49 protein-coding genes (2 of these 49 cut by a window edge) are annotated in these 57,671 nt (G+C 65.4%); 43 read left to right on the top strand and 6 right to left on the bottom strand.

Annotated features, from left to right (window positions below; genetic code table 11):
- Together ACIGJC_RS15575 and ACIGJC_RS15570 are read left to right on the top strand one after the other, a co-directional pair.
- Positions 1-636: the 3' portion of an aldo/keto reductase gene (locus ACIGJC_RS15575; protein WP_483709876.1), read on the top strand. The gene continues 378 nt to the left of window position 1, outside the view; 636 of the gene's 1,014 nt are visible here — the last part of the coding sequence; its start codon lies beyond the left edge, outside the window; its stop codon occupies positions 634-636.
- Between the two features lie 59 nt (positions 637-695).
- Positions 696-1,652 (top strand): delta(1)-pyrroline-2-carboxylate reductase family protein, encoded by a 957-nt coding sequence (locus ACIGJC_RS15570; protein WP_483709875.1) that lies wholly within the window; start codon positions 696-698, stop codon positions 1,650-1,652.
- 3 nt (positions 1,653-1,655) lie between these two features.
- Here ACIGJC_RS15570 and ACIGJC_RS15565 read toward each other — a convergent pair whose 3' ends face one another.
- Entirely contained in the window at positions 1,656-2,279 is a 624-nt protein-coding gene (locus ACIGJC_RS15565) for a TetR/AcrR family transcriptional regulator (RefSeq protein ID WP_483709874.1), read from the bottom strand.
- A gap of 215 nt (positions 2,280-2,494) precedes the next feature.
- Here ACIGJC_RS15565 and ACIGJC_RS15560 point away from each other — a divergent pair, with 215 nt between their 5' ends.
- Both ACIGJC_RS15560 and ACIGJC_RS15555 read left to right on the top strand, forming a co-directional pair.
- Positions 2,495-4,456 (top strand): alkyl/aryl-sulfatase, encoded by a 1,962-nt coding sequence (locus tag ACIGJC_RS15560; RefSeq protein WP_483709873.1) that lies wholly within the window; start codon positions 2,495-2,497, stop codon positions 4,454-4,456.
- 284 nt (positions 4,457-4,740) lie between these two features.
- Positions 4,741-5,466, top strand: coding sequence for an OmpW/AlkL family protein (locus ACIGJC_RS15555; protein WP_483709872.1), 726 nt, complete (start codon positions 4,741-4,743; stop codon positions 5,464-5,466).
- 75 nt (positions 5,467-5,541) lie between these two features.
- Here the strand turns inward: ACIGJC_RS15555 and ACIGJC_RS15550 are convergent, their stop codons facing one another.
- Positions 5,542-5,742, bottom strand: coding sequence for a heavy-metal-associated domain-containing protein (locus tag ACIGJC_RS15550; protein ID WP_483709871.1), 201 nt, complete (start codon positions 5,740-5,742; stop codon positions 5,542-5,544).
- Between the two features lie 174 nt (positions 5,743-5,916).
- On the opposite strand from ACIGJC_RS15550, the gene ACIGJC_RS15545 reads away from it, so the two are divergent.
- The 3 genes from ACIGJC_RS15545 to ACIGJC_RS15535 are packed head-to-tail and all read left to right on the top strand — an operon-like array spanning position 5,917 to position 9,814.
- Positions 5,917-8,376, top strand: a complete 2,460-nt coding sequence (locus ACIGJC_RS15545) for a heavy metal translocating P-type ATPase (RefSeq protein WP_483711569.1) — start codon at positions 5,917-5,919, stop codon at positions 8,374-8,376.
- Positions 8,373-8,816 carry a Cu(I)-responsive transcriptional regulator gene (gene cueR, locus ACIGJC_RS15540; protein ID WP_483709870.1) on the top strand — a complete coding sequence of 148 codons (444 nt, stop codon included), beginning with the start codon at positions 8,373-8,375 and terminating at the stop codon, positions 8,814-8,816. Before ACIGJC_RS15545 ends, cueR begins: the two co-directional genes overlap by 4 nt.
- 53 nt (positions 8,817-8,869) lie before the next feature.
- Complete coding sequence (locus ACIGJC_RS15535; protein ID WP_483709868.1) at positions 8,870-9,814, top strand: lysophospholipase; 945 nt, start codon at positions 8,870-8,872, stop codon at positions 9,812-9,814.
- Here the strand turns inward: ACIGJC_RS15535 and ACIGJC_RS15530 are convergent.
- Positions 9,811-10,698, bottom strand: a complete 888-nt coding sequence (locus ACIGJC_RS15530) for a LysR family transcriptional regulator (RefSeq protein ID WP_483709867.1) — start codon at positions 10,696-10,698, stop codon at positions 9,811-9,813. The genes ACIGJC_RS15535 and ACIGJC_RS15530 overlap by 4 nt on opposite strands.
- A 249-nt stretch (positions 10,699-10,947) precedes the next feature.
- Between ACIGJC_RS15530 and ACIGJC_RS15525 the strand changes: the two genes are divergently transcribed.
- The 12 genes from ACIGJC_RS15525 (at position 10,948) to ACIGJC_RS15470 (ending at position 24,702) form a co-directional block, all read left to right on the top strand.
- Positions 10,948-12,567 (top strand): GMC family oxidoreductase, encoded by a 1,620-nt coding sequence (locus tag ACIGJC_RS15525; RefSeq protein WP_483709866.1) that lies wholly within the window; start codon positions 10,948-10,950, stop codon positions 12,565-12,567.
- Between the two features lie 331 nt (positions 12,568-12,898).
- Positions 12,899-13,675: an ABC transporter ATP-binding protein gene (locus tag ACIGJC_RS15520; RefSeq protein WP_483709865.1), complete on the top strand. Its 777-nt coding sequence runs from the start codon at positions 12,899-12,901 to the stop codon at positions 13,673-13,675.
- Between the two features lie 13 nt (positions 13,676-13,688).
- Positions 13,689-14,420: an ABC transporter ATP-binding protein gene (locus ACIGJC_RS15515; RefSeq protein WP_483709864.1), complete on the top strand. Its 732-nt coding sequence runs from the start codon at positions 13,689-13,691 to the stop codon at positions 14,418-14,420.
- 86 nt (positions 14,421-14,506) lie between these two features.
- Entirely contained in the window at positions 14,507-15,718 is a 1,212-nt protein-coding gene (locus tag ACIGJC_RS15510) for an ABC transporter substrate-binding protein (RefSeq protein WP_483709863.1), read from the top strand.
- Between the two features lie 96 nt (positions 15,719-15,814).
- Positions 15,815-16,699: a branched-chain amino acid ABC transporter permease gene (locus ACIGJC_RS15505; protein WP_483709862.1), complete on the top strand. Its 885-nt coding sequence runs from the start codon at positions 15,815-15,817 to the stop codon at positions 16,697-16,699.
- A complete protein-coding gene (locus tag ACIGJC_RS15500; protein WP_483709860.1) occupies positions 16,699-17,727 on the top strand; it encodes a branched-chain amino acid ABC transporter permease in 1,029 nt (342 codons plus the stop codon). The genes ACIGJC_RS15505 and ACIGJC_RS15500 overlap by 1 nt, the downstream gene beginning before the upstream one ends.
- A 308-nt stretch (positions 17,728-18,035) precedes the next feature.
- Positions 18,036-18,527, top strand: coding sequence for a hypothetical protein (locus ACIGJC_RS15495; protein ID WP_483709859.1), 492 nt, complete (start codon positions 18,036-18,038; stop codon positions 18,525-18,527).
- A 65-nt stretch (positions 18,528-18,592) separates the two neighbouring features.
- Complete coding sequence (locus tag ACIGJC_RS15490; protein ID WP_483709858.1) at positions 18,593-19,351, top strand: sulfite exporter TauE/SafE family protein; 759 nt, start codon at positions 18,593-18,595, stop codon at positions 19,349-19,351.
- A 301-nt stretch (positions 19,352-19,652) separates the two neighbouring features.
- Positions 19,653-20,804 carry an ABC transporter substrate-binding protein gene (locus tag ACIGJC_RS15485; protein ID WP_483709857.1) on the top strand — a complete coding sequence of 384 codons (1,152 nt, stop codon included), beginning with the start codon at positions 19,653-19,655 and terminating at the stop codon, positions 20,802-20,804.
- Between the two features lie 223 nt (positions 20,805-21,027).
- Positions 21,028-22,080 carry a branched-chain amino acid ABC transporter permease gene (locus ACIGJC_RS15480; RefSeq protein WP_483709855.1) on the top strand — a complete coding sequence of 351 codons (1,053 nt, stop codon included), beginning with the start codon at positions 21,028-21,030 and terminating at the stop codon, positions 22,078-22,080.
- Between the two features lie 3 nt (positions 22,081-22,083).
- Positions 22,084-23,925 carry a branched-chain amino acid ABC transporter ATP-binding protein/permease gene (locus tag ACIGJC_RS15475; RefSeq protein ID WP_483709854.1) on the top strand — a complete coding sequence of 614 codons (1,842 nt, stop codon included), beginning with the start codon at positions 22,084-22,086 and terminating at the stop codon, positions 23,923-23,925.
- A 33-nt stretch (positions 23,926-23,958) separates the two neighbouring features.
- Entirely contained in the window at positions 23,959-24,702 is a 744-nt protein-coding gene (locus ACIGJC_RS15470; protein ID WP_483709852.1) for an ABC transporter ATP-binding protein, read from the top strand.
- Positions 24,703-24,928: 226 nt separating this feature from the next.
- On the opposite strand, the gene ACIGJC_RS15465 is transcribed toward ACIGJC_RS15470, so the two are convergent.
- Positions 24,929-25,870 carry a LysR substrate-binding domain-containing protein gene (locus ACIGJC_RS15465; RefSeq protein ID WP_483711568.1) on the bottom strand — a complete coding sequence of 314 codons (942 nt, stop codon included), beginning with the start codon at positions 25,868-25,870 and terminating at the stop codon, positions 24,929-24,931.
- 121 nt (positions 25,871-25,991) lie between these two features.
- Between ACIGJC_RS15465 and ACIGJC_RS15460 the strand changes: the two genes are divergently transcribed.
- The 24 genes from ACIGJC_RS15460 (at position 25,992) to ACIGJC_RS15345 (ending at position 56,602) form a co-directional block, all read left to right on the top strand.
- Positions 25,992-26,987, top strand: coding sequence for a Bug family tripartite tricarboxylate transporter substrate binding protein (locus ACIGJC_RS15460; RefSeq protein ID WP_483709850.1), 996 nt, complete (start codon positions 25,992-25,994; stop codon positions 26,985-26,987).
- 3 nt (positions 26,988-26,990) lie between these two features.
- Positions 26,991-27,860, top strand: coding sequence for an N-formylglutamate amidohydrolase (locus ACIGJC_RS15455; RefSeq protein WP_483709848.1), 870 nt, complete (start codon positions 26,991-26,993; stop codon positions 27,858-27,860).
- Between the two features lie 241 nt (positions 27,861-28,101).
- A complete protein-coding gene (gene mnmG / locus ACIGJC_RS15450; RefSeq protein WP_483709846.1) occupies positions 28,102-30,042 on the top strand; it encodes a tRNA uridine-5-carboxymethylaminomethyl(34) synthesis enzyme MnmG in 1,941 nt (646 codons plus the stop codon).
- 21 nt (positions 30,043-30,063) lie between these two features.
- Positions 30,064-30,750, top strand: a complete 687-nt coding sequence (gene rsmG, locus ACIGJC_RS15445) for a 16S rRNA (guanine(527)-N(7))-methyltransferase RsmG (protein WP_483709844.1) — start codon at positions 30,064-30,066, stop codon at positions 30,748-30,750.
- Between the two features lie 84 nt (positions 30,751-30,834).
- Positions 30,835-31,641 carry a ParA family protein gene (locus ACIGJC_RS15440; RefSeq protein WP_483709843.1) on the top strand — a complete coding sequence of 269 codons (807 nt, stop codon included), beginning with the start codon at positions 30,835-30,837 and terminating at the stop codon, positions 31,639-31,641.
- A 2-nt stretch (positions 31,642-31,643) separates the two neighbouring features.
- Positions 31,644-32,546 carry a ParB/RepB/Spo0J family partition protein gene (locus ACIGJC_RS15435; RefSeq protein WP_483709841.1) on the top strand — a complete coding sequence of 301 codons (903 nt, stop codon included), beginning with the start codon at positions 31,644-31,646 and terminating at the stop codon, positions 32,544-32,546.
- Between the two features lie 321 nt (positions 32,547-32,867).
- A complete protein-coding gene (locus ACIGJC_RS15430; protein WP_483709839.1) occupies positions 32,868-33,371 on the top strand; it encodes an ATP synthase subunit I in 504 nt (167 codons plus the stop codon).
- A gap of 237 nt (positions 33,372-33,608) precedes the next feature.
- Positions 33,609-34,475 carry a F0F1 ATP synthase subunit A gene (gene atpB / locus ACIGJC_RS15425; protein ID WP_483709838.1) on the top strand — a complete coding sequence of 289 codons (867 nt, stop codon included), beginning with the start codon at positions 33,609-33,611 and terminating at the stop codon, positions 34,473-34,475.
- Positions 34,476-34,546: 71 nt separating this feature from the next.
- Complete coding sequence (atpE, locus tag ACIGJC_RS15420; RefSeq protein WP_011299478.1) at positions 34,547-34,813, top strand: F0F1 ATP synthase subunit C; 267 nt, start codon at positions 34,547-34,549, stop codon at positions 34,811-34,813.
- Between the two features lie 100 nt (positions 34,814-34,913).
- Entirely contained in the window at positions 34,914-35,384 is a 471-nt protein-coding gene (locus ACIGJC_RS15415; protein ID WP_483709837.1) for a F0F1 ATP synthase subunit B, read from the top strand.
- A gap of 2 nt (positions 35,385-35,386) precedes the next feature.
- On the top strand, positions 35,387-35,926 hold the full coding sequence (locus tag ACIGJC_RS15410; protein ID WP_483709836.1) for a F0F1 ATP synthase subunit delta: 540 nt from the start codon (positions 35,387-35,389) through the stop codon (positions 35,924-35,926).
- Positions 35,927-35,964: 38 nt separating this feature from the next.
- Positions 35,965-37,506, top strand: a complete 1,542-nt coding sequence (atpA, locus tag ACIGJC_RS15405) for a F0F1 ATP synthase subunit alpha (RefSeq protein WP_483709835.1) — start codon at positions 35,965-35,967, stop codon at positions 37,504-37,506.
- A gap of 74 nt (positions 37,507-37,580) precedes the next feature.
- Positions 37,581-38,456 carry a F0F1 ATP synthase subunit gamma gene (gene atpG / locus ACIGJC_RS15400; RefSeq protein WP_483709834.1) on the top strand — a complete coding sequence of 292 codons (876 nt, stop codon included), beginning with the start codon at positions 37,581-37,583 and terminating at the stop codon, positions 38,454-38,456.
- A gap of 33 nt (positions 38,457-38,489) precedes the next feature.
- The gene (atpD, locus tag ACIGJC_RS15395; protein ID WP_483709832.1) at positions 38,490-39,893 is read left to right on the top strand and encodes a F0F1 ATP synthase subunit beta; all 1,404 of its coding nucleotides are present in this window, start codon (positions 38,490-38,492) and stop codon (positions 39,891-39,893) included.
- 99 nt (positions 39,894-39,992) lie between these two features.
- Positions 39,993-40,409 carry a F0F1 ATP synthase subunit epsilon gene (locus ACIGJC_RS15390; RefSeq protein ID WP_483709831.1) on the top strand — a complete coding sequence of 139 codons (417 nt, stop codon included), beginning with the start codon at positions 39,993-39,995 and terminating at the stop codon, positions 40,407-40,409.
- A 673-nt stretch (positions 40,410-41,082) separates the two neighbouring features.
- Positions 41,083-41,523, top strand: a complete 441-nt coding sequence (locus tag ACIGJC_RS15385; protein WP_483709830.1) for a CoA-binding protein — start codon at positions 41,083-41,085, stop codon at positions 41,521-41,523.
- A 37-nt stretch (positions 41,524-41,560) separates the two neighbouring features.
- Positions 41,561-42,517 (top strand): alpha/beta hydrolase, encoded by a 957-nt coding sequence (locus tag ACIGJC_RS15380; protein WP_483709829.1) that lies wholly within the window; start codon positions 41,561-41,563, stop codon positions 42,515-42,517.
- Between the two features lie 75 nt (positions 42,518-42,592).
- The gene (hemE, locus tag ACIGJC_RS15375) at positions 42,593-43,690 is read left to right on the top strand and encodes a uroporphyrinogen decarboxylase (protein WP_483709827.1); all 1,098 of its coding nucleotides are present in this window, start codon (positions 42,593-42,595) and stop codon (positions 43,688-43,690) included.
- 531 nt (positions 43,691-44,221) lie between these two features.
- Positions 44,222-46,510 carry a primosomal protein N' gene (locus tag ACIGJC_RS15370; protein ID WP_483709826.1) on the top strand — a complete coding sequence of 763 codons (2,289 nt, stop codon included), beginning with the start codon at positions 44,222-44,224 and terminating at the stop codon, positions 46,508-46,510.
- A gap of 197 nt (positions 46,511-46,707) precedes the next feature.
- Positions 46,708-50,676 carry a trifunctional transcriptional regulator/proline dehydrogenase/L-glutamate gamma-semialdehyde dehydrogenase gene (gene putA, locus ACIGJC_RS15365; protein WP_483709825.1) on the top strand — a complete coding sequence of 1,323 codons (3,969 nt, stop codon included), beginning with the start codon at positions 46,708-46,710 and terminating at the stop codon, positions 50,674-50,676.
- Positions 50,677-50,822: 146 nt separating this feature from the next.
- Positions 50,823-51,974: a branched-chain amino acid ABC transporter substrate-binding protein gene (locus ACIGJC_RS15360; protein ID WP_483709823.1), complete on the top strand. Its 1,152-nt coding sequence runs from the start codon at positions 50,823-50,825 to the stop codon at positions 51,972-51,974.
- A gap of 165 nt (positions 51,975-52,139) precedes the next feature.
- Complete coding sequence (locus ACIGJC_RS15355) at positions 52,140-54,098, top strand: tetratricopeptide repeat protein (RefSeq protein WP_483711567.1); 1,959 nt, start codon at positions 52,140-52,142, stop codon at positions 54,096-54,098.
- Between the two features lie 153 nt (positions 54,099-54,251).
- Entirely contained in the window at positions 54,252-55,487 is a 1,236-nt protein-coding gene (locus ACIGJC_RS15350; protein WP_483709821.1) for a cation:proton antiporter, read from the top strand.
- Positions 55,487-56,602 carry a YbdK family carboxylate-amine ligase gene (locus ACIGJC_RS15345; protein WP_483709819.1) on the top strand — a complete coding sequence of 372 codons (1,116 nt, stop codon included), beginning with the start codon at positions 55,487-55,489 and terminating at the stop codon, positions 56,600-56,602. The genes ACIGJC_RS15350 and ACIGJC_RS15345 overlap by 1 nt, the downstream gene beginning before the upstream one ends.
- Positions 56,603-56,617: 15 nt before the next feature.
- Here the strand turns inward: ACIGJC_RS15345 and ACIGJC_RS15340 are convergent, their stop codons facing one another.
- Entirely contained in the window at positions 56,618-57,082 is a 465-nt protein-coding gene (locus ACIGJC_RS15340; RefSeq protein WP_483709817.1) for a hypothetical protein, read from the bottom strand.
- A gap of 158 nt (positions 57,083-57,240) precedes the next feature.
- Positions 57,241-57,671, bottom strand: the 3' portion of a protein-coding gene (locus ACIGJC_RS15335) for an MBL fold metallo-hydrolase (RefSeq protein WP_483709816.1). 307 nt of this gene lie beyond the right edge of the window; 431 of the gene's 738 nt are visible here — the last part of the coding sequence; its start codon lies off the right edge, out of view; the stop codon is at positions 57,241-57,243.

The raw sequence follows: 57,671 nt of genomic DNA, 5'->3' as shown, positions 1-57,671 counted from the left end.
GACCTGTATTACCAGCACCGCATCGATCCGCAGGTGCCCATCGAGGAAACGGTGGGCGCCATGGCGGATCTCGTGAAGGCCGGCAAAGTCCGGTGGATCGGCCTGTCCGAGGCCGGTGCGCAGACCATCGAGCGCGCGCACAAGGTGCATCCGGTCTCCGCGTTGCAGAGCGAATATTCGCTGTGGACGCGTGACGTGGAGACCGACGGCATCCTGGCCACGTGCGAACGGCTGGGCATCGGCTTCGTGCCGTACAGCCCGCTCGGGCGCGGCTTCCTGACGGGAGCCATCCGCAGCCCGGACGATTTCGACGCGGACGATTTCCGCCGGTCCAACCCGCGTTTCATGGGCCAGAACTTCGCGCGCAATCTTGCGCTGGTCGACAAGGTGCGCGCACTGGCCGCCGCCAAGGCCTGCACGCCGGCGCAACTCGCGCTGGCCTGGGTGCTGGCGCGCGGCCAGCAGGTGGTGCCGATTCCCGGCACGCGCCGCATCGCCAATCTCGACGACAACCTGGGCGCGCTGGAGGTGCGGCTCGATACAAAGGAGCTCGCCGGGATCGATACCGTTTTCCCGGCCGGCGCAGCGGTGGGTACGCGCTATGCCGAGCATGTGATGCCGATGCTGGCGCGCTGATGGGGTGCGGGGCCTGCCGCATAATGGCGGGTCCTGAACCGTGCCCGCCGGAGTGCTGCATGTCACTGATTCCCCTCGATGCCGCGAGCACTGCGGCACGCCTGCCTTACCCCGAGCTGGCCGCAGCGATCGCCGACATGCTGGCCGAGCTGCGCGAGGGGACGGCCATGGCGCCGCCGCGCATCGCGCTGCCGGTGGGCGATGCGCGGGACGGGGAGGGCACGCTGCTGGTCATGCCGGCGCGCAACCGGCGCCTGGTGATGACCAAGAACATCACCGTGCATCCGGACAATCCGCGGCGCGGGTTGCCGAACATCCTGGGCGAAGTGGTGGTGGCCGATGCGCATACCGGCGCGCGCCTGGCGATGCTCGACGGCCCCACGGTCACCGGCCGGCGCACGGCGGCGGTGTCATTGCTGGCCGCGCAGCGCTTTGCTGCACGACCGGATGGCGAACTGCTCATCATCGGCGCGGGCGTGCAGGCGCTGACGCACCTGGAGGCCTTCATCGCCGGATTGCCGCTGTGCCGCGTCTGGCTGCATTCGCGTACGCGCGACAAGGCTGAGGCGCTAGCCGCGCATGCCGGCACGCTTGGCGTCGAGGCGGAGGTGGTCGATGACGTCGCCAGCGTGCTGCAGCGCGTGTCGATGGTGGTGACCGTGACATCGAGCCGCACCCCAGTGCTTCCCGATCTCGACAGCGGCTTGTGGCGCGACGACCAGTTCATTGCGGCGGTCGGCGCATTCCGTCCCGATATGTGCGAGTTGCCGCCAGCGCTGTGCCACGCGGCCTCGGCCAGCGGGCGGTTGCTCGCGGATACGCTGTTCGGCATCGAGGAGGAGGCCGGCGACCTGTTGCACGCCGGTATCGACTGGGCCACGGTGCAGCCGTTCGAGACCGCGATCCTGCGGGCCGATGCCATCCGCGCGCGCGCCGGCAGCCCGCTGGTATTCAAGAGCGTGGGCTACGCGCTGTGGGACCTTGCGGCCTGCGTGCTGGCCAGCCGGCAGGACTGAGCGCTACTGCGCGGCCGCGGCCGCCAGCCACATCTGGAACAGTTCTCGCGCCGGCTCAAGGTAGGCGGCAATCGGTTCGCTGCATCCGCCTGCGTACCAGTGGCAGTAGCAGCCGTGGAAGGTGGACACCATCAGCCGCGCCATCGTGGCCGGCATCGCCCGCTGCGGCTGCGTGAACGCATCAATCAGTCCCTGCACGTGACCTTCCCAGCCACGGTGGATTTCGGCACGCACGCTGGCCGGCAAGCTGCCCGAGAACAGCATGCCGAGCACCACGCCCTTGGCTTCCGGGTTGGCCGACAACGCTCGCGCGACCTCATCGAAGACACGATCCAGGCGTCGCGCCGGCGTTTCTCCGGCGCGTATCTCGGGCGCGATCTCCTGCCCGATCTCGCGGAACAGCGTGGTCGCGGCTTCCGCCAGCAGCATTTCCTTGCTGCCGAAGTGCCATAGCAGGCTGCTCTTGGCCACGCCCGCACTGACGGAAATCTGATCCAGCTTTACCTCGGCATAGCCGTGCGCGCGGATCAGGTCGCGCGTCACGGCGAGCACGCGTTGGCGCGTTTCAAGCCCGCGACGGTTCTTCTGTGCAGCGGGCGGGTAGGGTGGTGGGGGGAAAGCAGGCATGGGGGCGATCAAAAAGAACCGTTTATGCACATCCAGGGCGTGCTCGCGCGGAGCATCCCTGATTATTCGAATTTGACAGTGTGACGGCATCCGAACCAAACTTGTGAATTGTACTGAACGTTCAGCACAATGCGCCCGCGCTGGTGGACGGCAGTCCGGCTGCCGCCTGTTGCTTCCTCGGGCTCGCATGGAGCCAATCTCTCAAGGAGAACCGAATGCTTCACCGATATGCGGCGCTGGCCGCCGCTGCGCTGTGCCTGGCCGGCACGGCCGATGCCGCCGAAGGCCCCCAGCCGGCTACGCCGGCCACGGCGAAGGTCAACGCGGCCGTCCTGCAACAATTGCCGTTCGCCAACCGGCAGGATTTCGAGGATGCGCAGCGCGGTTTCCTCGGCACGCTGGACGGCAACGAGATCCGCGATGCGAAGGGCCGGGTGGTCTGGTCGCTCGGGACCTATGCCTTCCTGCGCGATGCCAAGGCGCCCGATACGGTCAACCCCAGCCTGTGGCGCCAGGCCCAGGTCAACCTGAACAACGGCCTGTTCCAGGTCACGGACCGCATCTACCAGGTGCGCGGGTTCGACATCTCGAACATGACCATCATCGAGGGCGACAGCGGGCTGATCATCATCGATCCGCTGACCTCGATGGAAACCGCGCACGCGGCGCTCGACCTGTACTACAAGCATCGCCCGAAGAAGCCGGTGGTGGCGGTGATCTATACCCATAGCCACGGCGACCACTTCGGCGGCGTCAAGGGCGTAACCACCGAGGAGGACGTCAAGGCCGGACGCGTCAAGGTGCTGGCGCCCGAGGGGTTCATGGAAGAGGCCGTCAGCGAGAACGTGTTCGCGGGTACGGCGATGGGCCGCAGGGCGCAGTACATGTACGGGTCCAACCTGCCGCGCTCGGCTACCGGCCATGTCGATTCGGGCCTGGGCAAGGCGGTGTCGCACGGCACCATCACGCTGATTGCGCCAACCGACCTGATCGCGAAGACCGGAGAGATGCGCACGATCGACGGCGTGAAGATCGAGTTCCTGATGGCGCCCGGCACCGAGGCCCCGGCCGAGATGCTGATGTACTTCCCGCAGTGGAAGGCGCTGTGCGCGGCCGAGGACGCCACCCATAACCTGCACAACCTGTACACCATCCGCGGCGCGCAGGTGCGCGACGCCAACCAGTGGTGGCGCGCGCTGGACGAGACCATCGACCGCTTCGGCGGCCGCACCGAGGTGATCTTCGCCCAGCACCACTGGCCCAAGTGGGGGCAGCAGAACATCGTCAGCTATCTCGGCAACCAGCGCGATGCCTACAAGTACATCCATGACCAGTCGCTGCGGCTGGCCAACCAGGGCTTCACACCGGCCGAGATCGGCGAGCGCGTGAAGCTGCCGCCGTCGCTGGCAAGCCAGTGGGACTTGCGCGACTACTACGGCACGGTCAACCACAACGCCAAGGCCGTCTACCAGCGCTACCTGGGCTGGTATGACGGCAACCCGGCCAATCTGTATCCGCTGCCGCCGGAAGAGGCTGCAAAGCACTATGTCGCGTTCATGGGCGGTGCCGACAAGGTGATCGAGCAGGCCAGGGCCTCCTACGCGCGCGGCGAGTACCGCTGGGTGGCCGAGGTCATGAAGCACGTGGTGTTCGCCGATCCGTCCAACCAGGCGGCGCGCAACCTGGAAGCCGACGCCCTGGAGCAGCTCGGCTACCAGACCGAATCGGCCACCTGGCGCAGCGCTTTCCTGAGTGGCGCGCAGGAACTGCGCAATGGCTTGCCGAAGGATCCGGGCGCGCGCACGGCCAATCCTGACGTGCTGCGCGCCATGACCGACACCATGTTCCTGGACTATCTGGCCATCCGCCTGAACGGCGAGCGCGCGGCCGGACAGAAGCTGGCCATCAACTGGGTCCAGCCCGATACCGGCAAGCGTTATGCGCTGACGGTGGAAAACGGCGTGTTCCGCTACAAGGCCGATGCCCGGCACGCTGTCCCGCAGGCGACGCTGAGCATCCCGCGCACGGCGCTGTTCGGCGTGCTGGCCGGGCAAACCACGCTGCCGGCCGAAGTGCAGGCCGGACGCGCCCGTGTCGACGGGGATGCCGGTGCGCTGCGTACCTGGATGGGCCTGATGGACAAGTTCGACAGCAACTTCGCCATCGTGACGCCCTGATGCCCCGACGCAGCGAACAGGCGCGTGCGGGCGTCGACACGGTGAAAATCGGGTCGGCGCCCGCATAAGACCCCTTGGATTCGAGGGTTTTTTCGCGCGGGGGCAGAAACGTTGCGTGAATGCTGCGGCGCCGCGGGCGAAAGTCAGCCTTGATGCGGTTTTTTAGTGGTTAACCCTTTATTTAGGGGAGAAATTCTACGAATCCGTATCGTCGATGAAACAGTCCCGCTGCCGCAGGCCGGATAATGCCCTTCGGTAGTAACCCGAATGAGGAGTAGAGGACTATGAAATCGACCTATAAGAAGATGCTGGCGGCAGGCGCTGTCATGGCGCTGGCAGGTACCGCACAGGCACAATCGGCTGGCAGCAACATCATCAGCCTGGGCTGGTTCCGCGTCATGCCGAACAGCTCGGCCGATCCGCTGACGGTGGACAGCATCAACGGCCGCCCGGTCGGCATGGTTCGCCCCAACACCGGAGCGGACATCGAGACCGCCGACACGGTTGGTCTTGCCTTCGCGCATTTCTTCACGGACAACATCTCGGCCGACTTCATTGCCGGCATTCCGCCCAAGCATGACGTCAAGGGCACCGGCGACTATGCCCAGTACGGCAAGCTTGGTTCGGTCCGGCAGTGGAGCCCTGCGTTGCTGGTGAAGTACCACTTCTTCGAGGCCAAGGCCAAGTTCCGTCCCTACGTCGGCCTCGGCGTGAACTACACGTGGTTCACCGACGAAACCATCAGCAACCAGGATTTCGTCAACCACGCCTTTGGCATCCCGGGCGCCAGGATGAGCGCCAGCGCCGACAGCTCGTGGAACCCGGTGTTCAATATCGGCGCCAACTACGCCATTAACGACAACTGGTTCGTCGGCCTGTCGGTGTCCTACGTGCCGGTGTCGACGCGGGCGACGTTCACCACGCAGGCAGCCGGGGTGACGATCGTGTCGCACACCAAGATCAAGATCGATCCGGTGGTCACGTTCCTGAGCGTGGGCTACAAGTTCTGACCGGTCCGGACGGGACGCATGCGAAAACGGGGTGCCCTGGGCGCCCCGTTTTGTTTTAGCGCACCCCGCAGGGACTCACACCGCCGACTTCACCGGATAGCCAGCTTCCTCGATCGCCGCGCGCAACGCCTGCACGTCGGCGCCGCTTTCCACCTTGACTGACTGCGCTGGTACATCGGCCGACACGCGTGCGGCGGGATCGACGCCTTGCACGGCACGCGTAATCGCGCCGACGCAGTGGTTGCACGACATGCCTTCGACCTGGAACTGGATCATGGCTGAGACCTCCTGATTGACATGGACTGGCGGCACGATCGCCGCGACAGGCGTAGTGTGAACCTTCCCACCGTGGGAAGCGCAAGCAAAACCGGAAAGTGGGAAGACCGCCTTGACCTTCCTATCATGGTAAGGTCCATCATGCAGTCACTGAAACTGTGGATGAGCCAAGCGATGTCGAATGCCAGCCTTTCCCCTGCCCTGACGGGCAGCCAGGCGCCCGAGTGGCGGCTGCCGATCGACGGCATGACCTGCGCCTCATGCGTGCGGCGTGTCGAAAATGCGCTGGCCAAGGTGCCGGGCGTGCGGGACGTTGCCGTGAACCTGGCCACCGAGCAGGCCACTCTCCATGCGGACAGCGGCGCCGTGCTGCCGGCCGCGGCCAAGGCCATTGCCGATGCCGGCTATGAAGTGCCGCGCGAGACGGTGGAACTCGATATCTCGGACATGACTTGCGCCTCCTGCGTGGGGCGGGTCGAGCGCGCGCTGCGCGCAGTGCCTGGCGTACTCGACGCGCAGGTCAACCTGGCGACCGAGCGCGCCAGCGTGACGCTGCTGCGCGGCGCCGCCGATGCCGGCGCGCTTGCGGTCGCCGTGACGCGCGCCGGCTATGGCGCCACTCCCGTGACGGACTCACTGCCCGCCGCATCACCGGATGCCGCCAAACGCGAATTCTGGAGCGGCCCGTGGCCCGTGATCCTCTCCGCGGCGCTGTCCTTGCCGCTGGTGGCCCCGATGGTGCTGGAATGGTTCGGCGTGCACTGGATGCTGCCCGCCCGGGTGCAGTGGCTGCTCGCCACGCCGGTGCAGTTCGTATTCGGCTGGCGCTTCTACAAGGCCGGCTGGAAGGCCGTGCGTGCCGGCGCCGGCAATATGGACCTGCTGGTGGCGCTGGGCACGAGTGCGGCCTATGGCCTGTCGCTGTGGCTGATGTCGCGATCGCCGGGCGGCATGCCGCATCTGTATTTCGAAAGCGCTGCCGTGGTCATCACGCTGGTCCGGCTGGGCAAGTGGCTGGAGACGCGCGCCAAGCGCCAGACCGCCGACGCCATCCGCGCGCTCGCCGCGCTGCGGCCCGACACCGCCCGCGTGCGGCGCGGCGGGCAGGAAGTCACCGTGCCGCTGGGTTCGGTCCGCGTCGATGACGAGGTGGTGGTGCGCCCCGGCGAGCGCATTCCCGTCGATGCCGTGGTGATCGAAGGCACGAGCCACGCGGACGAGTCGATGCTGACCGGCGAAAGCCTGCCGGTGCCCAAGGGCCCCGGCGACAAGCTCACCGGCGGCGCCATCAATTTCGAAGGGCTGATGGTGGCGCGCACCGTGGCGGTGGGCGCCGAGACCGTGCTGGCCCGCATCATCCGCATGGTCGAGCACGCGCAGGCCGCCAAGGCGCCGATCCAGCGCCTGGTGGACCAGGTCAGCGCGGTATTCGTGCCCGTGGTGCTCGGCATTGCGCTGCTCACGCTGCTCGGCTGGGGCCTGTTCGCGGGCGATTGGGAAGCGGCGCTGCTCAATGCCGTGGCGGTGCTGGTGATCGCCTGCCCGTGCGCACTGGGGCTGGCCACGCCGACCGCGATCATGGCCGGCACCGGCGCCGGGGCTCGCGCGGGCATCCTGATCAAGGACGCCGAGGCGCTGGAGATTGCGCACCGCGTCAGCGTGGCGGCCTTCGACAAGACCGGCACGCTGACCGTGGGACGGCCCGAGGTCGTGGCCCTGCACGCTGCCGATGCGGATGATGCCGACGGCGCGCGACTGCTGGCACGGCTGGCCGCGCTGCAGGCCGGCAGCGAGCACCCGCTGGCGCGTGCGGTGCTGAACGCGGCGCAGGCACGCGGCATTGCCGCGCCGGTGGCCGCCGACGTGCAGGCGCTGCCGGGACGCGGCATTGCCGGCGTGGTCGACGGGCAGGCCCTGCAACTCGGCAGCGAACGGCTGCGCGAGGCGCTGGGCGCTGATGCGGGTACGCTGCAAGCCGTGGCCGAACGCCTGCGCGACGAGGGCCGCACGGTATCGTGGCTGGTCGAAACGCAGCCGCCGCGCGTGGCCGGGCTGGTCGCCTTCGGCGATGCCATCAAGCCAGGCGCGCCAGCGGCCATCGCGCGCTTGCGTGCGGCTGGCGTGCGCACGGTGATGCTGACCGGCGACAACCGCGGCGCCGCCGCGCGCGTGGCGCAGGCGCTGGGACTGGATGAAGTGCAGGCCGAGGTGCTGCCGCAAGACAAGGCTGCGCGCGTGCAAGCGCTGGGCCAGGACGGCGCGGTGGTGGCGATGGTCGGCGACGGCATCAATGATGCACCGGCGCTGGCCGCGGCCGATGTCGGCATTGCCATGTCGACCGGCACCGACGTGGCCATGCATGCCGCCGGCATCACGCTGATGCGCGGCGATCCCGCGCTGGTGGCCGATGCGCTGGCCGTGTCGCACCGCACCGTGCGCAAGATCCGCCAGAACCTGTTCTGGGCGTTCTTCTACAACGTGGTGGGCATTCCGCTGGCGGCGGCGGGCCTGCTCAATCCGGTGGTTGCCGGCGCGGCCATGGCGTTCTCCAGCGTGAGCGTGGTCAGCAACGCGCTGCTGCTGCGCCGCTGGCATCCCGGCGCCGGCGCTGGCCAACAGGAGGGCAAGGCATGAATATCGGGCAGGCCGCGGACGCGTCGGGCGTGTCCGCCAAGATGATCCGGCACTACGAGTCGATCGGCCTGGTCGATGCGCCGCCGCGCACCGAAGGCGGCTACCGCCGCTATGACGAGCGCGCCGTGCACACCTTGCGCTTCGTGCGGCGCGCCCGTAATCTCGGGTTCTCGCTCGACGAGATCCGCGGGCTGCTGTCGCTGTGGCATGACCGCCGGCGCGCCAGTGCCGATGTGAAGGCGATGACGCTGCGGCATGTGGCCGACCTGGAAAAGCGCATTGCCGAACTCGCCGCCATGCGCGATACGCTACGCACGCTGGCCGAGGCGTGCAGCGGCGATGGCCGGCCCGATTGCCCGATCCTTGCCGACTTCGCGCAGCCCGACGGCCAGGCGCATTGCCATGGCGCGTTCGGCGGTGCGGCGGAACCAGAACAATGATCTGAAGCGCAGTGCTTCGCTGCGGACGGGGCGTACCCGAAGGAGAGCCGCGGATGGACAAGCCCATGACGGAAGACGCCGTTCCTCCTGTGAAGGACGGGCAGTCTGCGCGCGCCCAGGCGCCGGATGCCGCCCCGGACCTGCGCTGCGTGGAAAGCCGGCAACGCATGCGCGATGGCACCGAACTGCTGCTGCGCACCTGGGAGCCGGACCCACTCAGCAACGCGGCACCGCTCGGCTGCGTGCTGCTCGTGCACGGCCTGGCTGAACACAGCGGCCGCTACCAGCACGTTGCCGAGGTACTTTGCGGGCTGGGCCTGCGTGTGCGCGCCTATGACCAGCGCGGCCACGGCGCCAGCGGTGGTGCGCGCATGGTGGCCGAGCATCCGGACGTTTATCTCGATGACCTCGCGGAAATCCACGATGCAGCCATGCGCGCGTGGAACGAACTGCCGATCCTGCTCGGCCACAGCATGGGCGGCCTGGTGGCGGCGCGCTTCGCGACCGCCCGGGTACGACCGGTGCGGGCGCTGGTGCTTTCGTCGCCGGCCCTGGCATTGCGGCTGTCGCCGGCCATGCTGACGCTGCACCGCGTGCTGCTGACACTGGCGCCCCGGCTGCGCGTGCCGAACCCGATCGATGCGCGCATGCTGTCGCACGACCCGCAAGTGGTGGCGCGCTACCGTGCCGATCCGCTCGTGCAGACCACGATCACGGCGGGCGTGCTGGAGAGCTTTATCCGCGGCATGGCGCAGGCGCAAGCCGATGCCGCGCGGCTTGAAGCGCCCATGCTGATGCTGGTGGGCGGTGCGGACCGCATTGTCGATCCGGCAGGCAGCCGTGTCTTCTTCGACCACGCGCCGGCCGACCTGCGCGATGAAGTGTGGTTCGACCACGGCTACCACGAGATCTTCAATGAAGCCGAGCCTTTGCGCGGGGAAGTGTTCGCGGTGCTGATGGACTGGCTGCGGCGGCGTCTGTTGGCGACGCAGGACTAGGCGCGGAAGACCGACTCGGCTACGCCGAATACGGCGCTTACGACAGGATCGTCGCGGCGGCTCGCCAGCGCGACCAGCGACAGTTCGGTCTGCACCGACATGCCTTCCACAACCACGAGACCGTGCGCATGCGATTCGCGCAGCGCAATGGAATCGCGCACGAGCGACAGGCCCACGCCGGAGCGCACGAGATCGAGCATCGACGCCTCCTGGTCAACGTGCGCGACCTTGTGCACGCCGGCGGCGTCCACGCCAGCCTCGGCAAAGCGTGCCGAAAGCAACCTGTGGTGCGCGGACTCGGGCGGCGTCCAGATCCATGGCAGTGTCGCCAACTGTGCCCACACGCGCAGCGCCGTCCGTTCCTTCCAGCCCTTGGGCGCAACCACGTAGTACGAGAACGGCGTTAGCGCCAGCACATGGAAGCCGGCATCGGGCGGCTGCCCGAGATAGAAGCCGGCATCGAGCGCGCCGCTGCGTACCTGCTGTAGCACCCAGCCCGACATGCCGTGGCGCAACTCCGTGCCGATCTGCGGATGGCGTTCGACCAGCGTGCGCAGCATGACGCCAAGCCGCGTGAACTCGGGATCGAGGATAGTGCCGATGGCGAGCTTGCCGCGCACGGTGTGGTGCATCGCGTCGACCGTGTGATGCAGGTCGCCGACGCTGTCGAGGATGCGCTCGGCCAGCGGCAGCAGCGCCGCACCGTCCGTGGTCAGCGTGAGCCCGCTTGCGGTGCGTTCGAACACACGGATGCGCCACGCCGACTGCAGTGCCTTCAGCTGCAGGCTTACGGCGGGTTGCGTCAGGTGAAGCCGCAGGGCGGCGCGGGTGAGGTTGCCTTCGCGGGCGACGGCAACGAAGGCGCGCAGGTGATGGAGGTCCACGTTGGAGCGCAAAGGGGGCGAGCGAGTGTGCGGTGCAATATTTACAGCGGCTTATATTGCGATTGACGATAAATCATTGGACGGGCCCGCGCAACTGCGCCAACCTTGTGGCCACTGGAGCCCATAGCCTGGTCACGGGGCGCAAACGCTCCGGCCATCTTCACCCCACGCAAAGATGGGGCGATGCCGGTGGCAGGCAGTCACTGAACACCGGAACACCAGAACACAAGCGGAGACAAGACGACTCGTATGGAGACCTTCGACTACATCATCGTGGGCGCCGGCTCGGCCGGCTGCGTGCTGGCCAACCGCCTGACGCAGGACCCGGAGGTGAACGTGCTGCTGCTGGAAGCGGGCGGCAAGGACGATTACCACTGGATCCACATCCCGGTCGGCTATCTCTATTGCATCGGCAACCCGCGCACGGACTGGCTGTATCGCACGGTCGCGGAGAAGGGCCTCAACGGACGTTCGCTCGGCTATCCGCGCGGGCGCGTGCTGGGCGGTTCGTCTTCGATCAACGGCATGATCTACATGCGCGGCCAGCGCGAGGACTACGACGACTGGGCGCGCCTGACCGGCGACGACGGCTGGCGCTGGGACAACGTGCTGCCGCTGTTCAAGCGCAGCGAAGACCACCACCGCGGCCCGACCGAATTCCATGGCGCCGGCGGCGAATGGCGCGTGGAAGGGCAACGCCTGCATTGGGACATCCTGGAGCGGTTTATCGAGGCGGCGGAACAGGCCGGCATTCCGCGCACCGATGACTTCAACCGCGGCGACAACTTCGGCGTCGGCTACTTCGAAGTCAACCAGCGGCGCGGCATCCGCTGGAACACGGCGAAGGCCTTCCTGCGGCGCGCGGCGGATCGTCCGAACCTGACCATCGTCACCGGCGCGCAGGTCAGTGCGCTGACCTTCGAGGGGCGACGCTGTACCGGCGTGAACTATGTCGGCGGCGGCCAGCCGCACAGCGCGGGGGCGCGGCACGAAGTCATCCTGGCCGCGGGCGCGGTCAATACGCCGCAGCTGCTGGAACTGTCGGGCATCGGCCAGGGCGAGCGGCTGCAGGCGCTGGGCATCGAAGTCCGGCATGCCTTGCCGGGCGTGGGCGAGAACCTGCAGGACCATTTGCAGCTGCGCAGCGTGGTCAAGGTGAACGGCGTGCGCACGCTGAACACGCGCGCGGCGAGCTGGTGGGGCAAGCTGGGCATCGGGCTGCAGTACGCCTTCAACCAGAGCGGGCCGATGAGCATGGCGCCGTCGCAGCTCGGCGCGTTCGCGCGGTCCGATGCGTCGCAGGCACGGCCGAACCTGGAGTATCACGTGCAGCCGCTGTCGCTCGACAAGTTCGGCGAACCGCTGCACGCGTTCAACGCATTCACGGCCAGCGTCTGCAACCTGCGGCCGACTTCACGCGGCAGCGTACATATCGACAGTGCCGATTTCCGGCAGGCTCCGGTGATCGCCCCCAACTACCTTTCCACGGAGGAAGACCGGCGCGTGGCCGCCGATTCGCTGCGGCTGACGCGGCGCATCGTGGCGTCGCCGGCGCTGGCGCCCTACCGGCCGGAAGAGTGGCTGCCAGGGCCGGGCTTCGAGACCGACGAAGCGCTGGCGGAGGCGGCCGGCAACATCGGCACCACCATCTTCCATCCGGTCGGCACGTGCCGCATGGGCCGCGCGGACGATCCGCTTGCCGTCGTGGACCAGCGTCTGCGCGTGCTTGGCATCGACGGGCTGCGGGTCGTGGATGCGTCGGTGATGCCGTTGATCACGTCGGGCAATACGAATTCGCCGACCATCATGATCGCGGAGCGGGCCAGCGACATGCTGCGCGAGGACCGCCGGCGGCAGCTTGCGGCCTGAGCGCGTCGCGCGTTGCGACAAGAGGTGCAGAGCAGGGGCTCGAGCGCCGGATCGCCCGCAACCCCTTGTCGCAGCGCGTCAAAGACCTGACACATGGTTCATGTCTTATAGTGCAAACCCCGATGTTTTGCGATGCAACAGGCGCACACAATAGAATAAAGCGGTTGGTGCACCACCCAGCACATGGCGATGGGCACCCCCGGCAACAGCGGTAGTCGCACCGTATATAAAAATCACTAATGCGACCCAACGGCGAAACGCCGGGTTCGAACCGATTGTCAGTGGTGCCGGGCACAAGCCGGCAGTTCAGCAACAGGGCGGGCAGGAGACTATGAATTCACAGGAAACCATCCTGGAAACGCGAAACCTCACGAAGGAGTTCAAGGGTTTCACGGCGGTGAGCGACGTCAACCTGCGCGTGCGCCGCGGCTCGATCCATGCGCTGATCGGGCCCAACGGCGCCGGCAAGACCACCTGCTTCAACCTGCTCACCAAATTCCTGGAGCCGACCAAAGGCACCATCCTTTTCAACGGCATCGATATCACGCGCGAGAAACCCGCGCAGATCGCGCGCCGCGGCGTGATCCGCTCGTTCCAGATCTCGGCCGTGTTCCCGCACCTGACGGTGATGGAGAACGTGCGCATCGGCCTGCAGCGCCAGCTTGGCACCGCGTTCCAGTTCTGGCGCAGCGAGCGTTCGCTCGACGTGCTCAATGGCCGCGCCATGGAACTGCTCGAACAGGTCGGCCTGACCGAGTTCGCGCAGACCGTCACGGTGAACCTGCCGTACGGGCGCAAGCGCGCGCTGGAGATCGCCACCACGCTGGCGATGGAACCCGAGCTGATGCTGCTCGACGAGCCCACGCAAGGCATGGGCCACGAAGACGTGGACCGCGTCACGCAGCTGATCAAGAAGGTCTCGGAAGGACGCACCATCCTGATGGTCGAGCACAACATGAACGTGGTGTCGTCGATCGCCGACAAGATCACCGTGCTGCAGCGCGGTGCCATCCTGGCCGAAGGTCCGTATGCGGAAGTCTCGAAGGACCCGCGCGTGATGGAAGCCTATATGGGCACGGCCGACGCCGAACTGCAAGGCGCGCACTGAGGAGGCCATCGACATGACGACATCCAACGTAGCCGCGCTCGAGATCAAGGACCTGCACGCCTGGTACGGCGAATCGCACATCCTGCATGGCGTGGATCTGACCGTGAATCGCGGCGAAGTGGTAACGCTGCTGGGCCGCAACGGCGCGGGCCGCACCACGACGCTGCGCGCGATCATGGGCCTGACGGGCACGCGCAAGGGCTCGATCAAGGTCAATGGCCATGAAACCATCGGCCTGCCGACGCACAAGATCGCGCACTACGGCATTGGCTACTGCCCCGAGGAGCGGGCGATTTTCTCCAGCTTGTCGTGCGAAGAGAACTTGCTGCTGCCCCCGCAATTGAAGGGGCAAGCGAATGGCGGAAACGCGGGCATGAGCGAGGCCGAGATCTACGAGATGTTCCCCAACCTGAAGGAGCGCCGCCAGAGCCAGGGCACGCGCCTGTCGGGGGGCGAGCAGCAGATGCTCGCGGTCGGGCGCATCCTGCGTACCGGCGCGAACCTGCTGCTGCTCGACGAGATCTCGGAGGGCCTGGCGCCGGTGATCGTGCAGGCGCTCGCGCGCATGATCCTGATGCTCAAGAAGAAGGGCTACACGGTGGTGATGGTGGAACAGAACTTCCGCTTCGCCGCGCCGCTGGCCGACCGCTTCTATGTGATGGAGCACGGCAGCATCGTCGAGCGCTTCGCGGCCGGCGAGCTGCAGGCAAAGATGCCGGTGCTGAACGAATTGCTTGGGGTCTGATCGGCGCGTCCGTTGCACGGATCGCCGGATCGGCTGTTTGCGGGAACGGGTGGCGCGCGCCGCGCCAAAACACAGGAGACAACGCAATGAGGAAGACTCGGCTCGCTGCCGCGATGGCGGCAATCGTCATGGGTGCTGTTTCGTTCAACGCCGCCGCGCAGGTATCGGGCGACACCGTCAAGATCGGCTACATCACCGACATGTCGGGCCTGTATGCCGACATCGACGGCCCTGGCGGCCTCGAAGCGGTCAAGATGGCCATCGAGGACCATGGTGGCAAGGTGCTCGGGAAGCCGATCGAACTGGTCTCGGCCGATCACCAGAACAAGGCCGACATCGCGGCGTCGAAGGCGCGTGAATGGATGGACCAGCAAGGGCTGGACATGCTGCTCGGCGGCACCAACTCCGCGACCGGCCTGGCCATGAACAAGGTGGCGCAGGAAAAGAAGCGCGTGTATTTCAACGTGGGCGCGGGCACGGCCCGCCTGACCAACGAGGAATGCACGCCGTACACGGTGCACTACGCCTATGACACGGTGGCGCTGGCCAAGGGAACCGGCAGCGCGGTGGTCAAGCAGGGCGGCAAGAAGTGGTTCTTCCTGACCGCCGACTATGCCTTCGGCCACTCGCTCGAGAACGATACCGCCGCGGTGGTGAAGGCCAACGGCGGCACGGTGGTGGGTTCGGTGCGCCATCCGCTGTCGGCGTCGGACTTCTCGTCGTTCCTGCTGCAGGCGCAGGCCTCGAAGGCCGACATCCTCGGCCTGGCCAATGCGGGTGGCGACACCATCAACGCGATCAAGGCGGCCAAGGAATTCGGCATCACCAAGACCATGAAGATCGCCGGCCTGCTGATGTTCATCAATGACGTCCATTCGCTGGGCCTGAAGAACACCGAGGGCCTGCTGATGACCGACAGCTGGTACTGGGACATGAACGACGATACGCGCAAGTTCGCGAACCGCTTCTTCGGCAAGATGAAGAAGATGCCGAGCAGCCTGCAGGCCGCCGACTACTCCGCGATCAGCACGTACCTGAAGGCCGTGGAAGCCGCCAAGACCGACGATCCGGAAAAGGTCATGGCCGAGCTGAAGAAGATGAAGATCAGCGACTTCTACACCAAGAGCAGCTACATCCGCGCCGATGGCCGCAATATCCACGACATGTACCTGATGCAGGTGAAGACGCCGGCGGAATCGAAGAAGCCGTGGGACTACATGAAGGTCGTGACGACCATCCCGGGCGATCAGGCCTTCACGACGGTGGCCGAGTCGAAGTGCCCGCTGCTTAAGAAGTAAGAAGGTTGGCGGGCTCCGCAGCCAGCGAGAGCCCGCCGGTTTGCTCCTCTCCGTCGCACGCGGCGGAAGGGGAGATACAGCCAGCAACGGATGCCTATGGACATCTTCGGAATTCCCCTTCCCGCCATGCTGTCCCAGCTCCTGCTGGGCCTGGTCAATGGCGCCTTCTATGCGATGCTGAGCCTTGGCCTGGCGGTGATTTTCGGCCTGCTCAACGTCATCAACTTCGCGCACGGCGCGCTGTTCATGCTCGGCGCGGTGCTGGCCTGGATGGGCATGGAGTATGCCGGGCTCAACTACTGGGTCATGCTGGTCCTGTCCCCGCTGGTGGTCGCGGTGCTGGGCGTGGTCATCGAAAAGACCATGCTGCGCTGGATCTACAAGCTGGACCATATCTACGGCCTGCTGCTGACACTGGGCATCACGCTGGTGATCGAGGGCATCTTCCGCTCGATCTACGGCGTGTCGGGCCTGCCTTACCAGACGCCCGACGCCCTGCAGGGTGCCACGGACCTCGGCTTCATGATCCTGCCCAACTACCGGGCCTGGGTGGTGCTGGCTTCGTTGACGGTGTGCTTCGTCACCTGGTACGTGATCGAGAAGACCAAGCTTGGCGCCTACCTGCGCGCCGGCACCGAAAACCCCAAGATGGTGGAGGCCTTCGGCGTCAACGTGCCGCTGATGGTGACGCTGACCTACGGCTTCGGCGTGGCGCTGGCCGCGTTTGCGGGCGTGCTGGCGGCGCCGGTGATCCAGATCTCGCCGCTGATGGGGCAGAACCTGATCATCATCGTGTTCGCCGTGGTGGTGATCGGCGGCATGGGTTCGATCATGGGTTCGATCCTGACCGGCCTGGGGCTGGGCGTGATCGAAGGGCTGACCAAGGTGTTCTATCCTGAAGCATCGTCGACCGTGGTGTTCTTCATCATGGTGATCGTGCTGCTGCTGCGTCCGGCCGGACTGTTCGGGAGGGAGAAGTGATGCGTGCAGAATCGAGCGTGACGATCAAGGCCGGACAGGCCAGAGAGGGCCTGGGCGTGCAGAAGAAAGTGCTGTATGGATTGCTGCTGTTGGCGCTGGTGGCGGCGCCGATGGCCGGCGCCTATCCGGTGTTCGTGCTTAAGGTGCTGTGCTTTGCCCTGTTCGCGTGCGCGTTCAACCTGCTGATCGGCTATACCGGGCTGCTGTCGTTCGGCCATGCAGCGTTCTTCGGCGGCGCCGGCTATATCTCGGGCGAGGCCATGAAGCTGTGGGGCGTGACGCCCGAGATCGGACTGATCCTGGGCACCGCCGGCGGCGCACTGATCGGCTACGTGGTCGGTTCGCTGGCCATCCGCCGCCAGGGCATCTACTTCTCGATGATCACGCTGGCGCTCGCCCAGATGCTGTTCTTTATCTGCCTGCAGGCGCCGTTCACGGGCGGCGAGGACGGCCTGCAGGGCATCCCGCGCGGCAAGCTGTTCGGCGTGTTGTCGCTGGCGGACGACCTGACGTTGTACTACGTGGCGCTGGTGATCATCGTTGCGGCCTTTGCGCTGATCGTGCGTACCGTGCACTCGCCGTTCGGACAGATCCTGAAGGCGATCAAGGAGAACGAGCCGCGCGCGATCTCGCTTGGCTATGACGTCGACCGCTTCAAGCTGACGGCCTTTGTGCTGTCGGCGGCACTGTCCGGACTGGCCGGTTCGATCAAGGCGCTGGTGCTCGGCTTCGAGACGCTGACCGACGTGCACTGGTCGATGTCGGGTTCGGTGATCCTGATGACGCTGGTTGGCGGCCTGGGCACCTTGTCGGGCCCCATTGTCGGCGCCTTCGTGGTGGTGGCGCTGGAGAACAAGCTCGGCGACATCGGCGCCTTCCTGGCCTCGGTCACGGGCATTGACTGGTTCAACTCGCTGGGCGAGTCGGTGACCATGGTGATCGGCGCGATCTTCGTCATCTGCGTCCTGACCTTCCGCCGCGGCATCATGGGCGAGCTCAACGCGCTGTTCAGCCGCAAGCACGAGTGATGAACGGTCGACATGCCCGGAATTGGGGCTAGGGTTTGTTCTAGCTTGTTCCATCTGCACCGCTTCGTTACATTTCACACACGGTTTTCGCAGGTTAGATGGAGGCGGAAGCGAGGAGACGACAGGCGCGCACCCGGTGTCGGGTAGCAGCGTTATAAATAAAGGGCGTTGCCGGGTGATCCTCGGCAACGCTTTTTTCATTCCAGGGTGACTTTCGCTTCTCCTGCACCGTTTCCGGGCATTGATGCCGCCTTGGCATAACTGCGCTCCGGTCACATGCGACAATGCGGGCTTGCTTCAGAGCCGCCATGCCGTCCCAGCCCGTCCATCTTCCCAGTACCGAATCTTCCCCGCAGCACCAGGTACGCCTTGGCGTCAGTGCCGACGCGCCGGCGCTCGACGCCTGGCTGCAGGCCGCCTTGCCGTTGCCGGTGCCGGCCGCCCGCGCGCGGCGGCTGGCGCTGGAAGGGCTGCTCGCACAGTCCGGGCAGGGTGCATGCCTGCTGGCAATGCATGAATACGACATCGCTGCCTGTCTGCCCGTAGCGCTGATTCCCAGCCTCGAGTTCGGCGGCCTGGTGGCGTGCGCGACGGAGTGGTGGCCATCGGAGGCGGCGTCATCCGGTTCTGGCTGCCTCGCGGCCTGTCTGGCCACGCTGGCCGACTGGTGCCGCGCTCATGGCATCCGGCATCTCCTGCTGGCTCCCGGTCTGGCCGCAGATGTGCCAACGGGATTCGCGCGGCACCACAGCGGGCTCTGGCACCGCATGGTAGTGCCGGCGCCCAAGACGCTCGGCTGAGCGCCGGGCGCGCTGCTCGCCTTCTCAAATCCTCTCTTCTTTCTTGTTCCCTTTTTCCTGCAATCATGGAGTTCGCATTACTGGCGCTTGCCGCCTTTCTCGCCGGCCTGATCGACGCGGTGGCCGGTGGCGGTGGCCTGGTCCAGATTCCGGCGCTGTTTTCGGCCTTTCCCGGGATGGCGCCGGCCACGCTGCTGGGCACCAACAAGGTGGCTTCGGTCGCCGGCACGGCCAATGCGGCGATCCGCTACGGGCGCAGCGTGCGCATCTACTGGGCCGCAACGGCGCCGGCCGTGGTGGCGGCATTCCTGTTCTCGATGGCCGGCGCCTGGGCGCTGACCATGATTCCCGCCGAGCCGTTGCGCAAGGCGCTGCCGTTCGTGCTGGTGTCGCTGCTCGTCTATACCGTAGCGAAGAAGGATCTGGGCACCGAGCACGCGCCTTCGCTCAGCGGCACGCGCGAACGCGTGGCGGCGCTGCTGGCGGGTGCGGTGATTGGCTTCTATGACGGCGTGTTCGGGCCGGGCACGGGCAGCTTCCTGATGATCGTGTTCGTGCGCGTGTTCGGCTACGACTTCCTGCACGCCTCGGCGTCGACCAAGGTCGTGAACATGGCCACCAACCTGGCGGCGCTGCTGCTGCTGGCCAGCAAGGGCCATATCTGGTGGCAGCTCGGCCTGGTCATGGCCGTTGCGAATGTCGCCGGCAGCCAGGTGGGCAGCCGGCTGGCGCTGCGCCACGGCAGCGGCTTCGTGCGCAAGGTGTTCATCGTGGTGGTCAGCGCGCTGATCCTGAAGACGGCCTGGGACGCGTTTTTCCGCTGACGCCGCCTTCATGTGATGCGGGTTAATCCGGCTGGCCGCGAAAAATCGCTGTGTTAGACTCGATACGCATTCCCGACCGCACGGTCGGGGAATGGTTGCGGAATGGTTGCGAAATGGCCGCGGCATTTCCGGGGAAGTGGTGCGGACGGGAAAGAACGGAAGGAGTCATCTCCTTCCTGGCAGTACGCAGGTGCCAGCGATGTGCCTGTGGCGACCCGAGCGGTCGAAAAAGAACTGGAGGCATCCGGCGGCCGGGAGCCGTTCGGATGCCTTTCCGTTTTCAGGAACCGAAGGAGACAAGATGAACTTCAAGCGCGCCAGCCTGCTGGCCATCGCTGCCGCGGCCCTGGTTGCCGGCACGGCCAGCGCACAGGTCAAGGTCGGGGTCACGGTGTCGGCGACGGGTCCGGCGGCGTCGCTGGGCATCCCGGAAAAGAACACCTTCACGCTGATGCCCAAGGAAATCGCGGGCAAGAAGATCGAATACATCGTCCTGGACGACGCCTCCGACACCACCACGGCCGTCAAGAACACGCGCAAGCTGATCAGCGAGGACAAGGTCGACGTGGTGGTGGGTTCCACCGTCACGCCGAACTCGCTGGCGATGGTCGACATCGTGGCCGAGAACGAGACGCCGATGATCACCATGGCTGCCTCGGCCCGCATCATCGAACCCATGGATGCCAAGCGCGCCTGGGTCTTCAAGACGCCGCAGAATGACTCGCACATGGCCACGGCCATTGCCGAGCACATGACCAACAACAACGTGAAGACGGTGGCTTTCATCGGCTTCGCGGATGCCTATGGGGACAGCTGGGCGCAGGAGTTCGCCAAGGTGGCCGACATGCGCAAGCTCAAGGTGGTCGCCAACGAGCGCTTCGCGCGCACCGATACCTCGGTGACCGGCCAGGTCCTCAAGATGCTGGGCAGCAATCCCGATGCCGTGCTGATCGCTGGTTCGGGTACGCCCGCGGCGTTGCCGCAAAAGGCGCTCAAGGAGCGCGGCTACAAGGGCAAGATCTACCAGACCCACGGCGTGGCCAACCCCGACTTCCTGCGCGTATGCGGCAAGGACTGCGAAGGCACCTTCCTGCCCGCGGGCCCGCTGCTGGTGGCCGACCAGCTGCCTGACGGCAACCCCGTCAAGAAGCCGGCCATGACCTACAAGACCGCCTACGAAAAGGCCTTTGGCGGCCAGGTGTCGACCTTCGGCGGCCATGCGTGGGATGCGGGCCTGATCCTGCAGCATGCGATTCCCGAGGCGCTGAAGAAGGGCCAGCCGGGCACGAAGGAATTCCGCAAGGCGCTGCGCGATGCCATGGAGCAGACCAGGAACCTGCCGGTATCGCACGGCATCATGAACATGACCCCGACCGACCACCTCGGCTTCGACCAGCGCTCGCGCGTGATGGTGCAGATCGTCGACGGCAAGTGGAAGCTGCTGACCAAGTAAGCCGCTGGCAGTGGCTGGACGCGTAGAACCGGAAGGCGCATGGTGACCCCCATGCGCTTTCTTTTTTCGTGCTCGCCATCGTCTTAGGGTTGCCCTGTATTTCCGCAATAAGCAACCCGTTTACTATTCCGTAATCCCAGCGCACACAGTGCAATCCAGCGACTGTTCGCGCCCTGTCCGCCCCTTGGCTTGCAGGCAGGTCATTTCACAACACGGGGAGACAATGGACCTTTCGATTGCCGCCATCCTGGCGCAGGACGGCATCACCTCAGGCGCGATCTACGCGCTGCTGGCGCTGGCACTGGTGCTGGTGTTTTCGGTGACCCGCGTCATCTTTATCCCGCAAGGGGAATTCGTGGCCTATGGCGCGCTGACGCTGGCGGCCATGCAGGGCGGGCACGCGCCGCAGACGAGCTGGCTGCTGCTGGCCATGGGCGTGCTGACCTTCGTGTATGAAACCGTGACCGTGCTGCGCAGCGCTGAACTGCGTCGCGCGCTTGGGCGCAGGCTCGGCGTGCTCGCCGGAAAGTATCTTGTGTTTCCTTTGGCCGTGCACCTGCTGGTGCAGCAATACGGTGCGCAGCCGTTGCCGATGCTGGCGCAGATTGCGCTGACGCTGCTAGTGATCATTCCGATGGGGCCGATGCTGTATCGCCTGGCCTACCAGCCGCTGGCCGAGGCCAGCACGCTGGTGCTGCTGATCGTCTCGGTCGGCGTGCATTTTGCGCTGGTGGGCCTTGGGCTGGTGATGTTCGGTGCCGAGGGTTCGCGCACCGAGGCCTTCTCCGATGCGCGCTTCGAGGTGGGCAGCCTCACGGTCTCGGGGCAAAGCTTGTGGGTCGTGGGCATGTCGGCGCTTCTGATCGGCGCGCTGTATTTCTATTTCGAGCGCACGTTGCAAGGCAAGGCGCTGCGCGCGACGGCGGTGAACCGGCTCGGCGCGCGGCTGGTCGGCATCGGCACGACGCAGGCGGGGCGGCTGTCGTTCACACTGGCCGCGGCCATGGGCGCGCTGTGCGGCATCCTGATCGCGCCCCTGACCACCGTGTACTACGAGTCGGGCTTCCTGGTGGGCCTGAAGGGCTTTGTCGGCGCGATCGTCGGCGGCCTGGTGAGCTACCCGATCGCAGCACTGGGTGCGCTGCTGGTCGGGCTGCTGGAATCGTATTCGTCCTTCTGGGCCAGCGCGTTCAAGGAGGTCATTGTCTTTACGCTGATCATTCCGGTGTTGCTGTGGCGCTCGCTGACGAGCAAGCACGTCGAAGAAGAGGAGTAAGCCATGACGATGCTGACTGACAAGCAAGCCGCCGTGGGCGGCGAACGCAGCGGCAACCGTGCCGGGCTGCAGCGCAACCGCGTGCTGACACTGCTGTTCATCGCGGCGCTGGCCTTGCTGCCGGTGCTGCCGACGCCGGAGTTCTGGATCACGCTGGGCAATTACATCGGGCTGTACAGCATCGTGGCGATCGGGCTCGTGCTGCTGACGGGCGTAGGCGGCATGACCTCGTTCGGGCAGGCGGCGTTCGTCGGGCTGGGGGCCTACAGCACCGCGTACCTGACCACGCAGTTCGGGCTGTCGCCGTGGTTCGGGCTGCTGGTGGGCCTGGTGATCACCATCGCGTGCGCCTACGTGATCGGCCTGATCACGATGCGCATGTCCGGACACTACCTGCCGCTCGCCACCATTGCGTGGTGCCTGTCGCTGTTTTTCCTGTTCGGCAACCTGGAGTTCCTGGGCAAGTACGACGGGCTCAACGGCATCCCGGTGCTGTCGTTGTTCGGCGTCGAACTGCAGTCGGGCCGTGCGATGTTCTACCTGATCTGGAGCGTGGTGCTGCTCGCCGTGCTGGCCGTGCAGAACCTGCTGAACTCGCGGCCGGGCCGCGCGATGCGCGCGCTCAAGGGCGGTGGCGTGATGGCCGAGGCGATGGGCGTCAACACCGCGTGGATGAAGGTCGTGGTGTTCGTGGTGGCGGCGGTGCTGGCGTGCATCTCGGGCTTCCTCTATGCGCACCTGCAGCGCGCGGTGAACCCGACGCCATTCGGCCTGAACTACGGTATCGAGTACCTGTTCATGGCGGTGGTCGGTGGCGTGGGCCACGTGTGGGGTGCGGTGCTTGGCGCGGGCCTGCTTACGATCCTGAAGGACACGTTGCAGGGCTTGCTGCCGAAGCTGCTCGGCGCGAATGGCAACTTCGAGATCATCGTGTTCGGCGTGCTGCTCGTGCTGCTGCTGCAACATGCGCGCGATGGCCTGTGGCCGTTCTTGCGCCGGCTGTTTCCGTCGGGGCCGCCGGTGCAGGCACCCGAAGCCGCCGATGCGCTGCCGGTCCGGCAGAAGCCCGAGGCCGGCGAACTGATCCTCGACGTGCGTGCCGCGCGCAAGCAGTTCGGCGGACTGGTGGCGGTGAACGACGTGAGTTTCCAGGTGCGGGCCGGAGAGATCGTCGGACTGATCGGCCCGAATGGTGCCGGCAAGTCGACCACGTTCAACCTGGTGACGGGCGTGCTGCCCGTGACGCGCGGCGAAGTCCGCTATCGCGGTGAAGTGATATCGGGCCTGCCTTCGCGCGAGATCGTGAAGCGCGGCATCGGCCGCACGTTCCAGCATGTGCACTTGCTGCCGGCCATGACCGTGCTTGAGAACGTGGCGATCGGCGCGCACCTGCGCGGCGACTTTCACGCGCAGGGCGGTGTATCCGCGGCGATGCTGCGCATGAACCACGCCGAGGAAGACAAGCTGCTGTTCGAGGCCCGGCGCCAGCTCGAGCGCGTGGGCCTGGCCGACTGCATGTACATGGAGGCGGGCAGTCTCGCGCTGGGGCAGCAGCGCATCCTGGAGATTGCGCGCGCATTGTGCTGCGATCCGGCCCTGCTGCTCCTCGACGAGCCCGCCGCCGGCCTGCGCTACAAGGAGAAGCAGGCGCTGGCCGAATTGCTGCGCAAGCTCAGGGCGGAAGGCATGAGCGTGCTGCTGGTGGAGCACGACATGGACTTCGTCATGAACCTGACCGACCGCCTGGTCGTGATGGAGTTCGGCACGCGCATTGCCGAGGGCGTGCCCGAGGATGTGCAGAGGAACCCGGCCGTGCTCGAGGCCTATCTCGGTGGCGTGGAGTGATGGGTGAGTGATGGTGTGGACAAGGAACGCAAGATGAGCCCGATCCTCGAAGTGAAGGACCTCCACGTCCGCTACGGCAAGGTGGAAGCGGTGCACGGCGTGAGCCTGAAGGTAGAGGCCGGCAAGATCGTGACCGTGATCGGCCCCAATGGCGCCGGCAAGTCGACGACGCTGAACGCGATCATGGGCGCGCTGCCAGTCAGTGGCTCGGCCAGCGGCACGGTCAGCTATCTCGGACATGACATGGCCGGCATCCCGGTGGAAGGTCGCGTGGCACGCGGCATGTGCCTGGTGCCGGAGAAGCGCGAGCTGTTCGCGTCGATGACGGTGGAGGACAACCTGCAGCTCGGCGCCTTCCGCCGCAAGCGTGCCGGCGAGAAGAACTACCTCGACCAGATGGGCGTGGTCTACGACCTGTTTCCACGCCTGCGCGAGCGCGCGCGACAGGACGCCGGCACGCTGTCAGGCGGCGAGCGCCAGATGCTGGCCGTGGGCCGCGCACTCATGGCCAAGCCGCAGCTGCTGATGCTCGATGAACCCAGCCTCGGGTTGGCACCGCTGATCGTGAAGGAGATCTTCCACATCATCAGCAACCTGCGCCAGACCGGCGTGGCGACGCTGCTGATCGAGCAGAATGCGCGAGCGGCCCTGCAGGTCGCGGACTACGGCTATGTCATCGAGACGGGCGATATGGCGATGGAGGGACCGGCGGAGGAGCTGGCCAGCAATCCGAAGGTGATCGAAACCTATCTGGGGCTGGCAAAAAAGGCAGCGTGAAGTGCGGAATTAGTTGGGCGATGAATATAAGGCCCGCTTTAGCGGGTCTTTTCATTTGTCGCGTGGATATATAGGCCGTTCAAAAGCCTCCTTTGCAATAAATATGCGTAGAACGGATGGCATATTTCAATTCGAGCGCACATAAATTCTTCGTGCTAATAGTTTGCCGTGGTGTAGATGAATCCAATTCTTGCTATGAATTGTTGACCGTCGGAACTAACTTCAATCATTTATTTTGCGAATGATCATCCGGCGCATACTCCGCAGCACCCTGCGCGGCAGTTTCGAGCAGCCATTCACGAAAGCACCGGAGGGCCGGATGATCGCGTCGCTCCCTTGGCGTGCAAAGGAAATAGCCGCGCTGTAGCCGGATCGGAAGATCGAAGGGCGCTACCACCCGGCCGGCGGCCAGTTCATCGTGCAGCAGGCAGCGCTGCAGCACGGCGATGCCCATGTCGGCGCGCACCGCCTGGATAAGAATCGAGACCTGGTCGAACCCCGACGACAGCTTTGGCGCAGCACCGGGTACGCCCGCCGCCTCGAGCCAGTTCACCCAGTTGGCGGGAGCAGTCGTGTGGTAGAGCAGGGGCTCTTCCATGAGTTCGGCCGGCTCGCGCCACCGCCCGGCCGTGCGCCGCTGGCGCTCGCGGTCGGGGTGACAGATCGGCACCATTTCGCGCCCAACTACATAGTCCACCTGCAAGCCGGGCCATTTCCCGGGCTCGCCGGCGAGCAGCGCTGCATCGGGCGCGGAACCCGAGAAATCCTCGTCGCGGCGATACGGTACGAAATCGAGCCGTATGTCCGGATGCCGCTTGTGGAAATCGGGCAGGCGGGGTACCAGCCAGACACTTGCAAGCGTCGGAACCGCCGACAGGGTGAGGTGGTGGCTGCGATCGCCAGCACGCAGCGCCGCACTGGCGCTTTCGATGGCGGCGAGCGGATCGGCCACTGCCTCCAGCAACCGTTGCCCGGCGCCGGTCAGCGTGAGCCGATGTGCGTTGCGCTGGACTAGCGGCTGGCCGAAGTGTTCCTCAAGCCGGGCAATGGCCCGGCTCACCGCCCCTTGTGTCACGCACAGCGTCTCGGCGGCGCGCGTGAAGCTGCCCAGGCGCGCGGCGGCGACGAAGGCGTGCAACTCGGACATCGAAGGGGAATGCAACCGCATGGGCCAGGCCAGTGGAGAATGATCTTTGGTAATGCGAAGGTGCAATATAGTCGTTTGCCTCGGGTCGGTAAACGCCTGACACTCGGCGACTATTCATCACAAAAGAACAGGAGAAAGCCCAATGACCCGAGCCAGGCTATCGCGCCGCCAGCTGTTGCTGTCAGGCACTGCGGCTGCCGCCGCGCTGACCTTTACCGGCGGCGCGTTCGCGCAGGCCGCCTATCCCAACCGGCCCATCCGCCTGGTCGTGCCTTTTGCGGCCGGCGGCTCAACCGACCTGTCGGCGCGCCTGGTTGCCGAGTTCGCCGGGCGCGAGCTGGGCCAGCCCATCGTGGTCGAAAACAAGGGCGGGGCAGGGGGCTCGGTCGGCATGGAGCAGGTCGCCAAGTCAGACCCGGATGGCTACACCATCGGCATGGCGACGGTCAGCACGCACGGTTCCAACCCGGCGGTCTATCCGAAGCTGAAGTACGACCCGATCAAGGACTTTGCGCCCGTCACGAACGTGGTGGCGATTCCCAGCGTCTTCGCGGTGCACCCGAGCGTGCCGGCCAAGACCATGCAGGAGTTCATCGCGCTGGCCAAGGCCAACCCCGGCAAGTACACCTTCGCGTCGCCGGGCGCAGGCTCGCTGGGTCATGTGAATATCGAGAACTTCATGATGCTGGCCCACATCGAGCTGCTCCATGTGCCGTACAAGGGCGCCGGCCTGGCGCTCAACGATGCCGTGGCCGGACAGGTGAATGCCATTACCGACAACCTGTCGTCCACGCTGCCTCACGTGAAATCGGGCCGGCTGCGTGCGCTGGCCGTGCTTGGGGCGAGCCGCTCGCCGCAACTGCCGGGCGTACCCACCTATGCGGAGCTGGGCTACAAGGACATGGGGGAGGGCGGCTGGTTTGGCATCGTCGCCCCTGCGGGTACGCCGTCGACGGTGGTCATGCGCCTGAACCAGGCCATCCACAAGGCCATGCAGAACCCCGAGTTCCGGCGCAAGGTGGAAGAGTCGGGCGGCACGCTGGTGCCGACCACGCCTGACCAATTCAAGGTGCAGATCCAGCAGGCCATGGCCCGGTATGCGCGCGTGGCCAAGACGGCAAACATCAAGCTGGATTGACGTATGAGCGAAGCTGTCAAAGCCATGGCCGGGGCGCCGTTCACGCTGGCGCTGCCCGAAGTGGATGCCTTGCCGCTGGTGTGCGATTCGCCGCATAGCGGCACGGTGTATCCGACGGACTTCGGCGCCGCGGTACCGGCCGGGCGCTTGCGCGGCGGCGAGGATACACACATCGATGCACTATGGGACAGCGTGCCTGCCGTCGGCGGCACGCTGCTCGCAGCGACCTTTCCCCGCGTCTACATTGACCCGAACCGGATGCTGGACGACATCGATCCGGAACTGCTGGATGGCCCCTGGCCTACGCCGCTGGCACCGGGGGTGAAGACCCGGCTGGGATTCGGGCTGATCTGGCGAAACATGGATGCCGCCACGCCGATCTATGACCGCAAGCTGTCCGTGGCCGAAGTGCAGGCGCGTATCGACGGCTATTACCGGCCGTACCATGCTGCCCTGTCTGCGGCAGTGGAGGGCGCCTACCGGCGCTTCGGTGGGGTCTGGCACCTGAACCTGCACTCCATGCCGAACAACGCCTATGAGCGGCTCGGGATCCAGAGCGCGCACCCGCTAGCGGATTTCGTGCTCGGGGATCGGGACGGCAGCACGTGCGAGCCGGGGCTGGTGGATCTGGTGGAGGGGGAATTGCGGGAGATGGGGTACACCGTCGCGCGCAATGACCCGTACAAGGGCGTGCAGCTGATCGCGCAGATCGGGCGCCCCGCTGAACGGCGTAATAGCCTCCAGATCGAGATCCGGCGTCCGCTTTATATGGATGAGCGAACCCGGGAGCGGAACGAGGGATTTGGTACGCTGCAGCGGGATCTCGCTTCGCTGACGCAGCGGGTTGCTGCTTACGTGAGGCAGCAGATCTGAGTTTGTTTCACGTGGAACACGTGGGCCGGACCTTTTTGGGTTCGGCCTTTTTGTTTGGAGCCAGGGAAAGGGTCGGGCGCCAACCATAAGCCTTCGCCCACTGTGTTCCACGTGAAACAGCCGTGTAATCTCCACACCATGTTTCACGTGAAACACTGTAACCCTCAAAAAGCCGTGAGGCGATTGCCGCTATAATTCGACATCCCGATTGTTCCCGTCAGCCTCCCGGAGGAGGTGTCCCATGCTTTACCCAAAAGAATTCGATGTCATCGTCGTCGGTGGTGGTCACGCCGGCACGGAAGCTGCCCTGGCCGCTGCCCGGATGGGCTGCCAGACACTCCTGCTGACCCATAACATCGAAACGCTGGGGCAGATGAGCTGCAATCCGTCGATCGGCGGCATTGGCAAAGGTCATCTGGTCAAGGAAGTGGACGCGATGGGTGGCGCCATGGCCGCTGCAACGGACGAGTCGGGGATCCAGTTCCGCATTCTCAATTCCAGCAAGGGCCCGGCTGTACGGGCGACGCGTGCCCAGGCAGACCGCGTGCTGTACCGCAAGGCCATCCGCACCCGGCTGGAAAACCAGCCGAACCTGATGCTGTTCCAGCAGGCCGTGGACGACCTGCTGGTGGAAGGGGATCGGGTTGTCGGTGCAGTGACGCAAGTTGGCATCGCTTTCCGCGCCCGCGCGGTAGTGCTGACGGCCGGCACCTTCCTGGACGGCAAGATCCACGTGGGGCTGGATAACTATACGGGTGGTCGTGCAGGCGATCCCGCATCGGTATCGTTGTCGGCCCGGCTCAAGGAGCTGAAGCTGCCGCAGGGCCGCCTGAAGACCGGCACGCCGCCGCGTATCGACGGCCGCACCATCGATTTTTCGGTGATGGAAGAACAGCCGGGCGACCTCGACCCGGTGCCGGTGTTCTCGTTCCTGGGCCGCCCGGAGCACCATCCGCAGCAGCTTCCGTGCTGGATCAGCCACACTAATAGCCGTACCCACGACATCATCCGTGGTGGGCTCGACCGTTCGCCGATGTACACCGGCGTGATCGAAGGGGTAGGGCCGCGTTACTGCCCGAGCATCGAGGACAAGATCCATCGGTTTGCCAGCAAGGACAGCCACCAGATCTTCCTGGAACCGGAAGGCCTGACCACCAACGAGTTCTACCCGAACGGCATCTCCACAAGCCTGCCTTTCGACGTGCAGCTTGAGTTGGTGCATTCGATCCGTGGCCTGGAAAACGCGCACATCATGCGCCCCGGCTACGCCATCGAATACGACTACTTCGATCCGCGTGCGCTCAAGGCTTCGCTGGAAAGCAAGGCGATCGGGGGGCTGTTTTTTGCCGGACAGATCAATGGGACGACCGGCTATGAAGAGGCCGCCGCGCAGGGCCTGCTCGCGGGCATCAACGCTGGCTGCTATGTGCGCGAGCGCGATGCCTGGACGCCGCGCCGCGACCAGGCCTACCTGGGCGTGCTGGTCGATGACCTGATCACGCGCGGCGTGACCGAGCCGTACCGCATGTTCACCAGCCGTGCCGAATTCCGCCTGAGCTTGCGCGAAGACAACGCCGATATGCGCCTGACCGAGATCGGCCGCGAAATCGGCGTGGTCGATGACGCCCGCTGGGACGCGTTCAACCGCAAGCGCGATGCTGTTTCACGTGAAACAGAGCGACTAAAGAGCACGTGGGTCAATCCCACCATCCTCCCGGCGGAAGATGCCGTGCCACTGCTGGGCAAGCCCATCGAGCGCGAGTACAGCCTCGCCGATCTGCTGCGCCGCCCGGAAGTCCGCTACGACAGCCTGATGGCGTTGCAGGGTGGTCGCCACGCACCCGAGGCGCCGCTTGATGCAGACCCGCTGCTGGTGGACCAGATCCGCGAACAGATCGAGATCGGCATCAAGTACCACGGCTATATCACCCGCCAGGCGGCGGAAGTGGACAAGCTCGAAGCCAACGAGTCGACACGTTTGCCCGAAGGGCTGGACTACACCGAAGTGCGCGGACTGGGCTTCGAGGTCAGCCAGAAGCTGAACCAGCACCGGCCCGAAACGCTGGGACAGGCCTCGCGTATTTCGGGTGTGACCCCGGCGGCGATCTCGCTGCTGTTGGTACACCTGAAAAAGAAGGGGCTGGGGCGCACCCGTTCCAGCAACTCGCAAGAGGCTGCCTGAGTGGCGGGCCAACGACATACCGTGATCGACGACGCGGCCCAGCGTCGTCGCCTGGAGGCCGGCCTGAATGAGATCGGCCTGGACTTGCCGCCGGAGCGCATCGAGACGCTGTTCGCCTACCTCGCCCTGCTGCGCAAGTGGAACGGCGTCTACAACCTCACCGCGATCCGCCATCCCGATGAAATGCTGACGCATCATCTTCTGGATTCGCTCGCGGCTATCCCGGCGCTCGCGCATGCCGCACGCGCGCCGGCGGTAGCAGGGGCGGCGCGGGGCAGGGTGCTCGACGTGGGCTCGGGCGGCGGCATGCCTGGCCTGCCGCTGGCAATTTCCTGCCCGGATGTCTCCGTGCTGATGGTCGACATCGTGCAGAAGAAAACCGCCTTCCTGACACAATGCCGTGCCCAGCTGAGCCTGCCGAATGCGGCGGCACACTGGGGCCCGGTCGAGAAGCTGGAAGATGCGGATAAATTTGCGGTAATTACATCACGTGCATTCGCCGAGCTGACGGACTTTGTCACCCTGTCCGGCCATCTGCTGGCGCCGGAAGGCCGGATGATCGCGATGAAGGGCGTGTATCCACAGGCCGAACTGGACCGCATGGAAGCGGCTGGCCTGATGGCGACGTGGCAGTTGGAGGACGTGCGAAGACTGACAGTGCCCGGGCTGGATGCCGAGCGCCACCTGGTGCTGTTGTCGCGCAAATGATATTGACGGCGTTCGCGCCGCGAACCGGACGAGGCCAGCGGGCCGCGGCCGGATGAAGAATTCAATCGGGAACCTCAGAAGCATATGGCCAAGGTATTCGTGATCGCGAACCAGAAGGGCGGGGTGGGCAAGACCACCACGACGGTGAACCTTGCCGCGGGACTGGCTGCGCAGGGCCAGCGCGTGCTGCTGGTCGACCTGGATCCGCAGGGCAATGCCTCGATGGGCTCGGGCATCGACAAGCAGTCGCTGGAACACAGCGTGTACCAGGTGCTGGTCGGACTGGCTTCCGTAGCGCAGGCGCGCCAGCGTTCGGAAACCGGCAAGTACGACGTGCTGCCGGCCAATCGCGAGCTGGCCGGCGCGGAAGTCGAACTTGTGGAGCTGGACCAGCGCGAGCGCCGGCTCAAGCAGGCCATTGCCGAGGTCGACGATGAATATGACTTCGTGCTGATCGACTGCCCGCCGTCGTTGTCGCTGCTGACGCTGAACGGCCTGTGCGCGGCGCATGGGGTCATCGTGCCGATGCAGTGCGAGTACTTCGCGCTCGAAGGCTTGTCCGACCTGGTCAACACCATCAAGCAGGTGCATGCGAACCTGAACCGGGAGCTGAAGGTGATCGGCCTGCTGCGCGTCATGTTCGATCCGCGCGTGACGCTGCAGCAGCAGGTGTCGGCACAGCTCGAATCGCATTTTGGCGACAAGGTCTTCAAGACCCTGATCCCGCGCAATGTACGCCTGGCCGAAGCGCCGTCTTATGGCATGCCGGGTGTTGCCTTCGATCCGTCGTCGAAGGGTGCCAAGGCTTATCTCGACTTCGGCGCCGAGATGATCGCCCGTGTCAGGCAGCTGTCGGCGCCGGAAGCTGCCACCGCCATGCAAGGACAGTGACCATGAGCACCGTGAAGAAGAAGGGACTGGGCCGCGGCCTCGAAGCGCTGCTGGGAGGTCCGGCCGAGATCGTCGAGACCGCGAAGCAGGAGGGCGCGCCCTCCGTGCTGCGCCTGGACCAGCTTCAACCGGGCAAGTACCAGCCGCGCACGCGCATGGACGAGGGCGCATTGCAGGAGTTGGCCGCCAGCATCCGCGCGCAAGGCCTGATGCAGCCGATCCTGGTGCGGCGCGTGGCCGAGCCGGATCGCTACGAGATCATTGCGGGCGAGCGCCGCTTCCGGGCATCGCGCATCGCGGGACTCGACAAGGTGCCGGTGCTGGTGAAGGACGTCGCCGACGAAGCCGCCGCGGCGATGGCGCTGATCGAGAACATCCAGCGCGAAGATTTGAATCCGCTGGAAGAAGCGCAAGGCATCATGCGCCTGATCCGCGAATTCCGCTTTACGCATGAACAGGCAGCGGAGTCGGTAGGGCGCTCGCGCAGCGCGGTATCCAACCTGCTGCGCCTGCTGAACCTGGCCGCACCGGTACAGACCATGCTGATGGCGGGCGATCTTGACATGGGACACGCACGCGCGCTGCTGGCCGTCGATGGGGCCAACCAGATCACGCTGGCCAACCAGGTCATCAACAAGCGGCTGTCGGTGCGTGAGACCGAGAAGCTGGTCGCGTCCACGCTCAAGCCGTTCGAACTGAAGTCGCTCAAGCACAAGACCGGCAACGGCACGCGCGATGTGGCGCGGCTTGAAGAAGAATTGTCCGATGCGCTGGGACTGGCAGTGCAGATCAAGCTCGGCGTGCGGGGCAAGGGCCAGCTCACCATTCACTTCACCAACAACGAAGCGCTGGATGGCGTGCTCGCGCGCCTGCGTGATGAAGACGAAAGCAAACGCGTAGCCTGAAAAGCTGCGCGATAAACGGCCACTTAAAGACTCACTGTTGCATTCACGCAGCAGTTAACTATCCGATGTTCGGTTAATGCGCCGGACAGTCGTGAATCCTCCATCATGCGTCACGCCAGTTGCGCAATCCAATTACGTCAAGCGTCGTTGCTGCGCAATTTCAACGAAGCCATCATGCAATCGTGATAGCAACCGTTGTGCAGTTTGCCACTGCAAGCGAACTGTAAGCACATTGACGCGACTCAGTATTTCCCCTTAAAATTGCGCGGTTTGAATTCTGGTCGGGCCGAAAAGTTCCGGCCCGGATGAGGCAGGCAGGTAGTGGTAAGAGACCGACAGCAGCAAAACGATTCGCGTCAGGTAAACCCCCGCAGTGATGATTGGGATTTTGACGCAGAACGGGAAGAAGAAGCTGTCGATCCGCTGTCACACGACGACGCGGTAACGCTGTTCGGCGAACGCGCGTTGCGCCCCTCGCGCATGACACCCGGCAAGATCGTCCTGGCGCAGGTGATTGTGACCCTGCTGTCGGCATTGTGCTGGGCGCTGTTCGGCAAGCAGGCAGGGCCGTATGGCTGGTCTGCGTTGTTCGGTGGCGCCGTGTGTTTCATCCCGAGCGGATTCTTTGCGTTGCGGCTGTGGATGTCGCGCGAGCGGGCCTCGGTCGGCGGGCTGGTGATGGGCGAGGCGATCAAGGTGTTCGCCACCGTCGCGCTGTTCGTGCTGGTGGTGGTGCTGTACCGCGATCTGCGCTGGGTGCCGATGCTTGTCACGTTCCTGCTTGCGCTCAAGACGTATTGGGTGGTGGCCATGGCGCTTCGGTAATACTGCCGGCCAGCCGCACGAAGTGTGTGCTTCACGCAGAGTTGGGGCACCAAAACGGAATATCAAGATGTCCGGTGCAGGGTTTCACAGCGGTGAAACCGTGGGCCAAGAAAGTATGACCCGCTTGCATGGCGGTGACCGGCCACGATGGCCGAAGGCAATGCAAGACGCGTACCGGCTGCCCGCCAATGCGAGGGTGCCGGCTCAACGATTTCGCAATATACCGTTCGTTTCGACATGTCAGAAGCTATCCAAGGCGCCGAACACGCGCTGACACCCTCCGGCTATATCGCCGAACACTTGCAGAACTTGAATTCGGTCGGCGGCAAGCAGGCGTCGGTGGTCGATTTCTCCGTGCTCAACTATGACACGGTGTTCTGGTCCGTGCTGTGCGGCGCCATCGCCGTGATCTTCCTGCTGATCGCCGCGCGTCGCGTTCATGCTGGCGTGCCGGGCCGCTTCCAGGCCTTCGTCGAGATGATCGTCGAGATGGTCGATGACCAGGCCAAGGGCATCATTCACGGCGATCGTTCGTGGATTGCTCCGCTGGCGCTGATGGTGTTCTGCTGGATCACCATGATGAACGCGATCGACCTGATTCCGGTCGACTGGGTCACCGGCCTGAACAACTTCCTGGGCATTTTCCACATCCACCTTCCGCACCACCGCGCAGTGGCCACGGCTGACCTGAACGGTACGCTGGGCATGTCGTGCTCGGTGCTGGTGCTGATGATCTATTACAGCTTCAAGATCAAGGGCACGGGCGGCTTCATGCACGAACTGTTCTCGGCCCCGTTCGGCGCCAAGTGGTACCTGGCTCCGTTCAACCTGATCCTGAACATCATCGAATTCCTGGCCAAGGCCGTGTCGCTGGGCATGCGGTTGTTCGGCAACATGTACGCCGGCGAACTGGTGTTCCTGCTGATCGCGCTGCTGGGTTCCATCTGGACGTTCGGTGCCGACCTGTCGGCGCTGGGCTTCGTCGGCCACGTCGTTGCCGGCACGGTCTGGGCGATCTTCCACATCCTGATCGTCCTGCTCCAGGCATTCATTTTCATGATGCTGACGCTGGTGTACATCGGCCAGGCTCACGATCATCACTGATCGGCAAAGATTTTAGGTTTTTGGTTTTTTGGTTTTTTGGTTCTAAGTCTCTCTAAATTAAAGGAGTCATCATGCAAGCATTTCTCGCCAACATCCAGGGTCTGACCGCCATCGGTATCGGCATCATCATCGGTCTGGGCGCTATCGGCGCCTGCCTGGGTATCGCCCTGATGGGTGGCAAGTACATCGAAGCGTGCGCACGTCAGCCTGAACTGATGAACCCGCTGCAAACCAAGATGTTCCTGCTGGCTGGCCTGATCGACGCGGCATTCCTGATCGGCGTGGGTGTTGCAATGCTGTTCGCCTTCGCCAACCCGCTGCTGGCTGTCATTCAGTAATTTCTTTTCGGTCTGCATGATGCTGACGGGCGGCGCAGGCCATCAGCCTCGCCGCCTTTTGTGCATTTATCTGTAGTTTGATTACCGAAAGGAACACACCATGAATCTGAACGCAACGTTTTTTGCGCAGATGGTCGTGTTCTTCATCCTGTGGTGGGTTGTTGCCAAATTTATTTGGCCGCCGCTGGTGAAGGCGCTCGACGAACGCGCAAAGAAGATCGCCGATGGCCTCGCCGCTGCCGAGAAGGGCAAGGCCGAGCTTGAACTCGCCAACAAGCGTGTGGACCAGGCTATGGCCGAAGCCCGCACCGAGGGTGCTCAACGCGTCGCTGACGCCGAGAAGCGCGCCCAGCTGACGGCGGACGAGATCAAGCAAAACGCCCAGGCGGAAGCCGCACGCATCATCGCCCAGGCCAAGGCCGAGGCAGAGCAGCAAGTGACCCGCGCACGTGAAGACCTGCGCGACCAGGTCGCCGTGCTGGCAGTCAAGGGTGCCGAGCAGATCCTCAAGCGCGAAGTGAACGCGCAGGTCCACACCGACCTGCTCAATCAACTCAAAGCTGAGCTCTAATCATGGCCGAAACCGCAACCATTGCCCGTCCCTACGCTGAGGCGCTGTTCCGCGTCGCCAGCGAAGCCGACAATCTGGGTGCATGGTCCGAGCTGGTGTCGGAGATGGGGCATATCGCCGCCAACCCCGACATGAAGGCGCTCGCCGACGATCCGAACGTTCCCGGCAACAAGCTGGCCGAACTGTTCCTGTCGGTGGTGAAGTCCCCGGTGAATGACGAGGCACGACGCTTCGTCACGCTGCTGGTGGACAACAACCGCCTGACGGTGATGCCGGAAATCGCCGAGCAGTTCCATGCGCTCAAGAACGCCCGCGAAGGCTCGTCGGACGTCGAGATCACCAGTGCATTCCCGCTGGATGGTCAACCACTGAACGACCTGATCGCTGCGCTCGAACGCAAGTTCGGCCGCAAGCTGCACGCAAAGGTGGCGGTAGACCCGTCCCTGATCGGCGGCGTGAGCGTCAAGGTCGGCGACGAAGTGCTCGACACCTCCGTGCGTGCGCGCCTGGCTGCCATGCAAACCGCGCTGACCGCCGTCTGATCGGCCGTCCGTCGGATTGAAGAATTAGGAGCATTGTGATGCAACTGAACCCCTCAGAAATCAGCGAGCTGATCAAGTCCCGCATCTCGGGTCTTGGCGCTGACGCTGAAGTGCGCAACACCGGCACGGTAATTTCCGTGACCGATGGTATCTGCCGCGTGCACGGCCTGTCTGGCGTGATGCAGGGCGAGATGCTGGAATTCCCGGGCAACACCTTCGGCCTCGCGCTGAACCTCGAGCGCGACTCGGTCGGCGCCGTGGTGCTGGGTGACTACGAACACATTTCGGAAGGCGATACGGTCAAGTGCACCGGCCGCATTCTGGAAGTGCCCGTTGGCAAGGAACTGCTGGGCCGCGTGGTCAACACGCTGGGCCAGCCGATCGACGGCAAGGGCCCGATCAACGCGAAGGAAACCGACGTGATCGAAAAGGTCGCGCCGGGCGTGATCGCGCGTCAGTCGGTGAGCCAGCCGGTGCAGACCGGCCTGAAGTCGATCGACGCGATGGTGCCGATCGGCCGTGGCCAGCGCGAGCTGATCATTGGCGACCGCCAGACCGGCAAGACCGCCGTGGCTGTCGACGCCATCATCAACCAGAAGGGCAAGGGCGTCTTCTGCGTGTACGTGGCAATCGGCCAGAAGGCTTCGACGATCGCCAACGTGGTGCGCAAGCTGGAAGAGCACGGCGCGATGGAATACACCGTCGTCGTTGCCGCCGCCGCCTCGGATTCGGCCGCCATGCAGTACCTGGCCGCCTACGCCGGCTGCACGATGGGCGAGTACTTCCGCGATCGCGGCGAAGACGCGCTGATCGTCTATGACGACCTGACCAAGCAAGCCTGGGCCTACCGCCAGGTGTCGCTGCTGCTGCGCCGCCCGCCGGGCCGCGAAGCCTACCCGGGCGACGTGTTCTACCTGCACTCGCGCCTGCTGGAGCGTGCCGCACGCGTGAACGAGGTCTACGTCGAGAAGTTCACCAACGGCGCCGTGAAGGGCAAGACCGGTTCGCTGACCGCACTGCCGATCATCGAAACGCAGGCCGGCGACGTGTCCGCGTTCGTGCCGACCAACGTGATCTCGATTACCGACGGCCAGATCTTCCTGGAAACCGACCTGTTCAATGCCGGTGTCCGTCCCGCCATCAACGCCGGTATCTCGGTGTCGCGCGTGGGTGGTGCTGCACAGACCAAGGTGGTGAAGAACCTGTCCGGCGGTATCCGTACCGACCTGGCCCAGTACCGTGAACTGGCTGCGTTCGCGCAGTTCGCTTCGGACCTGGACGACGCCACCCGCAAGCAGCTGGAGCGCGGCCGCCGCGTGACCGAACTGCTCAAGCAGGCGCAATACCAGCCGCAGCAAGTGTGGCAGCTGGCCGCGTCGCTGTTCGCAGCCAACAACGGCTTCCTCGACAACGTGGAAGTGAAGGACATTCTGCCGTTCGAGAAGGGCCTGCACGACCATCTGAAGACCAAGTACGCCGACCTCATCAACCGTATCGAAGAGACCAAGGTCCTCTCGAAGGAAGATGAGCCCGCCCTGCGTGCCGCGATCGAGGATTTCAAGAAGTCCGCCGCGTTCTAACCGCGCAATTCCCCGATGCCGCCGCCGCGCCTGGCTAACGCCGGCGCGGCGGTGGTTCGGACGGAGAGGAAGATATGGCCGGAACGAAAGAAATTCGAACCAAGATCAAGAGCGTGCAAAACACGCGCAAGATCACCAAGGCGATGGAGATGGTCGCCGCATCCAAGATGCGCAAGGCGCAGGAACGGATGCGCAATGCCCGTCCCTATGCCGAGAAAGTGCGTAACATCGCGGCGCACCTGGCTTCGGCCAACCCCGAGTTCAAGCATCCGTTCATGCAGGAGCGCGAAGTCAAGCGCGTCGGCATGATCGTGGTCACGACCGACAAGGGGCTGTGCGGCGGTCTGAACACGAACGTGCTGCGTGCGGTGACCAACGAGCTGAAGAGCCTGCAAGGCCGCGGCGTGGATGTGCAAGCCACTGCCATCGGCAGCAAGGGCATGCAGTTCCTGAGCCGCATCGGCGCCAAGGTGGCCTCGAATGTGGTGCAGCTCGGCGACACCCCGCACCTGGAAAAGCTGATCGGCGCGGTCAAGGTCCAGCTCGACGCATTCACCAATGGTGAAGTCGACGCGGTGTACCTGGCGTACACCAAGTTCGTCAACACGATGAAGCAGGAACCGATGGTTGAGCAGTTGCTGCCGCTCGCCGCCGACAAGCTGTCGCAGACCGAAGAAGAGAAGCGCGCCTACTCGTGGGACTACATCTACGAACCTGACGCGCAGACCGTGGTGGAAGAGCTGTTGGTCCGCTACGTCGAGGCGCTGGTGTACCAGGCCGTGGCCGAGAACATGGCGTCCGAGCAATCGGCGCGCATGGTGGCCATGAAGGCGGCATCCGACAATGCCAAGAACGTGATCGGCGAACTGCAGCTGGACTACAACAAGACCCGGCAAGCAGCGATCACCAAGGAATTGTCAGAGATCGTCAGCGGTGCAGCAGCGGTCTGAGGCGTCAAGAATTCAAGCTATCGGAGATACGAAATGAGTATCGGAAATATTGTGCAGTGCATTGGCGCCGTGGTGGACATCGAGTTCCCGCGCGACGCAATGCCGAAGGTGTACGACGCGCTGGTGCTGGAAGACAGCGGCGAAACGTCGTTCGCCGAGAAGGGCCTGACGTTCGAAGTCCAGCAGCAGCTGGGTGACGGCGTGGTGCGTACCATTGCTCTCGGTTCGTCGGACGGCCTGCGCCGCGGCATGCCGGTGAAGAACACCGGCGCGCCAATCTCGGTGCCGGTGGGTCAGGGCACCCTGGGCCGCATCATGGACGTGCTGGGTCGCCCCATCGACGAAGCAGGCCCGATCGCTTCGGACGAGCGCCGCGCCATTCACCAGAAGGCACCGAAGTTCGACGAACTGTCGCCTTCGACCGACCTGCTGGAAACCGGCATCAAGGTGATCGACCTGATCTGCCCGTTCGCAAAGGGCGGCAAGGTTGGCCTGTTCGGTGGTGCTGGCGTGGGCAAGACCGTCAACATGATGGAGCTCATCAACAACATCGCCAAGCAGCACAGCGGTCTGTCGGTGTTTGCCGGCGTGGGCGAGCGTACCCGTGAAGGGAACGACTTCTACCACGAAATGAGCGACTCGAACGTGCTCGACAAGGTCGCCATGGTGTTCGGCCAGATGAACGAGCCGCCGGGCAACCGTCTGCGCGTGGCACTTTCCGGCCTGACCATGGCCGAGAAGTTCCGTGACGAAGGCCGTGACATCCTGTTCTTCGTCGACAACATCTACCGCTACACGCTGGCCGGTACCGAAGTGTCGGCACTGCTGGGCCGTATGCCTTCCGCCGTGGGCTACCAGCCGACGCTGGCTGAAGAAATGGGCAAGCTGCAGGAGCGGATCACGTCGACCAAGACCGGCTCGATCACGTCGATTCAGGCCGTGTACGTCCCTGCGGATGACTTGACCGACCCGTCGCCGGCTACCACCTTCCTGCACCTGGACTCGACCCTGGTGCTGTCGCGTGACATCGCCGCGCTCGGTATCTACCCCGCAGTGGACCCGCTGGACTCGACCTCGCGCCAGATGGACCCGCAAGTGGTTGGCCAGGAGCACTACAACGTCGCGCGTGCCGTGCAGCAGACGCTGCAGCGCTACAAGGAACTGCGCGACATCATCGCGATTCTGGGCATGGACGAACTGTCGCCGGAAGACAAGATGGCCGTGAACCGCGCACGTAAAATCCAGCGTTTCCTGTCGCAGCCGTTCCACGTGGCCGAAGTGTTCACGGGTTCGCCGGGCAAGTACGTGCCGCTGAAGGAAACCATCCGTGGTTTCAAGATGCTGGTGGATGGCGAGTGCGATCACCTGCCCGAGCAGGCGTTCTACATGGTCGGGTCGATCGACGAAGCCTTCGAGAAGGCCAAGAAGCTCCAGTAAGCCTCGCTTTGACGCTCCCGCGCTCCGGTGCGGGAGTGACGGCATGCTGCCTCGCGCGGCCTGCCGTCAGAAGTGAAGCGAACGGACAAAGGAATTCATATGGCAACCATTCTTGTAGACGTCGTCAGCGCGGAAGCGTCGATCTTCTCCGGCCAGGCGAAGTTCGTGGCGCTGCCGGGCGAGTCGGGTGAGCTGGGCATTCTGCCGGGCCACACGCCGCTGATTACGCGCATCCAGCCGGGCGCCGTGCGCATCGAGAAGGAAGACGGCAGCGAAGAGTTCGTATTCGTGGCCGGCGGCATTCTCGAAGTGCAGCCGAAGCATGTCACCGTGCTGGCCGATACCGCCATCCGCGGTACCGACCTGGACGAAGCCAAGGCGCAGGAAGCCAAGCGTGCCGCCGAAGAGCTGATGCAGAACCAGAGCAGCGATCTGGACATTGCACGCGCTCAGAGCGAACTCGCCATGGCCGCAGCGCAGCTGGCTGCCATCGCCCGTCTGCGTCGTAAGAAGTAAGCAACAAGCAGTACCTGGCGCACTGTTGTTTTTTCGGTGCGACAGCCAAAAAAAGGCAGCCACGCGGCTGCCTTTTTTATGGGCTGGAGATATGCTTGATCCGTTCTGGACAAAAAAAAGCGCGCGGGCCGGGGAGGCTCCGCGCGGACGGGAAAATCCCTTCGAGGGGTCAATTCGAAGGAACGGGTTCTGTCCAGAACTACCAAGCTAAGGCGCAGCGAATCACGTTCGCAAAATTGGCCAACAAGGCCACGCGCCATCGGGTCTTCCTGGTATCCGAGCCAGCAGGCATCGCCTGCTGGCTCGGAAAATCGGGGATCACTGCCAAAGGCTTTCTTCAGCGTCCCATGTTCTGACTTCTCGATTCTTGGCGGGACGCCACCAAACGTCGGTGTGTCAATGCATTGTGGGGGAAAGTCCCTGCAATGGCAGTAACAAAATGTATCCTTTTGCAAGAAGTTGAAAGCCTGGGCGGCATAAATGACGCGCAATGGACACATTGACAAGCTTTTGCCTCACTTTTTCGTGAGCCAAGTGCCTGTCTGTATTCTTATTGCGCCGGTCTCCATGTGCGATAGCGAACCAAACGACGTCTCCGGCGTCCCCTGTCGTTCGCGGTTACGATTGCTCCTGTTTTGAGCCCGGTGTTCGCCGCGGCAATACTACGGAGCCCATGATGTCACGTATGCAGGACGCGATTCGGAAGATGCTTGGCATGAAAACCGTTGCCATTGTCGGCTTGTCTGACCGTGCCGACCGCCCGAGCCATGAAGTCGCCGAGTTCCTGCAGCAGCATGGTTTCCGCATCGTCCCGGTGAACCCGCGCCACGCGGGCGAGCGCATTCTGGGCGAGTCTTGCCACGCGTCGCTAGAGGCCGCCGCTGCCGCGATCCATGCGCAAGGCGGCCGCATCGAGTGGGTCGATGTTTTCCGCCGAGCCGAGGATACTCCGCCGGTAATCGCTGAAGCCGTTGCCATGGGTGCGAGCGGAGTCTGGCTGCAGCTCGGCATCGTCAACGATGACGCCATTGCCAAAGCCCACGCCGCGGGGCTGCTTGCCGTGCAGGACTGCTGCAGCAAGATAGAACTGACGCGCCAGCTCGAACTATCCTGAGCGGCGCACTTTTGCCCGAACCCTTTCCGTTTCGCCGATGGCCATCGATCCGCAACTCCTCGCCTATTACCGCCGCCAGACCGAACAGTACACGGGCCTGCCCGTACCCGTTGATGCGCCCGCGCGGCGCTTGCGCTTCGACGAAGTGGCGGCTTCGTCGATGGTGCCGGATCCCGACGGCGTCACCTCGACGGACCTCGAGCTGCCGTTGGACGGCCGCACACTCACGGCGTGCTTGTTCAGGCCGGCGGGCACCGGTGCCGCTCGGCTGATCGTCTATTTCCACGGCGGAGGCTGGGTGATCGGCTCACACCAGACGCACCGCACCATTGCCGCGATGCTTGCCGCCGATACTGGCTGTGCGGTCGCCAGCGTGGACTACCGGCTCGCGCCCGAGCACCCGTTCCCGGCACCATGCGATGACGCGGTGCAGGCGGTGCAGTGGTTTGCCGCTCAACGGGCATCACTGGGCTTCGACACTGGCTTCCTGGCCGTCGCGGGAGACAGCGCGGGCGGGCATCTGGCGGCGCTCGCGGCGCAGCAGGTCAATGCCGAAGCCGGACGGCAGGTCGTGGCGGCGCAATTGCTGATCTACCCGGTCACCGCGCCCGTGCTCAGCACCGAAAGCTACCGCGCCTTTGCCAATGGCCCCGGCCTGACGCGCGACGAAATGGCCTGGTACTGGACTCAGTTCATCGGTGCCGGCGCGCTCGCGCAGGGCGCGCAGCATCCCGATCCGCGCATCCATCTGATGGCGCAGGCGCCGGCGGTCCAGCCGCCGGCCACGGCCCTCATCGTGGCGGCCAACGACGTGTTGCGCGATGGCGGCCTGGCTTATGCCGATTTCCTCGTCCGCCACGACGCCGCGGTGGTCACTATCGAAGCCAGCGGCATGACGCATGGTTTCGGGCGCCTGCAGTCTGAAGCGCCGCGTGCCCGCGAATGGATGCAGCGCGCCGCGCAAGCCTTTGCCAGCCTGTTCGACGAGGCATAGCGCCGCGGTGCTCCGGCACCGGTCGCAAAGTGCCGTTGCGCCGTGGCCATCCCTTAGAATGGCGGTCTTACGAGGATGACCATGACCGCACTGCAGAACGACACTTTCCTGCGCGCATTGCGCCGGCAGCCGACTGAATACACGCCGCTGTGGCTGATGCGCCAGGCGGGCCGCTACCTGCCCGAGTACAACGCCACGCGGGCGCGGGCCGGCAGTTTCCTGGGGCTGGCCAAGAATCCCGCCTACGCCACCGAGGTGACGCTGCAGCCGCTGGACCGTTATCCGCTGGACGCTGCCATCCTATTCTCCGACATCCTCACCGTCCCCGATGCGATGGGCCTTGGCCTGTCGTTCGCCCAGGGCGAGGGCCCGCGCTTTGCCCGGCCGCTGCGCACGGAAGCCGATGTCCAGAAACTGGCGGTGCCCGATATGTCGTCGCTGCAGTACGTGTTCGACGCCGTGGCCGAAATTCGCCGCGCATTGGTCCAGGAGGGCCGCCAGCGCGTGCCGCTGATCGGTTTCTCGGGCAGCCCCTGGACGCTCGCCTGCTACATGGTCGAAGGCGGTGGCTCGGACGACTTCCGCATGGTCAAGGCCATGATGTACGGCCGCCCGGACCTGATGCACCGCATCCTGGAAATCAACGCCCAGGCGGTCAGCCAGTACCTGAACGCGCAGATCGAGGCCGGTGCCCAGGCCGTGATGATCTTCGACACCTGGGGCGGCGCACTGGCCGATGGCATGTACCAGGCGTTCTCGCTGGCCTATATGCGCAAGGTGCTGGCCGGCCTGAAGCGCGAGCATGACGGGCAGCAGATTCCGGCCATCGTGTTCACCAAGGGTGGTGGCTTGTGGCTGGAAAGCCTTGCCGAGACCGGCGCCGATGCCATCGGCCTGGACTGGACCGTCAACCTGGCCGACGCCCGTCGCCGCACCGGCGGCCGCGTGGCGCTGCAGGGCAACATCGATCCCACGGTGCTGTTCGCGCCGGAGGCCGCCATCCGCGAGCAGGTGCGTGGCGTGCTGGACAGTTACGCCGCCGCGGGCGGCAGCGATGGGCACGTATTCAACCTGGGCCACGGCATTTCGCAGTTCACGCCGCCGGAAAGCGTGACCGTGCTGGTCGATGAAGTGCATCGCTACAGCAAGCAGCTGCGCGCGGCGCGCGGCTGACCACCATTCCCCTACAGGTCGGCGCCTGGCCTGCCGGCCCTGCTTTCCTCGCGGTGCAGCGATTTCAGTGCGATGGATCGTCGGTGTCGCGAAAGGCGCGCCGCTGCTGCTGTCAAGTAAACAATTTCATCCAGATTCGCCAAAAAGATGCGACGGGTTGATTGTGGAGGCTTGACTTATGCACACCGATTGGTTTGCCGCAGTGCAAGAACGGGTTACTCCTTAACTCATCTGGGGGATGTTTGCAAGGTATTGATTTTTAAGGCATTGGAAGTTTTTCAACGCCGCGGCGCAGGCCAGTGATTCCCTTGTTTTTCGGGCTTTGGCGGCATCTTGATGCGACTTTTCAACAAAGTTATCCACAGGGTCGGTGGAATTAGTGGAAAAGCAGTCATCTATCATCGACTTAGGGCCACATTTGAAGTTTTACTTTAAGTTGATGTTGCGCCGCACACAGCGCCCGGCTCCGCCAACTTTGCGTCGCATTCCGCACAGTATTTGTGCACGCGCCTTGCACCACAACCGCCTCCGATGATGCTGTCAGCCGACACCGAACCGCGCCAGGCCGGCATTGTCCGCGTCGCGCTCGATACGCCCGCGGACGACTGCTTCGACTATCTTGCCGGTCCCGACGTGTCGCCGGGTGACCTCGTCGTGGTGCCATTCGGGCGCCGCAACCTGGTGGGGGTGGCCGTGGCGCGCGCTGACGAATCCGCCGTACCGGCGGAGCGCCTCAAGCCGGTATCGGCGCGGCTGGATTGGTTGACGTCTCTAGCGGAGGAGTGGCGCGACCTGGCGGCATTCGCCGCGCGCTATTACCAGCGTTGTCTCGGTGAAGTGATGCTGCCGGCGCTACCGCCGTCGTTGCGCGAGCCCGAAGGTTGGCCGCGCCTTGCGCTGCGTGCCCGCACCGAGGCGTATCGCGCGGTGCCGGCGCACATTCCCATGATGCTGCAAGCCGTGCCCGTGCGCGCAAGATCGGTCCGCGCGCTTGCGCAGGCGCTTGCCGATCGCGGGGGCGGCCCGACGGCACAGGCGCCGATGAGCCTGTCCGAGGCCCGCGAGCTGTGCGCCGCGGCGCCGGCCAGGCTGGCGGAATGGGTCGCCGCAGGATGGGTCGAGGTCCTGACCGCCGAGCGCACCTTGCTGGCCACGGCGCCGTCTCAGGCGCCATCGGTGGCGCCGCCGCTGCACGAGGAGCAACTCGCGGCGGTCGAGGCCATAGGCGCGGCCACCTCGTTCACGCCGTTCCTGCTTCACGGTGTGACCGGCAGCGGCAAGACCGAGGTCTATCTGCACGCCATGGCGCAGGTGTTGGTACGCGATCCGCACGCGCAGGTGCTGATGCTGGTGCCGGAAATCAACCTGACGCCGCAGCTGCAGTCGCGCATCGCCGCCCGGTTCCCGCACCTGCCGCTGGCCGTGCTGCATAGCGGCCTGGCCGATCAGGAGCGCAGCCTGCAGTGGCTGGCCGCCCATCGTGGCGAGGCGCGCATCGTGCTCGGCACACGGATGGCGATCCTGGCGTCCATGCCGCACCTCGCGCTGATTGTCGTGGACGAAGAACACGACACGTCCTACAAGCAGCAGGAGGGCCTGCGCTATTCCGCGCGCGACCTGGCGGTGTGGCGCGCCAAGCGGCTCGAGATTCCCGTGGTGCTCGGATCGGCCACGCCGTCGATGGAGACCTGGTGGCGCGCCGAGCAGGGTGCTTACCGCAAGCTGGTCCTGCGCGAACGCGCGCAGGCCGAGGCCGCGCTGCCCACCGTGCGGCTGGTCGACCTCAACCATGAACGGCAGCGCCAGCGCGCGCTGTTCGAGGGTCTGTCGGTGCCGCTGCTGGAAGCCATCGAGGCGCGCCTGGCGCGTGGCGAGCAGAGCCTGCTGTTCCTGAACCGCCGTGGCTATGCGCCGGTCCTGGCTTGCGACAGCTGCGGCTGGCTCTCCGGCTGTCCGCGCTGTTCGGCGTACCTGGTGCTGCACCGGCCCGAGCGGCGGCTGCGCTGCCACCACTGCGGCCTGGAAGCCCCGATCCCGCACCATTGCCCCGATTGCGGCAACATGGATATCGCTCCGCTAGGCCGGGGCACCCAGCGCATCGAGGAAGCGCTGGCAGCGCGTTTTCCCCAGGCGCGCATCGCCCGCATCGACGCCGACTCCACGCGTCGCAAGGGCAGCGCCCAGGCGATGTTCGATGACGTCCATGCCGGCGAGGTCGATATCCTGGTCGGCACCCAGATGGTGGCCAAGGGGCACGACTTCCAGCGCGTCACGCTGGTCGGCGTGGTCCATCCCGACGCCGCCATGTTCAGCCACGATTTCCGCGCCGCCGAGCATCTTTTTGCCTCGCTGATGCAGGTCGCCGGCCGGGCAGGGCGGGCCGGGCTGCCGGGCGAGGTCATCATCCAGACCCGCTATCCGGACGCAGCGGCATTGCAGGCCCTGCAGCGCCATGACTATGATGGATTCGCCGCCGGACAGTTGCGCGAGCGGCGCCAGGCCGGGTTGCCCCCGTTCTGCTACCAGGTGTTGCTGACCGCCGAGCATGGCGAGTTGGAGCGGGCCTTGCAATTCCTGCAGGCAGTCCGCCGCCTGGCTGAGGGCAATGCCCTGGCGCCAGAGGTGCAACTGCATGACCCGGTGCCGATGTCGATGGTCCGCATCGCCGGGCGGGAGCGGGCGCAGATGCTGGTAGAGGCCACCGCCCGACCCGTCCTGCAACGGTTTGTTAGCGAGTGGGTGCAGACTTTCTCCGAAGTGGGCCCGGAGGCGGCGCGCGGTGTGCGCTGGCAGTTGGAGATCGACCCGCTGAGGATCTGAAGGTTGTTGCGTGTGCCGTTGGTGCAACCGCCGCAACCGGCTTTCGAGGTAGTGGTTGCACTAGGTTGCACCTTTGCGTTTTTCGGGAGTAAGATCGCGCCAGCCCAGAGGTTGCGCAGGTCGGGCCCCTATGCCGGCCAAGCGGGTCTTGGCGGCATCGGCCCCCGCAGCCTTGTGTCTTTCGGAGAACAGCTCGCATGGCCACCACCACCCTCGGCGTCAAGCTCGACGACGCCTCGCGCGACCGCCTCAAGCGTGTCGCCCAATCCATCGACCGCACCCCGCACTGGCTGATCAAGCAGGCGATCTTCACCTACCTGGAGCAAATCGAGCGCGGCCACTTCCCGCACGAGGCGACGGCCAGCGGTGCGACCGATGCCGACGGCACCGATGCGGGCGATCTGGGCCATGCCGATGGCGCGCCACAGCCTTTCCTGGAATTCGCCCAAAGCATCCAGCCTCAGTCCGTGCTGCGCGCAGCGATTACCTCGGCCTATCGCCGCCCCGAGACCGATTGCGTGCCGGTGCTGCTGGAACAGGCCCGCCTGCCACATCAGCAGGCCGAGGCTGCCATCAAGATGGCCAAGAAGCTGGCTACGACCCTGCGCGAGCAGAAGGTCGGTACCGGCCGCGAAGGCCTGGTCCAAGGCCTGATCCAGGAGTTCTCGCTGTCGTCGCAGGAGGGCGTGGCGCTGATGTGCCTGGCCGAGGCGCTGCTGCGTATTCCCGACAAGCCCACGCGCGACGCGCTGATCCGCGACAAGATCAGCGGCGCCAACTGGCAGTCGCACCTGGGCCAGAGCCCGTCGCTGTTCGTCAACGCCGCGACCTGGGGCCTGCTGCTGACCGGCAAGCTGGTGGCCACGCATACCGAGTCGGGCCTGAGCAAGGCGCTCACGCGCATCATCGGCAAGGGCGGCGAGCCGCTGATCCGCAAGGGCGTGGACATGGCCATGCGGCTGATGGGCGAGCAGTTCGTCACCGGCGAAACCATTTCCGAGGCTCTCGCCAACGCGCGCAAGTACGAGGCGCAGGGCTTCCGCTATTCCTACGACATGCTCGGCGAAGCCGCGATGACGGAAGAAGACGCCCAGCGCTACCTGGCGTCCTACGAGCAGGCCATCCACGCGATCGGCCAGGCGTCGCGCGGGCGCGGCATCTATGAAGGCCCGGGGATCTCGATCAAGCTGTCGGCGCTGCATCCGCGCTACAGCCGCGCCCAGCACGAGCGCGTGGTCACCGAGCTGTACGAGCGCCTGAAGAGCCTGACGCTGCTGGCGCGCCAGTACGACATCGGCATCAATATCGATGCCGAGGAGGCAGATCGCCTCGAAATCTCGCTGGACCTGCTCGAGCGCCTGTGCTTCGAGCCCGAGCTGGCCGGCTGGAACGGCATCGGCTTCGTGGTGCAGGGCTACCAGAAGCGCTGCCCGTTCGTGATCGACTTCCTGATCGACCTGGCCCGCCGCAGCCGCCACCGCCTGATGATCCGCCTGGTCAAGGGCGCCTACTGGGACAGCGAGATCAAGCGCGCCCAGGTCGAAGGCCTGGAGGGCTACCCGGTCTACACGCGCAAGGTCTACACCGACGTGTCCTACGTGGCCTGCGCGCGCAAGCTGCTGTCGGTGCCGGACGCGATTTATCCACAGTTCGCCACACACAACGCGCACACGCTGTCGGCCATCTACCAGATCGCCGGCCACAGCTATTACCCGGGCCAGTACGAATTCCAGTGCCTGCACGGGATGGGCGAGCCGCTGTACGACCAGGTCGTGGGCCCGGTGGCCGACGGCAAGTTCAACCGTCCGTGCCGCATCTATGCGCCGGTCGGCACGCACGAGACGCTGCTGGCCTACCTGGTGCGCCGCCTGCTCGAGAACGGCGCCAACACGTCATTCGTGAACCGCATTGCCGACGACACCATCTCGCTCGATGAACTGGTGGCCGACCCGGTGGCCGTGGTCGAGACCATGCATCGCGAAGAGGGCACGCTCGGCCTGCCGCATCCGAAGATCCCGTCGCCGCGTGGCCTCTATGGCAAGTCGCGCGCCAATTCTGCCGGCATCGACCTGGCCAACGAACACCGGCTGGCGTCGCTGTCATCGGCGCTGCTGGCCGGCACCAGCGAGCACGTGGTGGCCGAGCCGATGCTGGGCACCGAGGTGCCGCGTGCAGCCGATGCGGTTGCCGCGCCGGTGCTGAACCCGGCCGACCACCGCGACGTGGTGGGCCATGTCGCCGAAGCCAGCCAGGCCGAGGTCGACGCCGCGCTGCAAGCGGCCGCCAACGCGGCGCCGATCTGGCAGGCCACGCCGCCCGACGTGCGCGCCGCCGCGCTGGAGCGCGCCGCCGACCTGATGGAAGCGCAGATGCAGTCGCTGATGGGCATCATCATGCGCGAGGCCGGCAAGACCTTCTCCAACGCCATTGCCGAAGTGCGCGAGGCGGTGGACTTCCTGCGCTACTACGCCGCCGAAGTGCGCCGCAGCTTCGACAACGAGACGCACCGCCCGCTGGGCCCGGTGGTCTGCATCAGCCCGTGGAACTTCCCGCTGGCGATCTTTACCGGCCAGGTGGCCGCGGCGCTGGCCGCCGGCAACACCGTGCTGGCCAAGCCCGCCGAGCAGACCCCGCTGATCGCCGCCGCCGCCGTGCGCCTGCTGCGCGAGGCCGGCGTGCCGGCCGGCGCGGTGCAGTTGCTGCCGGGCCGTGGCGAGACCGTGGGCGCGGCGCTGGTGGGCGATGCACGCGTCAAGGGCGTGATGTTCACCGGCTCGACCGAAGTCGCGCGCATCCTCCAGCGCAATATCGCCGGCCGCCTCGATGCCGCAGGCCGCCCGATTCCGCTGATCGCCGAAACCGGCGGCCAGAACGCGATGATCGTCGACTCCTCGGCGCTCGCCGAACAGGTGGTGGGCGACGTGGTGAACTCCGCGTTCGACTCGGCCGGCCAGCGCTGCTCGGCGCTGCGCGTGCTGTGCCTGCAGGAGGACGTGGCGGACCGCGTGCTCGAGATGCTCAAGGGCGCCATGAACGAGCTGACCATGGCCAACCCGGACCGGCTGTCCACCGACGTGGGCCCGGTCATCGACGACGAGGCGCGCGGCAATATCGTGCGCCATATCGACGCCATGCGCGCCAAGGGCCGCCGCGTGCACCAGGCCGATCCGAACGCCGCGCAGGGCGCGAGCTGCCGCCACGGCACCTTCGTGCCGCCGACGCTGATCGAACTCGACAGCATCGACGAGCTCAAGCGCGAGGTGTTCGGCCCCGTGCTGCATGTGGTGCGCTACCCGCGCACGGCGCTCGATACCATGATCGGCCAGATCAACGGCACCGGTTATGGCCTGACGATGGGTATCCACACTCGCATCGACGAAACCATCGCGCAGATCGTGCAGCACGCCGAGGTGGGCAACCTCTACGTGAACCGCAATATCGTCGGCGCCGTGGTCGGCGTGCAGCCGTTCGGCGGCGAGTCCCTGTCCGGCACCGGCCCGAAGGCCGGCGGCCCGCTGTACCTGCATCGGCTGCTGTCGGTCTGTCCGCAGGATGCGGTGGTACGCAGCGTGCGCCATGCGGAGGCCTCGGGCGCCACGCCAGCCCCGCCGGAGCGTCCAGTCGCCGCGCAGGCCCTGAAGGACTGGGCCAAGACGGAGATGCCCGCGCTGGCCGCAGTGTGCGACCGCTTTGCCGAAGCGTCGGCCGCCGGCATTTCGGTGACGCTGCCGGGGCCGACCGGGGAACGCAACACCTACTCGCTGCTGCCGCGTCATCAGGTGCTGTGCCTGGCGGCTCAGGAATCGGACCTGGCTACCCAGCTGGCTGCCGTCCTGGCGGTCGGCAGCCAGGCCGTGATGGCGGAAAACCCTGTCGCGCGCGGGCTGTTTTCGCGGCTGCCCAAGGGCGTACAATCGCGCGTCCGCCTCGTCGCCGACTGGATGGCGCCCGAGGTGGCGTTCGACGCGGTGATCCACCACGGCGATTCAGACCAGTTGCGCACGGTGTGCGAGCAGGTTGCGGCGCGTCCGGGTCCGATCGTCAGCGTGCAGGGATTGGCGCAGGGTGAACCGAATATCGCGCTGGAGCGTTTGCTGATCGAGCGTTCGCTGTCGGTCAATACGGCAGCCGCCGGCGGCAATGCCAGCCTGATGACGATCGGCTGATCGGGCGCGAACAGAGTTTGACGTGCGTGTGCGCGGCGGCGATCCTGCCGCCATACGCAGCCATAGGGGAGGGGCGCCCAGCCGGCGTTCCCGAAGCGTAGAAAAAGCGCAGCAAAGAAGGCTGAACCAGCCACCAAGGAGAACTGATGACCTCGACATTCCACAAGACGGCCCTGGCCGTTGCCCTGACTTTCGCCGGCCTGACCGGTGCCACGGCAGCCTTCGCCCAGGCGCAGGAAATCAAGCTGGGCTTTGCCGGCCCGATGACCGGTGGCCAGGCCCAGTACGGCAAGGACATGCAGAACGGCATCATCCTCGCCATTGATGACATGAACGCCACCAAGCCGAAGATCGGCGGCAAGGAAGTCAAGTTCGTGCTGGTCTCCGAAGACGACCAGGCCGATCCGAAGACCGGCTCGGTGGTGGCGCAGAAGCTCGTCGACAACGGCATCCAGGGCATGCTCGGCCACTTCAACTCGGGCACCACCATTCCGGCGTCGATGGTCTACAACCGCGCCGGCATTCCGCAGATCGCCATGGCGACCGCGCCGGAATACACCAGGCAGGGCTTCAAGACCACCTTCCGCATGATGACCTCCGACACCCAGCAGGGTTCGGTAATCGGCGCCTTCGTGGTGAAGAAGCTCGGCGCGAAAAATATCGCGATCGTCGACGACCGCACCGCCTACGGGCAGGGCCTGGCCGACGAATTCGAGAAGGCCGCCAAGGCCGCCGGCGGCAAGATCGTGCGCCGCGAATTCACCAACGACAAGGCGGTGGACTTCAAGGCCGTGCTGACCAACATCAAGCGCAGCAACCCGGACATCATCTTCTACGGCGGCGCCGAGACCCAGTCCGCGCCGATGGCCAAGCAGGTCAAGGAACTGGGCATGAAGGCCCCGCTGGTGTCGGGTGAAATGTCCAAGACCGACAACTTCCTGAAGCTGGCCGGTCCCGCTGCCGAGGGCACCGTGGTGTCGCTGGCCGGCCTGCCGCTGGACCAGATGCCGGGCGGCGCCGCGTACGAGAAGAAGTACGAGAAGCGCTTCGGCACGAAGGTGCAGACCTACTCGCCGTACGCCTATGACGGCGCCACGGCGATGATGACCGCCATGATCAAGGCCGGCTCGGCCGATCCGGCGCGCTACCTGCCGGTGCTGGCGGCCACCAATATGCAGGGCGTCACCACCAAGACGCTGGCGTACGACGCGCGCGGCGACCTGAAGGACGGCGGCATTACCGTCTACAAGGTGGTGGGCGGCAAGTGGACGGTGCTGGAGACGGTTGGCGGCAAGTAAGCCGGCCGGCGCCTGGCCCGAAGAACGCCACCCGTAAGGGTGGCGTTTTTTCTTCGGGCAATTCTAAAGATTGAACTGACCCCTGCCGTTTGTTGTCCCCGATGGGGGATCGTGTCATTGGCGCATAATCCCGCATTCGCCTATCCAATCCAGAAGGAGCAGTACGTGTCCGTGCAGGAAGTCAGCTACGACCGCGCAATCGACCTGGCCGGCGTCGGCCGGTTCGATGAAGCGCTCGAAATCGCCGGCCAGTTGTCGGAGGCCCGGCCCGAAGTGGTCGATTTCATTACGCTGCGGGCAAGGCTTCACTTCGACAAGGGTGATGCGCAGGCGGCCTTCGCCGTGCTCGACGAGGCGCTGGCGCGGCTGGAATCGCTGGGGCTCGCGGCGCCGCACCGCTGGGCCTCGCGCGGGGTGATCGCGCATCGCTACGGCGCCATGCTGATGGGCCTTGGCCGTGATGGCGACGCGCTGCCGTGGTTGCATGAGGCTGCGCGGCGCAACGGCCTGCTGTCCGGCGAATGGGCCGCTCATTTCCATGCGGGCCTGGCGTGCTACCGGCTTGGCGACCTGGCGCGGGCCGGCCGTTACTGGCACGACCTGCTGTACCGGGCGCCGGACCTTGGCGCCGAAGACATCCTGCCGCTCGTGCACGACGCGATCGCGCGTGCCGAGGCCGCCGGCCAGCCGGCCGAGCCCATGATGCGTGTCTGCCTGGGCCGCATTGCGCTGGATAACCCCGACCTGCTGGAGCTCGAACCGGAGGCCGCCGACGCGCTCGCGGGCGAGCAGGCCGGCCTGGTGCTGGCCGAGTATCCCGATCATCCGCAGGCCCGCCGCCTGCGCGCGCCGCTGCGCTTCGGCACGGGCGACATGGATGGCGCCCAGGATGACCTGGCCGTGTACCTGCGCCAGTGCCCGGACCCGCAGACCCAGGTACGCGCCATGGCGTGGCGCCACCAGGCCGCCCAGGCCGGTGCGCAGGGCGCCGACGCGCAGCCCTGGCTGAAATTCAGCCTGACCACGCAATCCGACGACGGCGCCGGCTACTACCGTGCCGCCACGGCGCTGGGCGAGTTCATCGACCAGGTGCCGCAGGCCGAAGCGGCGTTGCGGCCGCGGCTGGTGGAAGCGTGCCAGCTCGGCGTGGCGCGCTTCGAAGCCTATTTCGCCACTGGCGAAGGTGACGCGGACGGCCATGGCGGCAATGCCGACCCGCACGTCTATTCGCTGCTGTGCCGCCTGCTGTCGCGCAGCCTGCCGGCCGATGCCGCTAGCCTGGACACGCGCATCGCCCTGCACCGCAAGGGCATGGCGTCGAGCGAGTTCATCGACCACTGGATCGACCTGCTCGACTGCCATGCCGGAGTTGGCCAGCACCAGAAGGTAGTTGAGCTTGCGGGCGAGGTGCTCAATCGCTACCCGCTCGAACGCAACCCGGCCGACGTGACTTGGGCGTTCAGCCGCCTGATCGCGGCCTGGAAGGCGGTCGGCGGCGCCGAGGCGGCAGAGGCCGCCAGCGCGGCGATGGCGCATATGGATGCGCGCCTTGACGCGCTGCCCGTGGAGGCGCGCAGCGAGGTCGCGCACCCGATGGCGCACGCGCGCGCGCATTACGCGGCGCTGGTGCAGGCCCGCGTGGACGGCATGGACCAGCACGACCGCACTGACGCGCTGGCCGAGATCGACGACCAGCAGCGCCGCGCGCTGCTGGTGGAAGACGCGTGGCTCTTCAACCGCTTTGGCCAGGTCTGGCGCGATCTCGGCGACCATGAACGTGCGCTGCCGCTGTTCGAGCAGGCGATCGCATTGACGGAGGGCGATGCCTTGGACCAGGCCGCGCCGCGCGTGCAGCGCGCACTCATCCATAACGCCGCCGCACGGCACGATGCCGCGCTCGCGGATTTTGCCGCGGCGTTCGCAGTACGTGACGACTGGGATGCCGAAACCTGGTTGCATGCGGTGGAGTCGGCAGTTGGCCTCGGGCAACGCGAGACGGCACTTGGCTACTACGACAAGGCGCGTGCAGCAGGCGCCGCCGAAGGGCGCACGCGTGGCCTCAATGCAAAGGTCGAGACCGCACTCCGGGCCACGCGGCCAAAGTGGAAACTGTGGGGCGTGTAAGGCGCGGTCGGCTCCCGTAAACCCGTGGATCCCGCAATGAGAAACGCCATCTTCAAAGATGGCGTTTTTTATTGAAAGTTAAAGACAGAAGTTGGCGCATTCCGTGCGGTGTCAGACAATCGCTGACAAGGAATGTCATGTGCTTCCATTACCATGTCACGCATGAATGGACTGAGCCAACTTTTCCCGTCACTTCCGCTCGCGCCCGGGGGCCTGTTCTGGGTCGGCCTCGCGCTGGTGGGGGCTGGCCTTGCAGGCGAGCTGAGCCGCCGCTGGCTGCGTTGCCCGCGCATTGTCGGCTATGCGGCAGTGGGCCTGTGCGCCGGCATGCTCGGGCGCAGCATCGTCGACGACAACATGATCGCCCAGACCCGTATCCTGATCGATATGGCGCTGGCGCTGGCCCTGTTCGAACTGGGGCATCGGCTCTCGCTGGCCTGGCTGCGCGCGAACCGCTGGCTGCTGCTGACCAGCGCGTTCGAAAGCGTGCTGACCTGGGGCCTGGTCGCGGCGGTGCTGCAATGGATCGGCGCGTCGCCGGGCATTGCGATCCTCGCGGGCGGCATCGCGGTCAGCACCTCGCCGACCATCGTGCTGCAGCTCAAGAACGAGCTGCGCGCCGAAGGCCAGGTGACCGAGCGCCTGATGGCCATGGCCGCACTCAATAGCATCTATGCCGCCGTGATCGTGCAGGTGGCTACCGGCTGGCTGCATTCCGAGTATGGCAACCTGGGCGCCGCGCTGCTGCATCCGCTTTACCTGCTGGTCGGATCCTGCCTGCTGGCGTGGGTGGTGGGCAAGATAGGCCACGCCATCTACGGCCGGATGTCGGTGGACGATCACTACAGCTTCCTCGTGCTCGTCGGCCTGGTGCTTTTCACGCTGGCGCTGACGCGGGTACTAAAATTGTCGATGCCGATCACGCTGTTGCTGGCCGGCGTCGTGTTCAAGCACGAGGACAGCCAGCCGCATGTGTGGCCGACGCACTTTGGCAGCGCCGGCAGCCTGCTGATCATCGTCATGGTGGTTTCGCTGGGCCTGCCGCTCACGGCGCATGACTGGGTGGTCGGCGGTGCCTATGCTGTCGTGCTGGTGTTGCTGCGCCACGCGGCCAAGCTGGCCGGCGTGGTATCGCTGGGATCGTTCTCGGGGCTGAGCCTGCGCCAGTGCGTGGCGCTCGGGCTTGCGCTGGCGCCCATGTCGGGCCTGGCGTACCTGTTGATGAACGATGTCGCGCGCCTGTATCCGGGCACCGGGGAACCCTTGGCCGCCATCATCCTGTGCGCGCTGGCCATCGAGCAACTGCTGGGCCCGGTGATCGCGGCCTGGGCACTGCGCTTCGCCGGCGAAGTCCGTGCCGACCTGCGCAGCAATGGAGGAGGGCGCTGATGTCGCTCGAACCGTTCAAGCATTCCGAGGCGCTGACCTTCGGCGTCGAACTGGAGCTGCAACTCGTCAACCGGCACGACTATGACCTGGCGCCGTTCGCGCCCGACCTGCTGCGTGCGCTGAAGGGCGCCCAGCATGCCGGCGACATCAAGCCGGAGATCAGCCCGTCGATGATCGAGATCAGCACGGGCATCTGCCATACCTACGACCAGGCGGTGGAAGAGCTGACCACCATGCGCGACCTGATGGCGGCGGCCTCGCGCTCGCTCAACATCGGCATCAGCGGTGGCGGCACGCACCCGTTCCAGCAGTGGGCCGACCGCATCATCTCCGATTCGCCGCGCTACCAGTACATCTCGGAGCTGTATGGCTACCTGGCCAAGCAGTTCACGGTGTTCGGCCAGCATGTCCATATCGGCTGCCCGAGCGCGGACGAGTCGCTGTTCCTGCTGCATGCCATCGGCCGCTACGTGCCGCACTTTGTCGCGCTGGCGGCGTCGTCACCCTATGTGCAAGGTGTCGATACCGGCTTCGCCTCGGCACGCCTCAATTCGGTCGCAGCCTTCCCGATGAGCGGGCGGGCGCCGTTCCTGCTCACCTGGGACGCCTTCACCGCGTATTTCGAGAAGATGCGCAATACGGGCGTGATCGAGAGCATGAAGGATTTCTACTGGGATATCCGTCCGAAGCCGGAATTCGGCACGATCGAAGTGCGCGTCATGGATACGCCGCTGACCGTGGGGCGTGCCTGCGATATCGCCGCGTATATCCAGATGCTGGCGCGCTACCTCCTGCTGTCGCGCCCGTTCATGCCACAGGAAGACGACTACCTGGTCTACACCTTCAACCGCTTCCAGGCCTGCCGCTTCGGCCTGGAGGGCGAATACGTGCATCCCAACGAACTGACGCGCCAGCCGATCGCCGAGCATATCCTGTCGATCTGCGACGCGCTGGTGCCCCATGCCGAGGCCTTGGGTTCGCTGCAGGCGCTGGCCAATATCCGTGCGCTGGCCGAGCGCCGCGACGGAGACGCCGAATGGCTGCGCCAGGTCGACGCCGACGCCCGCAGCCAGCGCGAAACCGTGCGCCAGGCCTGCGAACGCTGGGCGGCCTGACGCCGCCCGAGGCGCCTATTTCACTGAGTAGCCGCGCCCTTGCATGCACGCGCCCCAGGCCTGGTAGTAGCTCGACATAGCCTGGCCGGTATTGGCTGCCGCCTGCTCGTTGGCGGCATTCGCCTGCCGGCGCGATTGCCGATGGGCGACGCCGCCCGCCACCGTGCCAACCGCCGCACCCTTGCCGGCATCGCCGGCGATCGCTCCCACTGCGGCGCCTGCCGCAGCACCGCGCACGCGCTGGCCACTTTGCGCCTGAGCCGGCGGTGGCGCGGCAGCGGCCTGCGCCGGGTCGACGCCGGTCTGCTGCTTGGCCCAGCTGTAACAAGCGCCATCGTCGCTGGATTGCTGCTGCTGGCTCTGTCCCTTGGCGGGATACGCCATCGGCTTTTGCTGCGCCTGGACCGGTGCTATGGCCAGCGCAGACAGCATCGCCGCCAGCACTCCCCATCCACGACGTGCATTCTTGTCAGGCTTCATGGCGAAATCCCCTGTGAGTCGGCCGGCGCGCTACATGTGCCGCACCGCACCGCACCGCAGCGCGCCGGGCGCCGATAGCGGTGGAGAACTCAGTATTGCAGCGGGTGACGAGAAGTCAATTCAGAGTTTTTGGCGGGCCGCGCAGACCGGTTCATGCGTCAGGCGCCGTGGGGCACGCTTTCGCCATCGCGCAGCCCGAGCCGCTTGTTGGCCGGCACCGCCACGTCGATCAGCTTGGGACGCGGCAGGTTAAGGTTGCGCATCATCTCGATGAACTCGTCGCGCGTGCGTCCGGCCACGCGGCTGTTGTTCGCGCGCTCCTGCGCGATCGTCGACGAGGTGCGGCCCTTGTAGTCATGCGCGGGGTAGACCAGCGTGTCGTCGGGCAGCGCGAACAGCTTGCGCGTCAGGCTGTCGTACAGCGTGCCGGCATCGCCCGACTGGAAATCGGTGCGCCCGCAGCCATCGATCAGCAGCGCGTCGCCGGTGAAGACGCGGCGCACCGGGCCGTTCGGCGTGGGCTCTTCCCACAGGTAGCTCATGCTGCCGGCGGTATGGCCCGGCGTGTGGATGGCGCGCAGCATTTGCG

This window comes from Cupriavidus sp. C3SS-1, assembly GCF_057073755.1.
The sequence above is the reverse complement of the archived record's forward strand: the minus strand, read 5'-3'. Positions and strand labels throughout refer to the sequence as shown.

Excerpts from the sequence above, each read along its gene's own strand:
- ACIGJC_RS15570 (WP_483709875.1), top strand. The coding sequence starts at position 696 with ATGTCACTGATTCCCCTCGATGCCGCGAGCACTGCGGCACGCCTGCCT.
- ACIGJC_RS15565 (WP_483709874.1), bottom strand. The coding sequence starts at position 2,279 with ATGCCTGCTTTCCCCCCACCACCCTACCCGCCCGCTGCACAGAAGAAC.
- ACIGJC_RS15560 (WP_483709873.1), top strand. The coding sequence starts at position 2,495 with ATGCTTCACCGATATGCGGCGCTGGCCGCCGCTGCGCTGTGCCTGGCC.
- ACIGJC_RS15555 (WP_483709872.1), top strand. The coding sequence starts at position 4,741 with ATGAAATCGACCTATAAGAAGATGCTGGCGGCAGGCGCTGTCATGGCG.
- ACIGJC_RS15550 (WP_483709871.1), bottom strand. The coding sequence starts at position 5,742 with ATGATCCAGTTCCAGGTCGAAGGCATGTCGTGCAACCACTGCGTCGGC.
- ACIGJC_RS15545 (WP_483711569.1), top strand. The coding sequence starts at position 5,917 with ATGTCGAATGCCAGCCTTTCCCCTGCCCTGACGGGCAGCCAGGCGCCC.
- cueR (WP_483709870.1), top strand. The coding sequence starts at position 8,373 with ATGAATATCGGGCAGGCCGCGGACGCGTCGGGCGTGTCCGCCAAGATG.
- ACIGJC_RS15535 (WP_483709868.1), top strand. The coding sequence starts at position 8,870 with ATGGACAAGCCCATGACGGAAGACGCCGTTCCTCCTGTGAAGGACGGG.
- ACIGJC_RS15525 (WP_483709866.1), top strand. The coding sequence starts at position 10,948 with ATGGAGACCTTCGACTACATCATCGTGGGCGCCGGCTCGGCCGGCTGC.
- ACIGJC_RS15520 (WP_483709865.1), top strand. The coding sequence starts at position 12,899 with ATGAATTCACAGGAAACCATCCTGGAAACGCGAAACCTCACGAAGGAG.
- ACIGJC_RS15515 (WP_483709864.1), top strand. The coding sequence starts at position 13,689 with ATGACGACATCCAACGTAGCCGCGCTCGAGATCAAGGACCTGCACGCC.
- ACIGJC_RS15510 (WP_483709863.1), top strand. The coding sequence starts at position 14,507 with ATGAGGAAGACTCGGCTCGCTGCCGCGATGGCGGCAATCGTCATGGGT.
- ACIGJC_RS15505 (WP_483709862.1), top strand. The coding sequence starts at position 15,815 with ATGGACATCTTCGGAATTCCCCTTCCCGCCATGCTGTCCCAGCTCCTG.
- ACIGJC_RS15500 (WP_483709860.1), top strand. The coding sequence starts at position 16,699 with ATGCGTGCAGAATCGAGCGTGACGATCAAGGCCGGACAGGCCAGAGAG.
- ACIGJC_RS15495 (WP_483709859.1), top strand. The coding sequence starts at position 18,036 with ATGCCGTCCCAGCCCGTCCATCTTCCCAGTACCGAATCTTCCCCGCAG.
- ACIGJC_RS15490 (WP_483709858.1), top strand. The coding sequence starts at position 18,593 with ATGGAGTTCGCATTACTGGCGCTTGCCGCCTTTCTCGCCGGCCTGATC.
- ACIGJC_RS15485 (WP_483709857.1), top strand. The coding sequence starts at position 19,653 with ATGAACTTCAAGCGCGCCAGCCTGCTGGCCATCGCTGCCGCGGCCCTG.
- ACIGJC_RS15480 (WP_483709855.1), top strand. The coding sequence starts at position 21,028 with ATGGACCTTTCGATTGCCGCCATCCTGGCGCAGGACGGCATCACCTCA.
- ACIGJC_RS15475 (WP_483709854.1), top strand. The coding sequence starts at position 22,084 with ATGACGATGCTGACTGACAAGCAAGCCGCCGTGGGCGGCGAACGCAGC.
- ACIGJC_RS15470 (WP_483709852.1), top strand. The coding sequence starts at position 23,959 with ATGAGCCCGATCCTCGAAGTGAAGGACCTCCACGTCCGCTACGGCAAG.
- ACIGJC_RS15465 (WP_483711568.1), bottom strand. The coding sequence starts at position 25,870 with ATGCGGTTGCATTCCCCTTCGATGTCCGAGTTGCACGCCTTCGTCGCC.
- ACIGJC_RS15460 (WP_483709850.1), top strand. The coding sequence starts at position 25,992 with ATGACCCGAGCCAGGCTATCGCGCCGCCAGCTGTTGCTGTCAGGCACT.
- ACIGJC_RS15455 (WP_483709848.1), top strand. The coding sequence starts at position 26,991 with ATGAGCGAAGCTGTCAAAGCCATGGCCGGGGCGCCGTTCACGCTGGCG.
- mnmG (WP_483709846.1), top strand. The coding sequence starts at position 28,102 with ATGCTTTACCCAAAAGAATTCGATGTCATCGTCGTCGGTGGTGGTCAC.
- ACIGJC_RS15440 (WP_483709843.1), top strand. The coding sequence starts at position 30,835 with ATGGCCAAGGTATTCGTGATCGCGAACCAGAAGGGCGGGGTGGGCAAG.
- ACIGJC_RS15435 (WP_483709841.1), top strand. The coding sequence starts at position 31,644 with ATGAGCACCGTGAAGAAGAAGGGACTGGGCCGCGGCCTCGAAGCGCTG.
- atpB (WP_483709838.1), top strand. The coding sequence starts at position 33,609 with ATGTCAGAAGCTATCCAAGGCGCCGAACACGCGCTGACACCCTCCGGC.
- atpE (WP_011299478.1), top strand. The coding sequence starts at position 34,547 with ATGCAAGCATTTCTCGCCAACATCCAGGGTCTGACCGCCATCGGTATC.
- ACIGJC_RS15415 (WP_483709837.1), top strand. The coding sequence starts at position 34,914 with ATGAATCTGAACGCAACGTTTTTTGCGCAGATGGTCGTGTTCTTCATC.
- ACIGJC_RS15410 (WP_483709836.1), top strand. The coding sequence starts at position 35,387 with ATGGCCGAAACCGCAACCATTGCCCGTCCCTACGCTGAGGCGCTGTTC.
- atpA (WP_483709835.1), top strand. The coding sequence starts at position 35,965 with ATGCAACTGAACCCCTCAGAAATCAGCGAGCTGATCAAGTCCCGCATC.
- atpG (WP_483709834.1), top strand. The coding sequence starts at position 37,581 with ATGGCCGGAACGAAAGAAATTCGAACCAAGATCAAGAGCGTGCAAAAC.
- atpD (WP_483709832.1), top strand. The coding sequence starts at position 38,490 with ATGAGTATCGGAAATATTGTGCAGTGCATTGGCGCCGTGGTGGACATC.
- ACIGJC_RS15390 (WP_483709831.1), top strand. The coding sequence starts at position 39,993 with ATGGCAACCATTCTTGTAGACGTCGTCAGCGCGGAAGCGTCGATCTTC.
- ACIGJC_RS15385 (WP_483709830.1), top strand. The coding sequence starts at position 41,083 with ATGATGTCACGTATGCAGGACGCGATTCGGAAGATGCTTGGCATGAAA.
- ACIGJC_RS15380 (WP_483709829.1), top strand. The coding sequence starts at position 41,561 with ATGGCCATCGATCCGCAACTCCTCGCCTATTACCGCCGCCAGACCGAA.
- hemE (WP_483709827.1), top strand. The coding sequence starts at position 42,593 with ATGACCATGACCGCACTGCAGAACGACACTTTCCTGCGCGCATTGCGC.
- ACIGJC_RS15370 (WP_483709826.1), top strand. The coding sequence starts at position 44,222 with ATGATGCTGTCAGCCGACACCGAACCGCGCCAGGCCGGCATTGTCCGC.
- putA (WP_483709825.1), top strand. The coding sequence starts at position 46,708 with ATGGCCACCACCACCCTCGGCGTCAAGCTCGACGACGCCTCGCGCGAC.
- ACIGJC_RS15360 (WP_483709823.1), top strand. The coding sequence starts at position 50,823 with ATGACCTCGACATTCCACAAGACGGCCCTGGCCGTTGCCCTGACTTTC.
- ACIGJC_RS15350 (WP_483709821.1), top strand. The coding sequence starts at position 54,252 with ATGTCACGCATGAATGGACTGAGCCAACTTTTCCCGTCACTTCCGCTC.
- ACIGJC_RS15345 (WP_483709819.1), top strand. The coding sequence starts at position 55,487 with ATGTCGCTCGAACCGTTCAAGCATTCCGAGGCGCTGACCTTCGGCGTC.
- ACIGJC_RS15340 (WP_483709817.1), bottom strand. The coding sequence starts at position 57,082 with ATGAAGCCTGACAAGAATGCACGTCGTGGATGGGGAGTGCTGGCGGCG.